Origin of the sequence: Yinghuangia aomiensis (assembly GCF_039542225.1) — a bacterium.
GTDB lineage: Bacteria > Actinomycetota > Actinomycetes > Streptomycetales > Streptomycetaceae > Yinghuangia > Yinghuangia aomiensis.
This window is the reverse complement of record NZ_BAABHS010000049.1, coordinates 1-56,484: the sequence shown is the minus strand read 5'-3', so window position 1 is coordinate 56,484 and position 56,484 is coordinate 1. Positions and strand designations below refer to the sequence as shown.

Annotated in this window: 48 protein-coding genes and 3 pseudogenes; 22 read left to right on the top strand and 29 right to left on the bottom strand. The window is 71.2% G+C overall.

Going from position 1 to position 56,484, the window contains the following annotated elements:
* Positions 1–223 (bottom strand): annotated as a pseudogene (locus tag ABEA93_RS38270) (LLM class flavin-dependent oxidoreductase); the annotation flags it as partial.
* Between the two features lie 271 nt (positions 224–494).
* On the opposite strand from ABEA93_RS38270, the gene ABEA93_RS38265 reads away from it, so the two are divergent.
* Positions 495–1,562 (top strand): amidinotransferase, encoded by a 1,068-nt coding sequence (locus ABEA93_RS38265; protein WP_345680586.1) that lies wholly within the window; start codon positions 495–497, stop codon positions 1,560–1,562.
* A 151-nt stretch (positions 1,563–1,713) separates the two neighbouring features.
* Positions 1,714–3,744: a TerD family protein gene (locus ABEA93_RS38260; protein ID WP_345680585.1), complete on the top strand. Its 2,031-nt coding sequence runs from the start codon at positions 1,714–1,716 to the stop codon at positions 3,742–3,744.
* 45 nt (positions 3,745–3,789) lie between these two features.
* On the opposite strand, the gene dnaE is transcribed toward ABEA93_RS38260, so the two are convergent.
* Positions 3,790–7,377 (bottom strand): DNA polymerase III subunit alpha, encoded by a 3,588-nt coding sequence (dnaE, locus tag ABEA93_RS38255; protein ID WP_345680584.1) that lies wholly within the window; start codon positions 7,375–7,377, stop codon positions 3,790–3,792.
* Between the two features lie 125 nt (positions 7,378–7,502).
* Between dnaE and ABEA93_RS38250 the strand changes: the two genes are divergently transcribed.
* Both ABEA93_RS38250 and ABEA93_RS38245 read left to right on the top strand, forming a co-directional pair.
* Entirely contained in the window at positions 7,503–8,438 is a 936-nt protein-coding gene (locus ABEA93_RS38250) for a LysR family transcriptional regulator (RefSeq protein ID WP_345680583.1), read from the top strand.
* 11 nt (positions 8,439–8,449) lie between these two features.
* The gene (locus ABEA93_RS38245; protein WP_345680582.1) at positions 8,450–8,896 is read left to right on the top strand and encodes an acyl-CoA thioesterase; all 447 of its coding nucleotides are present in this window, start codon (positions 8,450–8,452) and stop codon (positions 8,894–8,896) included.
* A 2-nt stretch (positions 8,897–8,898) separates the two neighbouring features.
* Here the strand turns inward: ABEA93_RS38245 and ABEA93_RS38240 are convergent, their stop codons facing one another.
* Together ABEA93_RS38240 and ABEA93_RS38235 are read right to left on the bottom strand one after the other, a co-directional pair.
* Positions 8,899–10,536: a family 20 glycosylhydrolase gene (locus ABEA93_RS38240; protein ID WP_345680581.1), complete on the bottom strand. Its 1,638-nt coding sequence runs from the start codon at positions 10,534–10,536 to the stop codon at positions 8,899–8,901.
* 210 nt (positions 10,537–10,746) lie between these two features.
* Positions 10,747–12,063 (bottom strand): D-arabinono-1,4-lactone oxidase, encoded by a 1,317-nt coding sequence (locus ABEA93_RS38235; protein ID WP_345680580.1) that lies wholly within the window; start codon positions 12,061–12,063, stop codon positions 10,747–10,749.
* Positions 12,064–12,292: 229 nt separating this feature from the next.
* Here ABEA93_RS38235 and ABEA93_RS38230 point away from each other — a divergent pair, with 229 nt between their 5' ends.
* A complete protein-coding gene (locus ABEA93_RS38230; RefSeq protein WP_345680579.1) occupies positions 12,293–12,910 on the top strand; it encodes a TetR/AcrR family transcriptional regulator in 618 nt (205 codons plus the stop codon).
* Between the two features lie 82 nt (positions 12,911–12,992).
* Here ABEA93_RS38230 and ABEA93_RS38225 read toward each other — a convergent pair whose 3' ends face one another.
* The 3 genes from ABEA93_RS38225 to ABEA93_RS38215 form a co-directional block, all read right to left on the bottom strand.
* Complete coding sequence (locus tag ABEA93_RS38225) at positions 12,993–14,105, bottom strand: hypothetical protein (protein ID WP_345680578.1); 1,113 nt, start codon at positions 14,103–14,105, stop codon at positions 12,993–12,995.
* Positions 14,106–14,259: 154 nt separating this feature from the next.
* Entirely contained in the window at positions 14,260–15,606 is a 1,347-nt protein-coding gene (locus tag ABEA93_RS38220; RefSeq protein WP_345680577.1) for a nucleotidyl transferase AbiEii/AbiGii toxin family protein, read from the bottom strand.
* Positions 15,607–15,643: 37 nt separating this feature from the next.
* The gene (locus ABEA93_RS38215; RefSeq protein ID WP_345680576.1) at positions 15,644–16,183 is read right to left on the bottom strand and encodes a hypothetical protein; all 540 of its coding nucleotides are present in this window, start codon (positions 16,181–16,183) and stop codon (positions 15,644–15,646) included.
* A gap of 388 nt (positions 16,184–16,571) precedes the next feature.
* On the opposite strand from ABEA93_RS38215, the gene ABEA93_RS38210 reads away from it, so the two are divergent.
* Positions 16,572–18,518 carry a SpoIIE family protein phosphatase gene (locus ABEA93_RS38210; RefSeq protein WP_345680575.1) on the top strand — a complete coding sequence of 649 codons (1,947 nt, stop codon included), beginning with the start codon at positions 16,572–16,574 and terminating at the stop codon, positions 18,516–18,518.
* A gap of 46 nt (positions 18,519–18,564) precedes the next feature.
* Here the strand turns inward: ABEA93_RS38210 and ABEA93_RS38205 are convergent, their stop codons facing one another.
* Both ABEA93_RS38205 and ABEA93_RS38200 read right to left on the bottom strand, forming a co-directional pair.
* On the bottom strand, positions 18,565–19,074 hold the full coding sequence (locus tag ABEA93_RS38205) for a GNAT family N-acetyltransferase (RefSeq protein ID WP_345680574.1): 510 nt from the start codon (positions 19,072–19,074) through the stop codon (positions 18,565–18,567).
* An 83-nt stretch (positions 19,075–19,157) separates the two neighbouring features.
* Positions 19,158–19,730 (bottom strand): helix-turn-helix domain-containing protein, encoded by a 573-nt coding sequence (locus ABEA93_RS38200; RefSeq protein ID WP_345680573.1) that lies wholly within the window; start codon positions 19,728–19,730, stop codon positions 19,158–19,160.
* A 47-nt stretch (positions 19,731–19,777) separates the two neighbouring features.
* Here ABEA93_RS38200 and ABEA93_RS38195 point away from each other — a divergent pair, with 47 nt between their 5' ends.
* On the top strand, positions 19,778–20,713 hold the full coding sequence (locus ABEA93_RS38195; RefSeq protein WP_345680572.1) for a class I SAM-dependent methyltransferase: 936 nt from the start codon (positions 19,778–19,780) through the stop codon (positions 20,711–20,713).
* A gap of 57 nt (positions 20,714–20,770) precedes the next feature.
* On the opposite strand, the gene narI is transcribed toward ABEA93_RS38195, so the two are convergent.
* From narI to ABEA93_RS38175, 4 genes are read right to left on the bottom strand one after another with little or no spacing between them, the layout of a single operon-like run.
* A complete protein-coding gene (gene narI / locus ABEA93_RS38190) occupies positions 20,771–21,499 on the bottom strand; it encodes a respiratory nitrate reductase subunit gamma (RefSeq protein WP_345680571.1) in 729 nt (242 codons plus the stop codon).
* Complete coding sequence (narJ, locus tag ABEA93_RS38185; protein ID WP_345680570.1) at positions 21,499–22,155, bottom strand: nitrate reductase molybdenum cofactor assembly chaperone; 657 nt, start codon at positions 22,153–22,155, stop codon at positions 21,499–21,501. Before narJ ends, narI begins: the two co-directional genes overlap by 1 nt.
* The gene (gene narH, locus ABEA93_RS38180; RefSeq protein WP_345680569.1) at positions 22,152–23,747 is read right to left on the bottom strand and encodes a nitrate reductase subunit beta; all 1,596 of its coding nucleotides are present in this window, start codon (positions 23,745–23,747) and stop codon (positions 22,152–22,154) included. Before narH ends, narJ begins: the two co-directional genes overlap by 4 nt.
* Positions 23,748–23,750: 3 nt before the next feature.
* Positions 23,751–27,386, bottom strand: coding sequence for a nitrate reductase subunit alpha (locus tag ABEA93_RS38175; RefSeq protein ID WP_345680589.1), 3,636 nt, complete (start codon positions 27,384–27,386; stop codon positions 23,751–23,753).
* Between the two features lie 209 nt (positions 27,387–27,595).
* Between ABEA93_RS38175 and ABEA93_RS38170 the strand changes: the two genes are divergently transcribed.
* Both ABEA93_RS38170 and ABEA93_RS38165 read left to right on the top strand, forming a co-directional pair.
* Positions 27,596–28,594, top strand: coding sequence for a tellurite resistance/C4-dicarboxylate transporter family protein (locus ABEA93_RS38170; protein WP_345680568.1), 999 nt, complete (start codon positions 27,596–27,598; stop codon positions 28,592–28,594).
* Positions 28,595–28,979: 385 nt separating this feature from the next.
* Positions 28,980–30,887, top strand: coding sequence for a flavin-containing monooxygenase (locus ABEA93_RS38165; protein ID WP_345680567.1), 1,908 nt, complete (start codon positions 28,980–28,982; stop codon positions 30,885–30,887).
* Between the two features lie 34 nt (positions 30,888–30,921).
* Here ABEA93_RS38165 and ABEA93_RS38160 read toward each other — a convergent pair whose 3' ends face one another.
* Positions 30,922–31,494 (bottom strand): PadR family transcriptional regulator, encoded by a 573-nt coding sequence (locus ABEA93_RS38160; RefSeq protein WP_345680566.1) that lies wholly within the window; start codon positions 31,492–31,494, stop codon positions 30,922–30,924.
* Between the two features lie 23 nt (positions 31,495–31,517).
* The gene (locus ABEA93_RS38155) at positions 31,518–31,970 is read right to left on the bottom strand and encodes an HIT family protein (protein WP_345680565.1); all 453 of its coding nucleotides are present in this window, start codon (positions 31,968–31,970) and stop codon (positions 31,518–31,520) included.
* A gap of 277 nt (positions 31,971–32,247) precedes the next feature.
* Here ABEA93_RS38155 and ABEA93_RS38150 point away from each other — a divergent pair, with 277 nt between their 5' ends.
* Positions 32,248–33,723: a phosphotransferase family protein gene (locus ABEA93_RS38150; protein WP_345680564.1), complete on the top strand. Its 1,476-nt coding sequence runs from the start codon at positions 32,248–32,250 to the stop codon at positions 33,721–33,723.
* Positions 33,724–33,836: 113 nt separating this feature from the next.
* Here the strand turns inward: ABEA93_RS38150 and ABEA93_RS38145 are convergent, their stop codons facing one another.
* The 4 genes from ABEA93_RS38145 to ABEA93_RS38130 all read right to left on the bottom strand — a co-directional run bounded on the left by ABEA93_RS38145 (position 33,837) and on the right by ABEA93_RS38130 (position 38,164).
* Positions 33,837–35,255: a TerD family protein gene (locus tag ABEA93_RS38145; protein ID WP_345680563.1), complete on the bottom strand. Its 1,419-nt coding sequence runs from the start codon at positions 35,253–35,255 to the stop codon at positions 33,837–33,839.
* A gap of 121 nt (positions 35,256–35,376) precedes the next feature.
* Entirely contained in the window at positions 35,377–36,054 is a 678-nt protein-coding gene (locus ABEA93_RS38140; protein WP_345680562.1) for a hypothetical protein, read from the bottom strand.
* A gap of 114 nt (positions 36,055–36,168) precedes the next feature.
* On the bottom strand, positions 36,169–36,774 hold the full coding sequence (locus ABEA93_RS38135) for a dihydrofolate reductase family protein (protein WP_345680561.1): 606 nt from the start codon (positions 36,772–36,774) through the stop codon (positions 36,169–36,171).
* 166 nt (positions 36,775–36,940) lie between these two features.
* On the bottom strand, positions 36,941–38,164 hold the full coding sequence (locus ABEA93_RS38130) for a DegT/DnrJ/EryC1/StrS family aminotransferase (RefSeq protein ID WP_345680560.1): 1,224 nt from the start codon (positions 38,162–38,164) through the stop codon (positions 36,941–36,943).
* A 195-nt stretch (positions 38,165–38,359) separates the two neighbouring features.
* On the opposite strand from ABEA93_RS38130, the gene ABEA93_RS38125 reads away from it, so the two are divergent.
* Positions 38,360–39,037 (top strand): TetR/AcrR family transcriptional regulator, encoded by a 678-nt coding sequence (locus tag ABEA93_RS38125; RefSeq protein WP_345680559.1) that lies wholly within the window; start codon positions 38,360–38,362, stop codon positions 39,035–39,037.
* 48 nt (positions 39,038–39,085) lie between these two features.
* Here ABEA93_RS38125 and ABEA93_RS38120 read toward each other — a convergent pair whose 3' ends face one another.
* The 4 genes from ABEA93_RS38120 to ABEA93_RS38105 form a co-directional block, all read right to left on the bottom strand.
* The gene (locus ABEA93_RS38120; protein ID WP_345680558.1) at positions 39,086–40,021 is read right to left on the bottom strand and encodes a metal-dependent hydrolase; all 936 of its coding nucleotides are present in this window, start codon (positions 40,019–40,021) and stop codon (positions 39,086–39,088) included.
* The gene (locus ABEA93_RS38115; RefSeq protein WP_345680557.1) at positions 40,018–40,383 is read right to left on the bottom strand and encodes a hypothetical protein; all 366 of its coding nucleotides are present in this window, start codon (positions 40,381–40,383) and stop codon (positions 40,018–40,020) included. Before ABEA93_RS38115 ends, ABEA93_RS38120 begins: the two co-directional genes overlap by 4 nt.
* Positions 40,384–40,428: 45 nt before the next feature.
* Positions 40,429–41,208, bottom strand: coding sequence for a nucleotidyltransferase domain-containing protein (locus ABEA93_RS38110; protein WP_345680588.1), 780 nt, complete (start codon positions 41,206–41,208; stop codon positions 40,429–40,431).
* Positions 41,209–41,393: 185 nt separating this feature from the next.
* Complete coding sequence (locus ABEA93_RS38105) at positions 41,394–41,861, bottom strand: MarR family winged helix-turn-helix transcriptional regulator (RefSeq protein ID WP_345680556.1); 468 nt, start codon at positions 41,859–41,861, stop codon at positions 41,394–41,396.
* Positions 41,862–41,995: 134 nt separating this feature from the next.
* On the opposite strand from ABEA93_RS38105, the gene ABEA93_RS38100 reads away from it, so the two are divergent.
* The 5 genes from ABEA93_RS38100 to couO all read left to right on the top strand — a co-directional run bounded on the left by ABEA93_RS38100 (position 41,996) and on the right by couO (position 48,317).
* The gene (locus tag ABEA93_RS38100) at positions 41,996–43,546 is read left to right on the top strand and encodes an acyl-CoA synthetase (protein WP_345680555.1); all 1,551 of its coding nucleotides are present in this window, start codon (positions 41,996–41,998) and stop codon (positions 43,544–43,546) included.
* Positions 43,543–44,355, top strand: coding sequence for a crotonase/enoyl-CoA hydratase family protein (locus tag ABEA93_RS38095; protein ID WP_345680554.1), 813 nt, complete (start codon positions 43,543–43,545; stop codon positions 44,353–44,355). Before ABEA93_RS38100 ends, ABEA93_RS38095 begins: the two co-directional genes overlap by 4 nt.
* Positions 44,356–44,366: 11 nt before the next feature.
* Positions 44,367–46,346 carry an acetoacetate--CoA ligase gene (locus tag ABEA93_RS38090; protein ID WP_425585249.1) on the top strand — a complete coding sequence of 660 codons (1,980 nt, stop codon included), beginning with the start codon at positions 44,367–44,369 and terminating at the stop codon, positions 46,344–46,346.
* Positions 46,343–47,317, top strand: coding sequence for a 3-hydroxyacyl-CoA dehydrogenase NAD-binding domain-containing protein (locus ABEA93_RS38085; protein WP_345680552.1), 975 nt, complete (start codon positions 46,343–46,345; stop codon positions 47,315–47,317). The genes ABEA93_RS38090 and ABEA93_RS38085 overlap by 4 nt, the downstream gene beginning before the upstream one ends.
* A 115-nt stretch (positions 47,318–47,432) precedes the next feature.
* Positions 47,433–48,317: a 4-hydroxyphenyl-beta-ketoacyl-CoA hydrolase gene (couO, locus tag ABEA93_RS38080; RefSeq protein ID WP_345680587.1), complete on the top strand. Its 885-nt coding sequence runs from the start codon at positions 47,433–47,435 to the stop codon at positions 48,315–48,317.
* 108 nt (positions 48,318–48,425) lie between these two features.
* On the opposite strand, the gene ABEA93_RS38075 is transcribed toward couO, so the two are convergent.
* Positions 48,426–49,013, bottom strand: a complete 588-nt coding sequence (locus tag ABEA93_RS38075) for a TetR/AcrR family transcriptional regulator (RefSeq protein WP_345680551.1) — start codon at positions 49,011–49,013, stop codon at positions 48,426–48,428.
* Between the two features lie 103 nt (positions 49,014–49,116).
* Here ABEA93_RS38075 and ABEA93_RS38070 point away from each other — a divergent pair, with 103 nt between their 5' ends.
* Together ABEA93_RS38070 and ABEA93_RS38065 are read left to right on the top strand one after the other, a co-directional pair.
* Positions 49,117–49,554 carry a nuclear transport factor 2 family protein gene (locus ABEA93_RS38070; protein WP_345680550.1) on the top strand — a complete coding sequence of 146 codons (438 nt, stop codon included), beginning with the start codon at positions 49,117–49,119 and terminating at the stop codon, positions 49,552–49,554.
* Between the two features lie 261 nt (positions 49,555–49,815).
* Complete coding sequence (locus tag ABEA93_RS38065) at positions 49,816–50,385, top strand: GNAT family N-acetyltransferase (protein ID WP_345680549.1); 570 nt, start codon at positions 49,816–49,818, stop codon at positions 50,383–50,385.
* Between the two features lie 273 nt (positions 50,386–50,658).
* On the opposite strand, the gene ABEA93_RS38060 is transcribed toward ABEA93_RS38065, so the two are convergent.
* Positions 50,659–51,384 carry a leucine-rich repeat domain-containing protein gene (locus ABEA93_RS38060; protein ID WP_345680548.1) on the bottom strand — a complete coding sequence of 242 codons (726 nt, stop codon included), beginning with the start codon at positions 51,382–51,384 and terminating at the stop codon, positions 50,659–50,661.
* Between the two features lie 346 nt (positions 51,385–51,730).
* Positions 51,731–53,008: a hypothetical protein gene (locus tag ABEA93_RS38055; protein ID WP_345680547.1), complete on the bottom strand. Its 1,278-nt coding sequence runs from the start codon at positions 53,006–53,008 to the stop codon at positions 51,731–51,733.
* A gap of 352 nt (positions 53,009–53,360) precedes the next feature.
* Between ABEA93_RS38055 and ABEA93_RS38050 the strand changes: the two are divergent.
* The 3 genes and pseudogenes from ABEA93_RS38050 to ABEA93_RS38040 form a co-directional block, all read left to right on the top strand.
* Positions 53,361–53,498: pseudogene (locus tag ABEA93_RS38050) on the top strand (acyl-CoA dehydrogenase family protein); the annotation flags it as partial.
* Between the two features lie 144 nt (positions 53,499–53,642).
* Positions 53,643–54,458 carry a helix-turn-helix domain-containing protein gene (locus ABEA93_RS38045; protein ID WP_345680546.1) on the top strand — a complete coding sequence of 272 codons (816 nt, stop codon included), beginning with the start codon at positions 53,643–53,645 and terminating at the stop codon, positions 54,456–54,458.
* Positions 54,455–54,646: a DUF397 domain-containing protein gene (locus tag ABEA93_RS38040; RefSeq protein WP_345680545.1), complete on the top strand. Its 192-nt coding sequence runs from the start codon at positions 54,455–54,457 to the stop codon at positions 54,644–54,646. The genes ABEA93_RS38045 and ABEA93_RS38040 overlap by 4 nt, the downstream gene beginning before the upstream one ends.
* Positions 54,647–54,789: 143 nt before the next feature.
* On the opposite strand, the gene ABEA93_RS38035 is transcribed toward ABEA93_RS38040, so the two are convergent.
* Both ABEA93_RS38035 and ABEA93_RS42250 read right to left on the bottom strand, forming a co-directional pair.
* Complete coding sequence (locus ABEA93_RS38035) at positions 54,790–55,374, bottom strand: DinB family protein (RefSeq protein WP_345680543.1); 585 nt, start codon at positions 55,372–55,374, stop codon at positions 54,790–54,792.
* Positions 55,375–55,596: 222 nt separating this feature from the next.
* Positions 55,597–55,674: pseudogene (locus tag ABEA93_RS42250) on the bottom strand (IS5/IS1182 family transposase); the annotation flags it as partial.
* 80 nt (positions 55,675–55,754) lie between these two features.
* Here ABEA93_RS42250 and ABEA93_RS38025 point away from each other — a divergent pair.
* Complete coding sequence (locus tag ABEA93_RS38025) at positions 55,755–56,168, top strand: hypothetical protein (RefSeq protein WP_345680542.1); 414 nt, start codon at positions 55,755–55,757, stop codon at positions 56,166–56,168.
* A 125-nt stretch (positions 56,169–56,293) separates the two neighbouring features.
* Here the strand turns inward: ABEA93_RS38025 and ABEA93_RS38020 are convergent.
* Positions 56,294–56,484 (bottom strand): IS3 family transposase (locus ABEA93_RS38020; RefSeq protein WP_345680541.1); only part of this gene is annotated, 191 nt, incomplete at its 5' end.

The following is a 56,484-nucleotide window of genomic DNA, read 5'->3' as shown; positions in this document are numbered from 1 at the left end:
TGCGCTCGGTGCGGGCGGCGACGTAACCCATCGCGACCTCGGGGGCCGACAGGTGGCTGTACTCGGTCAGCGCGTGGTGCTCGCCGAACCAGGCGTACTTCCAGTTGTGCTTGTCCGCCTTGATCACAAGGTCGAGCTCGCGCATGAGGGACAGGTGCTCGGATGCGCGGTCGTGCGCGGCCGGTCCCGGGGTGAAACCGTTCAGGAAGATACCGAACTCCACCGGGAGTCCTCCTTGGTCGCCGTGGATGGGGGAGGGCCGGCCGGGCTGCCGCGATCGTCCGGACATGCGGTGCGGGGCGGGCTCCTGATTTGCGTAACGCTTACATGAACGGCCCGCCGGTTCAAGAGCGATCACCGGACGGTTCTCAGGATGCGTGCGTCCTACGTCACATTCGGGTGATGGGGTGTCAGGTGTGGCCCTGCGCGTCCAGGGAACTACTCCCTGTCGCTGCCCGCTCGCCCGCCTCGCCACCCGCCCCGCAAGGAACCCCGTGCCCCCTGCCTCGTCCTCTCCGTCGTCCCCTTCCGGGCCCCTTCCTCCCTCCCCCCTCTCGCCCTCCTCCCTCTCCCCCGTCGGGGTCCACCGCGAGTGGGACCGTCTCGCCGAGGTCGTCGTCGGCCGCCCCCTCGACTTCACCTTCCCGCCCGCACTGCCCACCGGAGACCGCGCCCTCGGCTTCCTCCCGGCCGGCTTCGTCGGCCGCGCCGCCGACCTCGCCGGCAAGCGCTGGTCCCAGGCGGACCCGGACGGCTTCGCGCGCTGCGCCGCGCAGCTCGACGCCCTCGCGGACTTCCTGACCGCCCGCGGCATCACCGTCCACCGCCCGGTCGAACTCACGCCCGACGAACAAGCCCTCTTCGCCGAGTTCTCCCCGATCTCCCTCCAGATCTTCGTCCGCGACCCGATGATCGTCGTCGGCGACACCGTGATCGAGTCGTCGCTGCGCCTCCCGCACCGCTTCAAGGAGCGCTACGGACTCCGCCCCCTCATCGCCGACCTCGTCGCCCGCGGCGCCCGGCACACCGTCGTCCCGCCGGGCCGCGCCGTCCCCCTCGACCGCGTCGCCGACGCGCGCGGCCCGTTCCTCGAGGGCGGCGACGTCATGCTGTTCGGCCCCGACCTCCTCGTCGGCGTCGGCGAGGGCCGCTACGCCACCGACCCCGACGGCGTCGACTGGCTCCGCACCGAGCTGGGCGCCGACTACCGCGTCCACGCGGTCCCCCTGCACCCGCGCGTCCTCCACCTCGACGACGGCCTCGCCGCCGTCCGCGAAGGCCTGGCCATCGTCGCCCGCGACCAGTTCACCGCCGGCCTCCCACCCCTGCTCGCCGACTGGGACCTCGTCGAGGTCACCCTCGACGACGCCCTCGACCTCCTCGCCGCCAACGTCCTCGTCCTGGGCCCCGGCGAACTCGTCCTCGACACTCGCCTCCCCCGCCTCGCCGAAACCCTCGCCGCCCACAACGTCACCTGCCACCCCCTCCCCTTCGACGCCGTCACCCCCTTCGCCGGCGGCTTCCGCTGCTCCCACCACCCCATCCGCCGCGAACCGACCTGACCCCGCCCGTCAGGCGCCGTCCCGGAAATCGTCCCGATGTGGCCGAAAGCCTGCCTCGTCCCCGCAATCCCATTACCATCTCGTTGGCCTGCCTGCCGCGTTTCGGGGGAGCCGTCACGCGGCGATTCGACAACGAGTGCTACGTGGGGGCGTGTTGCAGCAGCTGGTCAAGGGACAGAACGTCGCGCTGTCGGCGCTGATCGAGGAAGTGACGTCGGTGGCGCTGGCCTTGAACTGGGCCGACGTTTCCGGGAGCGGGGACGCCGACGCGTCGGCGCTGCTGTTGGACGCGGACGGCAAGGTCCGCAGCGACGACGATTTCTACTTCTACAACCGCGAACCGCGGAGCGACGACGCCGTGCATCTGCTCGGCAAGACGCCCACCGACGCCGGTTCCGAGGACCGGATCGCGGTCGACCTCGTCGGCATACCGGAGGAGGTCGCCCGGGTTCTGATCGTCGCGAGCCGCTACGGCGGCGGGTGCTTCGGCGAGCTCGACGGCCTCCACCTGATGCTTTCCGACGCGTCGGGCGAACCGGTGGCCAGGTTCGACATCGACGACGCGTCGACGGAAACGGCTTTCGTCTTCGGCGAGTTGTACCGGCGTGGCGGTGAATGGAAGTTCCGCGCGGTCGGACAGGGCTACGACTCCGGACTCGCCGGCCTCGCCACCGACTTCGGCATCGACGTCGACGAGGACGAAAGCGCGGACCCGGCGGAGTCCGGCGCGGCCGCCGATCCGATCGACAAGGCCTCCCTGCCGCCGATCGAGTTCGCCGCGGTGACACCCGCCGCCGCACCCGAGGGATCCGCGAGCGCCCCGCCGGCCGAGGGCGAACCGGCGGCCAAGCCGCGCCGCGTGCGCACCGCCAAGAAGAAGACGGTCCTCCCCAAGCTCGCCAAGCCCGGCCTTGCCGACGACGACTCCTGGCACAGGGCTCGGGTCTTCCCGGTGTCCGGACTGCGCAACGAGCAGGAGCGCGAAGTCCGGGCGACGTCGGTCCTGCTGGCGGTCATGGCGCAGGTGCCGGAATTCGGCCGCCGGATCACCGGCAAGTTCAACGCGCCCGCCGGGGCGATCGAGACGTACGCCGAAGTGTCCTTCAAGCTCGGCGAGGACCGGGTACGTCCGGACGGGATCGTCAAGGTCGCGCGAGGCGGCCGGGTGTGGACGGCGCTGGTCGAGACGAAGACCGGCGGGAATCCGCTCAAGCCGGAGCAGGTCGAGTCGTACATCGAGGTCGCCCGCCGCCACAAGTACGAGGCGGTCATCACGCTTTCCAACGACCTTGGGTCGGACGGCGAGCACCCGGTTGCGATCGACAAACGCAAGCTGCGCGGCAAAGTCGCGCTGCGCCATCTTTCGTGGGCCGAAGTCGCCCACGAGGCACACATGCTGACGCACCATCAAGGTGTCGCGAATCCCGCGCACCTGTGGCTGCTCGACGAACTTCTGTACTTCCTGCGGCACGACAACGCGGGGTGCAAGGGCTTCGACAACATGGGTGCCGGCTGGGTGCCGGTGCGGGAGGCGGTGTCGGCGGGCACGTTGCGGCCGGGGGACCGGCGGGCTCTGCAGGTGGCGGAGAGCTGGGAGAAGCTCGTCCGGCAGTTGTGCCTGCGGTTGGGCGGCGAACTCGGGGTGACCGTCGCGCCGGTCATGCGCGGGCGGCGCAACCTCGACGCCGCCCAGCGGCGCGCGGTCACCGCGACGACGTTGGCGGAAAGCGGCGTCCTGGCGGCGGAGATCCGGATTCCCGGGACGATCGGCACGTTGGGGCTCACGGCCGACCTGCGCACCTCGAAGATCGCCACGTCGGTGCAGTTCGACGGTCCCGATCAGACGCGGCAGCTCACCCGGGTGCGGTGGCTGACCCGGCAGCTCGAGCACGCGCCGGACGATGTCCGGGTCGAGGCATTGGTGGGGGACACCGGTTCGGGGCCGTGCGAGTTGCTGCGTGCGCTGCGGACGGAACCGGGACTGCTGGTTCCGGACGACGGGGCGGCGATCACCGGCTTCCACCTGGCGTTGGCGACGTCGATGGGGACGAAGCGCGGCGCGGAGGAGACCGGGTTCATCCGCAGTGTCGACGCTGCGGTGGACCGGTTCTACCGCGATGTCATGCAGGCGGTGAAGCCGCCTGCGGCGCGCGGTGAGGCCGTGGCCGACGACGAGGCGTGACGCCGGGGCCGCGGCGGGCGGCGACGCCCGCCGCGGCCCCGGCGCTCAGCCCACCCCCGCCCACACCTCGGCCCCGAATGTTCCCTTGATGTCCGATGCGAGGGTGGTCGGGTCGACTCGTGCCGCCAAGGCGTAGCGGGTGGTGGTTTCGGGGCCGCGGACGGACAGGTGGACCGGGGTGGTGCCCGGGTGTTCGGCGAGGAGGCGTTTGAGGGCGGCGATGGCGGCCGGGGTGATGCGGTGTTGCGGCAGCAGCAAGTGGACCGGGGGGTGGGTTCCGGTGTTGCTGATGTCGAGTTGGCGTAGGTCTTTGGCGTGGAGGTTGACGGTGCCGTCGCGGTCTTCGAGGCGGCCGTGGACGCTGATGGCGTTGTCTTCGGCGAGGGCGTGTTCGGCGAGTTGGTAGGCGGCGGGGAAGAACAGGACGTCGAGGGAGGCGTCGCGGTCGGCGAGGGTGATGATCGCCCATGCGTTGCCTTGTTTGGTGAGTTTGCGCTGGAGGCCTGTGACGAGGCCGGCGAGGCGGACGTCGCCGGAGGTGCGGCCGGAGGCCAGGAGGTCGGTGATGGTGCAGTCGCGGGCGGGGGAGAGGACGTGGTCGGCGCCGTCGAGGGGGTGGGCGGAGACGTAGAGGCCGAGCATGTCGCGTTCCGCGGCCAGGAGTTCGCGGCGCGGCCATTCGGTGTCGTCGATGGCGAGGTCGAGGGCGAAGGCCGGGTTGTCGGCGGGGGAGCCGGCGGCGAAGAGGTCGTCCTGGCCGAAGGCGGCGGCCTTCTTCACCGGGATGACGGCGTCGACGGCCTGTTCGTGGATGGCGGCGAGGCCTTTGCGGGTGTGGCCGAGTGAGTCGAAGGCGCCGGCCTTGATGAGGGACTCGACGGCGCGTTTGTTGAGCGCGGGCAGGTCGGACTTGTCGAGGAAGTCGGTGAACGACGCGTACTTGCCGCGGGTGCGGCGGGCTTCGGTGATCGCGGTGATCACCCCGTCGCCGACGTTGCGCACGGACAGGAGGCCGAACCGGACGTCGTCGCCCACGGCGGTGAACTCCGCCGCGGACTCGTTGACGTCCGGCGGCAGCACGCGAACCGCGTTGGCGCGGGCGTCGGCGAGGTAGGCCGCGGCGCGGTCCTTGTCGTCGCCGACCGAGGTGAGCAGCGCGGCCATGTACTCGGCGGGGTAGTTGGCCTTCAGGTAAGCCGTCCAGTAGGAGACCAGGCCGTAGCCGGCGGTGTGCGATTTGTTGAAGGCGTAGCCGGAGAACGGCAGCATCACGTCCCACAGCGCCTGGATCGCCGCATCCGAAAACCCGTTCGTGTGCATGCCCCCGTGGAACTTCTCCCATTCGGCGGCCAGCACTTCCGGCTTCTTCTTGCCCATCGCGCGGCGCAGCATGTCCGCACCGCCGAGGGTGTAGCCGGCGAGTTGCCGGGCGATCGCCATGATCTGCTCTTGGTAGATCAGCAGATGGTGGGTGGATCCGAGGATGGGTTCGAGGGCCTCGGCGAGTTCCGGATGGATCGGGTCCGGGTCCTGTTTGCCGTTCTGCCGCAGGGCGTAGTTGGTGTGCGCGTTCGCGGCCATCGGCCCTGGGCGGTAGAGGGCGTTGGCGGCGGCGATGTCCTCGAATCGGGTGGGTTCCATGAGCTTGAGGAGGGATCGCATGCCGGTGCCGTCGAGCTGGAAGACACCGAGGGTGTTGCCGTCGGCGAGGAGGCGGTAGGTCTTGGCGTCGTCGAGCGGGATGACGGTGACCGGGTCCCGGCGCTCGTCGAGGGGGTCGACGGTGGCGAGGGAGACGCCGCGGTTCTCGCGGATGTTGGCGATGGCCATGTCGATGACGCCGAGGTTCCGCAGCCCCAGGAAGTCCATCTTGATCAGCCCCATCGCCTCGCACGACGGGTAGTCGAAACCGGTGATCTTCGCGCCGTCGGCGGCGCGCATGTGCAGCGGGATGCGGTCGGTGAGCCTGGTCTTGGACAGGATGACCGCGGCGGCGTGCACGCCGGTGCCGCGGGTGAGGCCTTCGACGCCGCGGGCGGTGTCGACGACGCTGCGTACGTCGGCTTCGGCCTCGTACATCCGCCGGATCTCGCCCGCCTCGGCGTGGCGCGGGTGGGCGGGGTCGAAGATCGCGTCGAGCGGGGCGGATTTGCCGTTCTGGTCGGGTGGCAGGGCTTTGGTGATGCGTTCGCCGTGCGCGTAGGGGTAGCCGAGGATGCGGGCGGAGTCCTTGATCGCGTTCTTGGCTTTGATGCGGCCGAAGGTGTTGACGAAGGCGGTGTATTCGTCGCCGTACTTCTCGGTGACATACCGGACCATGCGGTCGCGGCGGCGGTCGTCGAAGTCGAGGTCGACGTCGGGCGGGTTGATGCGTTCCGGGTTGAGGAACCGTTCGAACAGGAGACCGTGTTCGAGCGGGCACAGTTCGGTGATGCGGGTGGCGTACGCGACGATCGACCCGGTCGCCGAGCCGCGTCCCGGCCCGACCGGGATGCCGTTGTCGCGCGCGTACCGGCAGATGTCGGCGACGACGAGGAAGTACGCGCTGAAGCCCATCGGACCGATGACCTTCATCTCGGTCTCGAACCGGTCGAGGACGTGCGCGGGGACCGGCTCGCCGTAGCGCAGCGCGAGGCCGCGCAGGACTTCGCGGCGCAGCCACGACTCTTGCGTCTCGCCGCCGGGGACGTCCGGGTATTGCGGCATCTCGTCGGCGAAGTCGAACACTTCGTCGTACGTTTCGATGCGTTCGGCGATGCGGAGGGTGTTGTCGCAGGCCTCGGGGAGTTCGGCGAAGAGCGCCCGCATTTCGGCGGCGGATTTGAGGTAGTAGCCGGTGCCCGCGAAACGGAAGCGGTTCGGGGCGTCCTTGTTCTTGCCGACGCCGATGCAGAGGAGGTTGTCGTGGGCGTCGGCCTGGTCCTCGGTCGTGTAGTGCGCGTCGTTGGTGGCCAGGGGAGGGAGGCCGAGTTCTCGGGAGAGGCGGAGGAGGTCGTCGCGCACGGTGCGTTCGATCGCGAGGCCGTGGTCCATCAGTTCGAGGAAGTAGCTGTCGCGGCCGAAGATGTCCTGGTAGGCCGCGGCGGCGGCCTTGGCCTCGTCGTACTGCCCGAGTCGGAGCCGGGTCTGGACCTCGCCCGACGGGCAGCCGGTGGTGGCGATGATGCCCTCGGGGCGCTCGGCGATCAGCTCGCGGTCCATGCGGGGCTTGCCGGCGGGGAACTGGCCTTCGTAGCTGGCCTGCGTGCTCAGCCGGAACAGGTTCCGCAGCCCCTGCGTGTCGCGGGCCCACATGGTCATGTGGGTGAAGCGGCCGCCGCCGGAGACGTCCTTGGAGTTCTCGCCGTCGTCGCCGGGCGCGCGCCGCCCGCCCGGAGCCCAGAATTCCTGGCGGCGGGCGAACCGCGAGGACGGGGCGACGTAGGCTTCGATGCCGATGATCGGGCGGACGGTCCCGACGTCCTTGGCGACTTGCACGAATTCGTACGCGCCGAACATGTTGCCGTGGTCGCTCATCGCGATCGCGGGCATGTTCCGCCGTGCGGCCTCCTGGAACATGGGCCGCAAACGCTGGGCTCCGTCCAGCATGGAGTACTCGGTATGGTTGTGCAGGTGAACGAATGAATCGGTCATAGTGGCGTCGCCTCCGCACCAAAAACTGATGGCCAGCGCCATCAAAGCGACCGCCTGCGGCACCGATCAAACAACCGCCACGCGGGCTGCCTACAACGGATGGTTGTCCTACTAGGCTGGGGCGCGTGGACCTCAACACCGTGCGCACGTTCATCGCCGTGGCCGACAGCGGCCAGTTCCAGCGGGCCGCCGCCGACCTCGGACTCAGCCAGCAGGCGGTGTCCAAGCGGGTGGCGGCGCTGGAGGAGGAACTCGGTGTCGGCCTGTTCGCGCGCACGCCGCGCGGGGCCGAGCTGACGATCGACGGGCAGGCGTTCCTGCCGCACGCACGGGCGCTCCTGTCGGCCGAGGAGCGCGCCGCGGCCTCGGTGCGTCCGGGGACGCGGGCGCTGCGCGTGGACGTCATCGGACGGCGCCTGTGCGTGGCGGGGCTGCTCCGGGACTTCCACAGCGCGCACCGGCAGACGCCACTCGACGTGGTGACCCTGTTCGACGCGGACACGGCGATCGCGGCCCTGCAAGCCGGGGCGATCGACGCCACGTTCCGCTCGGTACGGAACGGCGTGCCGCTGCCGGACGGCATCACCGCGGTACCGGTCTACGACGAACCGCTGCAGCTGTGCACCGGCCGCGCACACCCCTTGGCCCACGCATCGACGATCACCCCGGGCGAGTTGGCGGGCCACCGGATATGGATGCCGGCCAACGCACCCGGCACGGAATGGGCCGCGTACTACGACGAATTGGCCGCCGCCTTCGGCTGCACCATCGAGACCACGGGACCGGACTTCGGCATCGAGGCCCTACTGGACACCATCAGCCAGTCGACCACCCTGGGCACCTTCGTGGGCGAGCACACCCCACGGGTCTGGCCGATGGGCTACGACCTGCGCCGCGTCGTCGTGCACAAGCCCACCCCCGTCTACCGGCACTCCCTGCTGTGGCGAACGGACAACCCACACCCCGGCCTCGCGGCCCTGCGCGAGTATCTGGTGGCACTGGAGGGGCTGCGCCCGGAGGACGAGGTATGGGTCCCGGACTGGGCCAGGCGGGCTCGGTAGTGTCTGACCCCATGCCTCCCCATGCCGCCCCCGATCCCCGCCGCCTCGTCCTCGCCGATTACCCGCATCATCGTGAGATCCCCGCGCGGTTTGCGGATATGGATCTGCAGCGGCATATCAACAACGTTGCCATCGCGTCGTTCTACGAGGACGGGCGGGCGACGCTCAATATGCGCCTCTTCGGTGAGGACCTCATCACGCGTCGCCGGGACTTCCGCTTCGTCGTCCTGGAATCCCGCATGCGCTATCTGAGCGAGGCCCCCTACCCGGCCACCTACGTCGTGGGTGCGGCGGTCACCCGCATCGGCTCGTCATCCGCCGAATACGGCATGGGGCTGTTCCACGACGGCACCTGTGTCGGCCTCTGTGACTCGATCATCGTGCACATGACCGATGCGGGGCCCACCCCGATCCCGCCGGAGCGGCGCGCACTGATGGAGGCATACCAACTCGGCTGACCTCACTCCCAGTTCACCGAATCGGCCGCAAAATATGTCCGCCCCGCCCGCTGCCAGACCGGGGCCTGCGCCGCCAGGCGCCGTGCGTAGTCGTCCCACGCGTAGCTGCCCCGCGGCGCCCAGGCCTTCTCCGCCACCCCGGCCAAACGGGGCAGCAGCAGGAACTCCAGGTCGTCGAAGTTCTCCACGGTTTCGCACCACACCGCGGCCTCGACCCCGGCGATCGCCTCGTCGCCCGGGATGTCGGTGTGGTGTGTCGACGGATCCCAGTCGAGCGCCGATTCCAGCGTGTTGCCCGGGTACACCTGGAGCCCGAGGCGGGCGCGGAGTTCCTCTTGCGCGGCCGGGCCCGCGTCGCGGTAGGGCTGGTCGAGGTACGCGACGGCGTTCGGCGACAGCAGGATCCGCGCCCCGTCCTTGAGCGCCGCGGTGACGTCGTGCTCCGCCTTGGCGAACATCTCCAGCAGCATCGGCAGCAGCACCTCGTGGAAGTTCTCCGGCAGCTCCATTCCGGCGGGCAGGTTCGCGAAGTCCAGGGCGTCCGGGTCGATGCTCGTGCTGCTGATCCAGTGCTGCGCGACGTCGCCCGGCGCGAGTCCGGCGCGGGCGGTCTCCTGCCAGCCGACGACGCGCTTGCCCAGCGAAGCGGTGATGCCGCGCATGCCGGCCACGAACCGGCGGTACGCGTCCTCGCCGATGACCGCCTCGTCTCCGCCGATGTGCACGAAGCGGCCGGGGGTCAGGGCGGCTACCTCGGTGAGCACGTCGGTGAGGAACGGCCACGTGGCGGGGTTGTCGGGGTCGAGCGAATTGAGCCGGGCGGGATCGCTGCCGGGATCGAGGATGGTGTGCGGGCTGTCGGGATCCCACCCCGTCGGCGCCAGCTCCGGATACGCCGCGAACACGGCCTGGCAGTGCCCCGGGACGTCGATCTCGGGAACGACCGTGACGTACCGCTCCGCGGCGTACCGGACGATCTCCCGGTAGTCGTCCTGCGTGTAGAACCCGCCGGGACGTCCGGCGAACGCGCCGCGGGCGCCGACCCGGGTGAGGTCGGGGCGCGCGTCGATGTGCAGGCGCCAGCCCTGGTCGTCGGTCAGGTGCAGGTGGAGCACGTTGAGCTTGTAGTACGCGAGCAGGTCGATCACGGACTTGACCTGGCCGACGTCGAAGAACGTCCGTGCCACGTCCAGCGACAGCCCACGCCACGCGAACCGGGGCGCGTCGAGGATCCGCTGCGCGGACAGGACGGGGCGCTCGGACGTCCCGGCGAGCTGGCGCAGCGTCGTCAGCCCGCGGGCGATCCCCTCCGCCGCGCCCGCCCACACGCGGACGCCGTCCGCGCCGACGTCCAGCCCGTAGCGTTCGTCGGCCGAGTCGCCGTCCGCCGCCCGCACTCCCGCGGTAGCCGGCAGCCCGTCGAAGTCGGCGGTGTCATCCGTCAGCTCCAGACGAATCGCACCCTCGCCCTCGGCGACGCGCAGCTCCGGCCCGCCGCCCGCCGCCAGCTCGCGGACGAACAGCTCCGCGACGGGCCGGAGTTCCGCAGGTGCGGAGACCGCATCTCCGGGACGGAGCACAAACGCGTCCACCGCGTCGCCGGGACGGGACCGGGCAGGGGCGGGGATCAGTGCGGGCATGACGGGCTCCCGGGGCCGAAACGGGTCGAGGAATTCGACCGTAGAGGGCGCCTGCTTCCCTGGTCAATGACTTTCTCACGGTCATGAAAAAAGAGTCGTGCGGGTGAAGCCGAGCGGGCGAACGGGAGACCTCCCCGTGGGCCGCCTCGCGGAGGAGTGGCGCACCCGCGGGCTGCCCTGGCTGCCTGCCGTCCCGCCGCGGACCCCCGCCTACTCCGCCTCCGGCGCCGCCCCCAGCACCCGGTCCAGATACGCGTTCCCGAACACCCCCGCCGGGTCCACCCGGTCCCGCAGCGCCACGAAATCGTCGAAGCGGGCGTACCGCGGCCGCAGCTGTTCCGCGCCGAGCGTGTGCATCTTGCCCCAGTGCGGCCGCCCGCCGAACGACCCCAGGATGTCCTCGCACGCCCGGAAATACCGCTCGTGCGGCATTCGGTGGTACTGGTGGAAAGCGATGTAGCAGCTCTCCCGCTCGTGCGCGGTCGACAGCCACACGTCGTCGGCCGGCGCGAACCGCACCTCCAAGGGGAACGACACCCTTTCGTCGTTCGCGTCGATCCACCGCTTGATCTCCCGCAGCGCCTCCTGTGCCCGCTCCCGCGGAATGGCGAACTCGCCTTCCAGGAAGCGGACATCACGTACGGAGGCGAAGACGCGGTGGGACAGATCCGTCCACTCGCGCGCCGACATCGCGCGCGCCGCGAACCGGGTGATGCCGGGGATCAGGGCCGGGAACCGGGTCCCGATCCGGTTCAGCGCCTCGAATCCGGTGCCGCTGACCCGTTCGTCGAGCCGCCGCGCGAAGTCGCCGATGGGCTTCAGCGGACTGTCGCCGGGCAGGCGGCGGAAGCGGCGGGTCAGCGTCCGGTCGCTGTGCGGGAACCAGAAGAATTCGAAGTGGTCGTTCCCGTCCGCGAGTTCCTGCATGCGTTCGAGTGTCTCGGCGACCGGCATGCCGGTGTCCCGGGCGTGCAGGACGAACGACGGGACGCACTGCAGCGTGACCTTCGTGAGAATCCCGAGCGCGCCGATCCCCACCCGGGCGGCGGCGAACAGGTCCGGACGCTCCGTCGCCGAGCATGTGACGAGCGAACCGTCGGCGAGGACCATCTCCAGGCCGCGGACCTGCGTGGCGATGCCGCCGTACCGCAGTCCGCTGCCGTGGGTGCCGGTGGAGATGGCGCCCGAGATGGTCTGCCGGTCGATGTCGCCGAGGTTCTCCATCGCCAAACCGTGCGCGGCCAGCACCGGATTGAGCTGCCACAGCGGCATGCCCGCCTCGACGGTCACCAGCCCGGTGCCGCGGTCGACGGACACCAGCCCGGCCAGCCCGCTCATGTCCAGCTGCACACCCGGCGCCACCGCCGCGCCCGTGAACGAGTGCCCGGACCCGACCGCCTTGACCCGCAGGCCGTCGCGCACCGCGCCCTTGACCGCGGCGGCGGCCTCGGCCGGGTCCGTCGGGCGCTCCACGCGCACCGGAGACGCCTGCTCGTTGCCCGCCCAGTTGCGCCAGACACTGCTCATGACGGTGAACCTCCCGGGAGAACGGCGGGCCGCATCCCGCTCGCGGCTCCATCGGAAGGCTGGACTTGGTCGACCGTCCAAGTCAAGGGTTCCGGCCGATCGAATTGGACAAGTGACCTGGACGAGTGTCCAAGACCGGGCGGCCAAACCGCGGCGGCCGGGCACCCGCTGGGATACGTTGGCTCGACGACCCGCGCCACCCGGCGCCGCACAACCCCGGAGACCGCCCATGCCCCGCCGCTCGGCCGAAGAGAGCCGCGAAAACCTGGTCGACGCCGCGATCCGGGTGATGGTCCGGGACGGCGTCGCCGCGGCTTCGACCCGGGCCATCGTCGCCGAGGCCGGCCTGCCGCTCGGCGCGTTCCACTACTGCTTCCGCTCCAAGGCGGAACTCCTGCACAGCGTCATCGAGACGATCATGGCCAAGACGCTGCCGCCGACCGTGACCGACGGCGCCGCGCCGGAGGGCGACGGCCGCCGTGACCCCGCCGCGGTCATCGGCGGCAGCATCGACGCCTACTGGCGCCGCATCCAGGCCGAGCCCGACGAGCAGATGGTCACCTACGAGCTGACCCAGTACGCGCTGCGCCACCCCGAGCTTGCCGATGTGGCGCGTGCCCAGTACCGGCAGTACCGGGACGTCTTCCGCGAGTACCTGGAGACCATCGCCACGGTCGCCGACGTGCGCTGGAACGTCGATGTGGCCGTCCTCGCCCGCTACGGCTTCGGCGTCATGGACGGCCTCACCCTCAACTGGCTCATCGACCGCGACGACGCCCAAGCCCGCGCCGCACTCGACGAGTTCGCGGGCTATCTGATCGCCGCCGCCGAGCCGCGCGGAGACTGAGCGGGGCTCGGCGGCGGCGCGGCTTCCGGCCGCCGGTCGGCCGCTGAGCCTCCAACTCGCTGCCAACCGGACCGGCCACCCGCTATCCGGCCACCTCCACGGACGCCCGTGCCGTCGCGGCGAGTTCCGGCAGCGTCCCGGCGAACTCGGGCAGCAGCCGCACCGCGACCACCCAGGCCTCCACGTCGTCTCCCCAGTGCGCGGCGAACAACTCGGCGAGGTCGGGGCGCGGGGTGCCGGCGTGCCAGTGCGCGCGGTTGACCCGGTAGTCGTCGTGGACGAACAGCTTCAGCGTGTCGCGTGCGGGGCGCAGGTGGGTGAGCACGTCGACGGGGGAGATGCGGCCGTGGACGAGCGCCCCGTCCAGCCAGTCCGGCGCGAGCCGTGCCGGTTCGCCGTACCAGTGCGTGGTGTCGGCCTCGGGAATTCCGGCCTGGAGCAGGTCGATGAGCATCGGCAGCGGGCACTCGGCCCGCGCCGCGAGCGCGTTCCGGATCTCGGTGCGGAACGGGCGCTCGCGGTGCGCGGCCACGATCGCGTCCCACGGCAGCGCGGTGCCTTCGGCCACCAAATGGTCGATCTCGTCGGCGTTTTCCTCCAGCGAGCGGAGCTGCTCGACGATCTCGGCCGCGCTCTCGTGGACGGCGAGCTGGGCCCGCAGCCTGTCGAGGCCGTCGTCCGCGTCGAGTGCCGCGGCGACCGCGAGCGCGGACGCGTCCTCGAACGCCGGTGCGGTCAGCGTCCCGCCGAGTTCCGCCGGGAAGGAGGCCTCGGCGAACACCGCGCGAGCGGCGTCGCGGCCGTGCCGCTCCCAGACCGCGGCGACCACCCGGATCCGGCCCGCCTCGGTCTTCAACGGCACCCGGTTGACCACGACGCGGGCGGTCTCCGGGTCGCCCGACGCGATCATGCACGGCAGCCACTGGCGCAGCTTGTCCCGCTCCAACGCCCACAACTCCGCCGCGGCTGGCGGCACCGGGTCCGCCGGACGGGAACGGCCGGGCAGCCGCAGGATCTTCGGCGGTACGTCCGGACCGGACGCCAGCGCCGCCGTGAACTGCTCGGTCGGCAACGGCGCAGGCTCGCGCTGCTCGACCGCGGACGGCTCGCCGATCCGGGCGGCGACCGCCGCCGCGGCCTCCGGCGGCGCGAACGCGAGCACGAGACCGGCGAGCGACCGGTCGTTGTCGGTCATGGAACTCCTTCGAACGGCTGAACGACGGAACGGCTGGACGACTCAGCGGGCACGACTCAACGGTCGAAGCGCCGAAGCATGCGGGGCACGCCGGAGCACGGGCCGCAGGCGCCCGTTCGGGCGCCTGCGGGGGCGGGGGAGAGGGGGCGGAGGCTCAGACGGTTTCGCCGAGCTTGGCGACGGCGTTGGCCAGCTCCTCCGGGGTGCGCCGGTAGTAGTTGTAGGAGCCGGGGTAGGCGCGGGCCGTGAAGTCGACGTACGTCGCCGCGACGTCCTCCAGCGTGCAGGCGTCCGCACCGATCGTCTCGCGCAGCAGGACGAGGGTCTCCGGCAGCGGGTCGCGGTCCATGCTCACCCGGGACAGCACCGCGTCCAGGCCCTCCTCGCGCACCAGCTCGCGCAGGCGTTCGACCGCCGGGGCGAGCAGCGCGGCGCGGCGGGCGTATCCGTCGGCGGGCGGCTCGGCGGCGGCCTGCGCGAACGTCGGGGCGAGCGCGGCCTTCAGACGTTCCAGCAACTGCTCGATGCCGTCCGGAACCTCCGGGTAGTCCTTGCGGAACTCGTCCGCGTCCACGTCGATGTCGTCCAGGAACGCGGTGGTGACGCGCTGCCCGGCCCACGACGCGTCCGACGACACGAGGCTGCGCAGCAGCAAGTCGGCGGGGAGCGAGCCGGCTTCGGCGAGGAGGACGGCGTCGTACAGGTCCTTGCCCTGCGGATAGGTGTCGGTCACCAGCCACAGCAGCTTCCACGCGAGAGACTGCGCGGGAGTGGCGGCCAGGATGCGGTGCCCGGCGGCGTTGCCGTGGTCCGCGTGGCGGGCCGGTATGTGCGTGAACTCCGGTGTGTGCGGGATGCGTTCGTTGAACACGAAGTCCAGCTGCACGCTGCCCGACGGCAGGCCGTCGGCGTGCCACGGCAGGACCAGGCGACGGCCGGGGACCCGGTCGTACGTCCAGATCTCGTCGCTCGCCGCGCCCGCGGCGTCGATCCGCACCGTGCTGCCGGCGTCCGCCTTCGACACCTCGGCCGCGGCGGCGGCCAGGTCTTCGAGCATGCGGTCGGTGCGCGGCTCCTCCATGACCCAGGTCGGCGGCACGACGACGAAGTCGAGGTCGCGCGGTTCGCGGGCGGCGTCGCCGTACCAGGCCTTGAGCAGGATGCTGCCGCGCAGCACGAGATGCTCGGCCCACGCCGACGAGGCGATGCCGGCGAGGACGTGGTCGAGGGCGCGGTGCCGCGCCGCGTACCAACGCGCGGCGGTCTCGGCGGACGCGAACTGCGGCTCACCGGGCCGCATCGCCCGCGAGTAGTGCTGCAACGCCGGCTCGAACACCGGCCGCTGCACGACACCTTCGCCGCGGACCACGGACAGCGACGTCGGCAGGCCCTGGTTCTCGCGGGTCTCGTCGTCCAGCGGTTCCTGCGGCACGACGTCGGTCTCGGGCCAGGGCCCCCACTCCATCTCGTCCCAGGACGTCGGCCGTTCGTCGATCGTCATGTGCGGTCGCCTCTCCCGTAGTACTTGCCGCTGTCCTTCATGCGCGCGCGGCGGCTTCGTCGATCCAGCCGCGATCCAGTGCCTCGTGGTCGTCGTGGACCACGAACTCCCGTTCCACGGAGTGGATTGCGTAACCACCGTCGCGAAGCTCGGCCGTCAGCGCGGCCAACGCCCGCTCCGCGGTCGCGTCCCCCACTCCGCGGCACCGCTGCGTCACGAACCGCTCGGCTCGGCCGTCGTCACGCACCCGACGGGCATTGTGCGACAGATGCGCGTCGTGCCGCACCGCGATATCCGCCAACTCCCGCGTATCCACAGCGGGTTCCAGAAGCACTTTGACGTGGTGCTCGAAATGGTAGGACGCCGCCATCGCCGCCGCGTCCGCGTCCGTACGCGGCACACCCGGATGCCACGGCGCCGCCTCGATCTTGACCCGCACCACCTCGAACCCGGCACTCCGCGCGGCCCCGGCCCACACCGCCCCGGCACTCCGCGCCGCCTCCAGCGTCGTCCGCGCCCGCACCGTCACCATCGGCTGCGACACGACCTCTCCGCGCCCCAGCACGATGTGCGTCACTCCGGCCCCGCGAGCCCCCGCCCACTCGGCAAGCCGACCCACCTCCGCCTCCGCACACCGCACCGTGACATGCGTCTCGAACTCCCCCGCCACATCGGCGGGAAACGCCACCCCAGACCTGACATCCGTCACCACACACCGATCTTGTCAGCGGGGACCGACACGGACCCGACTCGGCACCCGGACTCGGGCGACACGGCTCCCACCGCCGCTCGGAGAAGCAACCCGAACGGCCTCCTTGTTGCCCATATGGCCTATATAGGCTTAATTGCACCCTGGGTGTGCCTGCGAAAAAATATGCACTCAAAAGGCAAAGCCCACATGTCGGCCATGGATGTCTCGGCCTGCTCGAACGAAAGTCGACGCCTGTGACACGCGGACAATCCTCATGACGGACACGGCCGGGTCCATCGTCCGGGTCGGGGCGGACGGGCGGTTGCTCGGGTTCGACCGGCGTTTCGCGCGCGCCACCGGTCTGGCCCCGGAGGCGCGGGAGAAGCCGCTGACCGAGGTGCTCGGCAGCCGGCTGTCCCCGCGGGCGACCGCGGCCTGGGCCGAACTCGTCGCCGCGGCCCACGCCGAGCCGGACGGGGTGGCCGTGCGGGTGGTCGAGATTCCCGCCCCCGACGGGGCCCCGGTGCCGTGCATGTTCGAGGCACGTGCCGTCGGCGAGGAGACCGAACTGCGTGAGGTGCCCGGCAGCGTGGACGTGGACGTGCAACTGGCCACGTTCCGCCTCGCCGCCACGCTCGGCGGTTTCGGCCTGTGGACCTACGACATCGCCGCGAGCACCTGGCGATGGCACGGCGGTCGGGCGCAGCTCTCGCCGGCCCGCGGCGCCGCGGACTGGATGGCGCGTGTGCACGCCGACGACCGGCCCTCCCTGAAGCGCCTGCAGGCGGCACTGGTCGCGGGAGAACGCACCGAAGCACGTGTCGAGTACCGGCTGCTCGACGCCGCCGGTCAGTGGCATTGGATCGCATCCCATGTGCAGCGCCTGCGTCTGGGCTTGGACGGGCGGGAAGTCCTGGTCGGCGTCAACCGCGACCGGAGCGACGTTGTCGGGGTGCAGGTGGAGGGCAAGCGGCGTCTGGCCGCCGAACGCGAGCGCGGCGCCCGATTGGCCGAGGTCTCGGCGGCGATGATCGCGGCGGTCACCGAGGAGGCCCTGGGCGAGGTGATGATGGCCCGCGTCGCCCCCCTCTTCGGCGGCACCGGAGCCTTCGTGGGGTTCGTCCACGGTGATCGCTTCCGGATGACCAACGCCTCGCGTCCCGACGACATGGCCCTCGCCCGACTCGACGGCACCGCACTCGACGAACGCCGCCCCCTGCATCACGCGATCCGCAGCGGCGAGGCGATCTTCGTCCCCTCGCTGCGCGAGCACGAACTCGCCTGGCCGCACGCCACCGAACTGATCGCGGCGACCGGCGCGCACGCGTACGCGGTGATCCCCTTCGAAGTCGGCAAAGGCCCCATCGGCGCCCTCGTCATCATCTACGACCACGAGCACCACCCGAGCCCGGACGAGCGCGCGCTGATGCGCACGCTGGGGCAACTCGCCGGGCAGGCCGTCGAGCGCATCCGACTCCAGCAGGCGCTGACCGAACTCGCCCGGGCGCTCCAACGCACCATGATGCCCTCCGCCCCGCCGACCGTACCCGGCCTGGAGATCGCCGCCCGATACTCGCCCGCCGCGCACGGGCTTTCGATGGGCGGCGACTGGTACGACGTGGTCCCCGGCGACGACGGCACCGCGCTGCTCAGCATCGGGGACGCCCAGGGACACGACGTGGACGCGGCCGCACACATGGGTCAACTGGTCACCACGGGAAGGGCCTTCGCATCTCACGACCCCACGCCGTCGCTCATCCTCGGCCGCGTCAACAACCTCCTCGCGAGCCTCGGCCGCGACAACTTCGCCACCTGCACGCTGCTGCGCCTCGACCCGGCCACGGGCGAGTGCGCGGTCGCACGGGCGGGCCACGTACCGATGATCGTGATCGACCCCGACGGCACGGCGGACATCCTCGAAACCCCCGGAGGCCCCCTCCTCGGCGCCTTGGAAGGCGCCGAGTACCCGCACCACGAGACGGTGCTGCGGCCGGGAACCATCATCGTGCTGGTCACCGACGGTGTCGTGGAGTCACGCGACATGCCGATCGAGGTCGGCATGCGCCGCGCCGCGGACCGGGCGGCCGCATGTGCGGGCGACGGTGTCGAGGCGATCGCCGACGCGATGCTCGCGGCCGCCGCCGAGACCGGCGGCGAAGACGACGACGCCGCCGTCCTCGTCGTTCGCGTCCCACCCGCCTCGGCGCCGGACGGTCGGTGACCGCGGCCACAAGCTGCTTCCACCGGGTTGAGCCCGGGGCGAACGGTCAGATACCGAACGGGGCCGCGTAGTGGATCGTCCCCGACGGGATGGGCCGCGACGGGTCCAGCGTGAGCACCATCAGAGCGTCCTCCGGGACGTCGATGGTCAGCCCGATGCCGTGGGCGGAAGCGCGGGCGAACCCGAAGCGGGGGTAGTAGTCGGGGTGGCCGAGGACGGCTACGGCGTGTTCGCCTTGGGCGGCCGCGGTGGCCAGGGCCGCGCGGACGGCGGCCGCGCCCGCGCCGGATTTCTGCCGGGCGGGGAGGACCGCGACGGGAGCCAGGCACAGGGCCGGGGTGGTGTCGATGTGGCAGCGGGTCAGGAGGGCGTAGCCGACGGGGGCGTCCGTGTCGTCGACGGCGACGACCGAGAGGCCGTCGATCCAGGCCTGCGGGTCGGCGCGGAGGGCGTCGACCAGGTCGGCTTCTTCCGGGGTGGGGAAGGCGGCTTCGACGATCGCCCGGATGGCGGGGACGTCGGCGGGGGTTTCGGGGCGGGTGGGCCAGGTGGTCATTGCGCATGTATAGCGAATGCCGCACCGCCTGATGCTCTGCGGCTCGGGAAGTACCCGGGGGCGCCGAAGAACCGCCGCCCCCGTTACGGCGCCTGGTGCAGGTGTGTCCGGCGGCCGTCGTGGTCGAACATGCAGAGGATTTCGGCGGGGCCGTCGTCGGAGCCGAAGGCGTGCGGGATCATGGTGGAGAACTCGGCCGCTTCGCCGGTTTCGACGACGATGCGGCGCTCGCCGAGGAGCAGCGTCACCGTGCCGGACAGCACCGTGAACCAGTCGTGCCCGGGGTGTGCGTTCATCGCGTCGGGCCGGGCGGGCTTGGTGAGGCGCATGCGGGCGACGGTCACGCCCTGGGTGCCGGGGCCGCGGCTGAGGATCCAGGTGCTGACGCCGCGCGATTCGTCGTGCCGGGGGCGGATGACCACGTCCTCGTCGTCGACGGTCTCCACGAGCTGGTCGAGCGTGGTGCCGAGGGCGCGGGCGATCGCGGTCAGCTGGTCGAGGCCGATCCGGCGCTGTCCGGTTTCGATGCGGCTCAGCGTCGACGGGCTCAGGTAGCAGCGGGCCGCGAGGTCGTCGAGCGACCAGCCGAGGGCGACCCGCAGCGCGCGGATCCGCTTCCGCACGAGGGTGTCGAGAGCGTCGTCGTCTTGCTTCATACGCAAGATGGTATGTCATCAGCGCAAGAGGCGCTTAGAGTCGAAGCATGGACGAGCGACAGCACCCGAACCACCACGGCCACGCCCACAACCACGCCCACAACCACGCCCACAGCCACGGCTACGGCCGCCACGCCCACGACGCAGCCCCCGGCTCCTTCGGCGACTCGGCCGGCCTGGCCGATCTGCTGGACCTCGACATCGAGATCCTCGACGCCTGCTTCACCGACGTGACCGCGCGCATCCGCAAGGCTTCCGCCGAGCAGCCGCCGCGCCGCCTCGTCGACCTCGGCGCCGGGACCGGCGCCGGCACCCTCTCCCTCCTCGCGCGCTTCCCGGACGCCGACGCGACCGCGGTCGACGTCGACCCGCAGATGCTCGCCCGGCTCGCCGAGAAGGCCGAGCAGCGGGGCCTGGGGGCACGCGTGCGGACGGTGCAGGCCGACCTGGACGCCGCGTGGCCCGAGCTGGGCCCCGCCGACGTGGTCTGGGCGTCCGCGTCGCTGCACCACACCGCCGACCCGCTCCGGGCCCTCGGCGAGATTGCCCGCGTGCTGCGGCCGGGCGGACTGTTCGCCCTGCTGGAGATGGACGGTCTCCCGCGCTTCCTCCCCGACGACGTCGGCTTCGGGAAGCCGGGCCTGGAAGACCGCTGTCACGAGGCCATGGCCAAGGAGACCGCCGACCACGTCCCGCACCTCGGTGCGGACTGGGACACCGTCCTGGCCACGGCGGGCTACGCGGTGGTCGACGCTCACACGTACGACATCCGCCTCGCCGGCGCCGACCTCCCCGAGGCCGCCGGCCGCTACGCCCGCGGCTACCTGAGCCGCGTCCGCGCCGGCCTGGCGGACGCACTGTCACCGGACGACCTTGCGGCCCTCGACCGCCTCGTGGCCGAGGACGGACCCGACAGCGTCCTCCGGCGCGACGACCTGGTCATCCGCACGACGCGGGAACTGCGTTTGGCGCGACCGGCCTGAGCCCCGCCGCGCCGCCGCGGGCGGCCCCCGGCACGTAGCCCGCCGCCGCGCCGGACCTCAGCGCGGCCCTACCTTCTCCCACCCCCGCCGCTCCGCCCGCACCCCCACATTTCGCGGGTCGCGCGCGCGGTAGACGATGTAGGGCCGGAACACGTACTGAATCGGCGCGCTGAACATGTGCACGAGCCGTGTGAACGGGATCAGCGCGAACAGCACCAGGCCGATCACCGCATGGATCTGGTACAGCGTCGGCGCATCCGCCATCAGTTCGGTCTTCGGCTGCAGGTAGAACAGGCTCCGCACCCACACCGCGATCGTGTCGCGGTAGTTGTAGCCGCTGGAAATCGACGAGTGGGCGAGCTTTGCGATCATCCCGAAGGCGATCGCCGCCGCGAGTACGACGTACATCAGCTTGTCGTTGCGCGTCGTGGCCCGGAAGACGGCCCGATTGGTCCTGCGCCGGTAGATCAGCGCGGCGATGCCCAGCAGGGTGAGGGCGCCCGCCGCGGTGCCGGCGAACAGGGACAGCAAGTGATAGGCGTGTTCGGTGACGCCGAGGGAGTCCGTCCACGACTTCGGCACCAGCAGGCCCATCAGGTGTCCGACCAGCACGAAGAGGATGCCGTAGTGGAAGACCGGCGACGCGATCGTGAGGATCTTCGACTCGTAGCTCTCCGACGACCGGGTCGTCCAGCCGAAGCGGTCGTAGCGGTAGCGCCAGACCAGGCCGGACACCAGCAGTGCCACCGCGATGTAGGGGAGGGCGCCCCAGAGGAACGTGCGCATCAGTGGCCTCCGGAGCCGTCCGCGCCGACGATGGGCAGCAAGTCGAGGTGTCCATAGGGGCGTTCCGCATACCCGGCGAGCCCCACCTCTTCGCGCGCCGGACCGCTGCGCGCCAGCGCCCGCGCTTCGGCGCGGTCACGCGGGGATGGGCCGGGCAGTACCGCGCAGACCGCCGCGACGACGTGCGCGTACGGGGTGCCGTGTTCGGCGAGCGCGATCCGCAGCAGTTCCAGCCCCGCCCGGTGCTCGCGCAGCAGCGCGTCCGACCCGGTCGCGGCGGCGAACTCCAGCACCACGGGCAGGAAGTCGGGGAGGTCCTCGCCCGTCGGCTCTAGCCCGTGTGCGCGGTAGGCCTCCTTGAACCGCACGAGCGACGTGCCGCGGCGGCGCGTGTCGCCGTCCGTCCACCAGCTCAGATACAGGCAGTGCCGGTTCTTGAAGTCGAACACGTCGACGTAGTGCGCGGCGAGATCGCCGACGGGGGTGGACACGGCATGGTCGACGAACGGCCGCAACGTCGCTCCGCCTCGTCCCGTGGCATCCAACGCGGAGGATACCAAGGGCAGTTCGGCGGCAAACGCCTCGTCCGGATAGGCCAGACACCGCGCCGCGGCCTGGCACAGTACCCGGTCGGCGTGGGGCAGAAGGCCGCTCACAGGTCCTCCTCCCGGTCGGCGGTCTGCCGACGCCGCGTGAGATGGAACGCCTCGATCGTGACCAGCGGCAGCCGCCGGTGCCCGACCTTGGTCTCCGAGCCCGAACTGTCCCCGAACGGGCCCGGCGCGTCCTCGTAGACCCCGTCGTCGACGCTGCAGCCCGATCCGACCGCGGATTCCTCCAAGCGGTGCGCGTCGGCCATCGCCGCCGTCGGGATGACGTAGCGGTCGTCGTACCTGGCGACCGCCAGCAGGTGGTAGAGCGCCTCGATGCGTTCCGGGGCCAGCCCGAGGGCCGCCGCGGGCGCCAGGTCGGGTTCCCGGCCGAGGTTGACCGCACGCATGAACGACCGCATCACCGCGAGGATTTCCAGTGACCGGCGGACCGGCTCGGGGTCGCCCGCGGTGAACAGTTCGGCGAGGTATTCGAGCGGGATGCGCAGCGTGTCGATCGCGCCGAACAGATTGACCGGGTCCTCGCCGTCGTGCCCGCTCTCGGCGAGCGCCTCGACGACCGGGGAGAGCGGCGGGATGTACCAGACCATCGGCAGCGTGCGGTATTCCGGGTGCAGCGGCAGCGCGACGCGGTAGTCCTTGATGAGGGTGTGGACGGGGGACCGGCGTGCGGCCTCCATCCACTCGAAGGGGATCCCGGCCGCCTCCGCGGCACGCCCCACCTCGGGGTCGTGCGGGTCGAGGAAGACCTCCAACTGGGCTTCGTACAGGTCCTTCTCGTCGGGTTCCGCGGCCGCGGCGGCCACCCGGTCGGCGTCGTACAGCATCACGCCGATGTACCGCAGCCGTCCCACGCAGGTCTCCGAGCAGACCGTCGGCAGGCCGACCTCGACGCGCGGATAGCAGAAGTGGCACTTCTCGGCCTTGCCGGTGCGGTGGTTGAAGTACACCTTCTTGTACGGGCACCCGGTCACGCACTGCCGCCACCCGCGGCACCGGTCCTGGTCGACGAGCACGATGCCGTCCTCGACCCGCTTGTACAGCGCCCCCGACGGGCACGAGGCGACGCAGGACGGGTTGAGGCAGTGCTCGCAGATCCGCGGCACGTAGAACATGAAGGCTTCTTCGAAGGCGAACTTGACCTTGTCGCCGATCCGTTCCACCACCGGGTCCGCCGAGCCGTGCTCGGTCGCGCCGCCGAGGTCGTCGTCCCAGTTGGCCGACCACTCGACGGCCATCGGCTCGCCGGTGAGCACCGAACGCGGCTGCGCGACGGGGTAGTCGTCGCCGAGCGGCGCCTTCGTGAGCTGGTCGTAGTCGTACGTCCAGGGCTCGTAGTAGTCCTTGATCTCGGGCAGCACCGGGTTGGCGAAGATCGTGGCGAGCTTCTTGAACCGGCCCCCGGCCTTGAGCTTGAGCCGGCCGCGCCGGTCGAGCGCCCAGCCGCCCTGCCAGCGGTCCTGGTCGCTCCAGCGGCGCGGGTAGCCCTGTCCGGGGCGGGTCTCCACGTTGTTGAACCACACGTACTCGACGCCGCCGCGGTTGGTCCACGTCTGCTTGCAGGTGACCGAGCAGGTGTGGCAGCCGATGCACTTGTCGAGGTTCATGACCATCGCGACCTGGGCCATAACGCGCATGGGTCAGTACTCCACCTTCCGGGTGCGGCGGCGGACGACGGTGACTTCGTCGCGCTGGTTGCCGGTGGGGCCGAGGTAGTTGAACGCGAACGACAGCTGCGCGTAGCCGCCGACCAAGTGGGTCGGCTTCAGCAGGATCCGGGTCAGCGAGTTGTGGATGCCGCCGCGCTTGCCGGTCGTCTCCGCCTTGGGGGTGGCGACGGTGCGGTCCTGCGCGTGGTGCATGTAGACGGTCCCGGCCGGCATGCGGTGCGACACGATCGCGCGCGCCGCGACCACGCCGTTGCGGTTGACCGCCTCGATCCAGTCGTTGTCGCGCACGCCGATCGCGGCGGCGTCCTGCGGCGCCATCCAGATGACCTGGCCGCCGCGCGACAACGCGAGCATGAACAGGTTGTCCTGGTACTCGGAGTGGATCGACCACTTGTTGTGCGGCGTCAGATAGCGGACGGTCACTTCGCGTTGCCCGTCGGGCCCGAGCCGCGGTTCGCCGAACAGCCGGTGCATGTCCAGCGGCGGCCGGTACACCGGCAGCGCCTCGCCGAGTTCGTGGATCCAGTCGTGGTCGAGGAAGAAGTGCTGGCGCCCGGTGAGGGTGTGCCAGGGCTTGAGGTGCTCGACGTTGACGGTGAACGGGCTGTAGCGGCGGCCGCCGGTCTCGCTGCCCGACCACTCCGGGGACGTGACGACCGGCACCGGCGCGGCCTGCGTGTCCGCGTAAGTGACCCGCTTGCCTTCGTTCTCCGCCGCGAGCGGCGTCAGATCCCGCCCCACCCGCTCCGACAGCGCGGCGAAGCCTTGGACGGCCAGGCGGCCGTTGGTCGTTCCGGACAGCGCGAGGATCGTGTCGCAGGCCTTGACCGCCGTGTCCAGCAGTGGCCGGCCGTCCGCGGGGCCGCCGCGGGCTGTCCCGTTGGTGGCCTTGAGCAGCTCGACTTCCCGGTCGGGCAGCAGGGTGAGGCCCTTGGCGGGCAGGCCCTTCGTCTCCACGAGCGGGCCCAGTGCCGCCATCTTCGCGGCGACGGCCGGGTAGTCGCGCGCCACCACGGTCAGCGCCGGCATCGTCTTGCCCGGGATCGGCGGGCATTCGCCGCGCCGCCAGTCCAACGCGACCCCGCCCGGCTGCCCGGTCTCGCCGGGCGTGTCGTGCTGCAAGGGGGTGGCCACGATGTCGGTGCGCACGCCGAGGTGGTCGGCCGCCAGTTCGGAGAACCGGGCGGCGATCGCGTGGAACGCGTCGAAGTCGGTGCGCGCCTGCCACGGCGGATCCACCGCGGGAGTGAACGCGTGCACGAACGGGTGCATGTCGGTGGTCGACAGGTCGTGCTTCTCGTACCAGGTCGCGGCGGGCAGCGTGATGTCCGACAGCAGCGTCGACGACGTCATGCGGAAGTCCAGCGACAGCAGCAGATCGAGCTTGCCTTCCGGGGCTTCGTCCCGCCAGACGACGTCGCGCGGCCGGGCGTCCGGGGGCGCCTCCTCGGCGCGCAGGCTGTGGTGCGTGCCCAGCAGGTGCTTGGCGAAGTACTCGGCGCCCTTCGCCGACGAACCCAGCAGGTTCGCCCGCCACAACGTCAGCACCCGCGGCCAGTTCTCCGGCGCGTCCGGGTCCTCGCACGCGAACCCCAGCCGCCCGGCGGCCAGTTCGCCCGCCGTGTACGGCACCGGGTCCACGCCCATGGCGGCCGCCTCGTCGGCGAGGTCGAGCGGGTTGCGGTCGAACGTCGGATACGACGGCATCCACCCCGACCGCGCCGACTGCGCCAGGCAGTCCGCGACCGTCATCTCCGCGAACCGGCCCTCGCCCAGCGGCGAGGCCAGCACGTCGGCCGGGAACTTGTCGTAGCGCCACTGGTCGGAGTTGAGGAAGAAGAACCCGGTGCCGATCATCTGGCGCGGCGGACGCTGCCAGTCCGTCGCCCCGGCGAGCGTCGCCCAGCCGGTGGACGGGCGGCACTTCTCCTGACCGACGTAGTGCGCCCAGCCGCCGCCGTTGCGGCCCTGGCAGCCGGTCAGGGTGAGCAGCGCGAGGAACGCCCGGTAGATCGTCTCGGAGTGGAACCAGTGGTTCGTGCCCGCGCCCATGAGGATCATGCAGCGGCCGCGCGTCTCCTCCGCGGTACGGGCGAACTCGCGGGCGATGCGCACGCACTTGGCGGCGGGGACGGAGGTGAGCTGCTCCTGCCAGGCGGGCGTGCCGGGCGCGTCGGCGTCCTCGTACGACGCCGGCCAGTCGCCGGGCAGGTGCGGGCGGGCCACGCCGTACTGGGCGAGGAGCAGGTCGAACACAGTCGTCACCAGGCGGCCGCCGGCCTCCGCGACCGGCACGCCGCGCCGCACGACCGGGTCGCCGGTGCCGTCGAAACGCGGCAGCAGCACCTCGGCCGCATTGCCGGCCCCGTGCAGGGACAGCCGCGGCCGGATCGCCCCGAGGTCCAGGTTCCAGGCACCCTTGCCGGACTCGGTCCACCGGAAGCCGACGGAGCCGCCGGGCACGGCGGGCGCGTCCGCGGCCTCGTCCCACACCGCGGTCTTCCACTCGGCGCCCTCGCCGGTGTCGCCGAGGTCGCTCGCGCGGAGGAACTTGTCGGGGACGTACCCGCCGTCCTTCTCCCGCAGCGTCACCAGGAACGGCAGATCGGTGTACGTACGCACGTAGTCGGCGAAGAACGGCACCTGCCGGTCGACGAAGAACTCCTTGAGCAGCACATGCCCCATGCCCAGCGCCAGCGCGCCGTCGGTGCCCGGATGCGGGTGCAGCCACTCGTCGGCGAACTTCGTGTTGTCCGCGTAGTCCGGCGACACCACGACGACCTTCTGGCCGCGGTAGCGCGCCTCGGCCATCCAGTGCGCGTCCGGCGTGCGGGTCACCGGGACGTTCGAGCCCCACATCATCAGGTACGCGGCATCCCACCAGTCGCCCGACTCGGGGACGTCTGTCTGATCCCCGAAGACCTGCGGCGACGCGACCGGGAGGTCGGCGTACCAGTCGTAGAACGACAGCATCGGCGCGCCGATCAGCGACATGAACCGGGCGCCGGACGCGTGCGACACCATCGACATCGCGGGGATCGGCGAGAAGCCCGCGATCCGGTCCGGGCCGTACTTCTTCACCGTGTGCACGTGCGCGGCGGCGATGATCTCGACCGCCTCGTCCCACGAGACCCGCACCAACCCGCCCTTGCCGCGGGCGCGTTGGTAGCGGCGGCGGCGCTCCGGGTCGTCCTGGATGTCGGCCCACGCGTCCACCGGGTCGCCGAGGCGCGTCTTCGCCTCGCGGTACATGTCGACGAGGACGCGGCGCGCGTACGGGTAGCGCACCCGGGTGGGGGAGTACGTGTACCAGGAGAACGCGGCACCGCGCGGGCAGCCGCGCGGCTCGTACTCGGGGCGGTCCGGGCCCACCGACGGGTAGTCGGTGCCCTGGGTCTCCCACGTGATGATGCCGTCCTTGACGTACACCTTCCACCGGCACGAGCCCGTGCAGTTCACGCCGTGCGTCGAGTACACGACCTTGTCGTGGCTCCACCGGTCGCGGTAGAAGACGTCGCCCTCGCGGCCGCCGGTCACCCGCACGCTGTGCAGGTCCGCCGCGGTCTGCGCGTCGCGCCGCAGGAACCGGCCGGTGCGCAGCAGCATCGCGTCCGGCTCCGTCGGTACGTCCTGCGGCACCGCTGCCTCCCGGGCGATCGGCTCGGCGGCGCGCCCCGTTGCGGGGCCGTTCGCGCGCCGACACTACTGGTACGTGTAGTCATACAAACGGCAATTCGGCGTGACGGTCGGGCGACACTCCGGGCAAGCATCCGCAATTCCACCGCGCCGCGGCGCGCGTCCTGCATGATCGCCGGGTGACCGCCGAGAGCGCCGCCCCAGCCCACAGCGCCCCGCACGCCGCCCCGCCCGCGCCGTGGTGGTCCGCGGTGCCGCCCGCATCCGGGTCGATCGTGATGGCGACGGGCATCGTCTCGATCGGGCTGTTCGTCGCCGGGTTCGACACGCTGTCGAAGATCCTCATGGGGATCGACATCGCCGTGTGGCTGCTCCTCGCCGCGGCCTTCGTCACCCGGGCGTTCCGCGACCCGCACGGCTGGAAGACCGCCGCCGACACCCCGCCAGCCCTCACCGCCGTCGCCGCCACCACCGTGCTCGGCACCCGGCTCGCGCTGTTCGGCTGGACGCACACCGCGTACGCGATGCTGGCCATCGCCGCGCTCGCGTGGCCGATACTGCTCGGCGGGGTGGCGCGGCACCTCGGCCACCGCATGCCGGGGGCGGTCTTCCTGGTCTGCGTCGCCACCCAGGGGCTGGCCGTGCTCGCCGGGCAACTCGCGCTGCTGGGCGAGGGGGAGTGGCTCGCGTGGGCGGCGCTCGTGCTGTTCGCCCTGGGACTCGTGCTGTACGCGGTGGTGCTCGCCCGCTTCGACATCCGCCAGATCCGCACCGGCGCGGGCGACCACTGGGTCGCGGGCGGCGCGCTCGCCATCTCGGCGGTCGCGGGGTCGAAACTCGTCGCGTCGCCGGTGTGGACGGGGACCGCGCACGACATCCTGCGCATCACGACGCTGGTCGTGCTCGGCGTCGCGCTCGGCTGGTACGTCGTCCTGGCCGTCGCCGAAATCGCCTACCCGCGCCCGCGCTACGACATCCGCCGCTGGGCCACGGTCTTCCCCCTGGGCATGACCGCGGCGGCTTGCCTGCTGGTGTCGGCGGCCGCGCACGTGGCGTGGCTGGACACGCTGGGGCGGGTGCTGCTGTGGATCGCGTTTCCGGTGTGGGCGTTGGCGGGGGTCGGGTTGGCGCGGTCGTTGGCGAGGGCGGCGAGGGCGGCGAGGACCAGACGGGGGTAGGCGGGCGGGGCGGGGCGGCGCGGGTCGCGGCGGGGCGTGGCTTGGGTGTGGGCGTGGCGTGCCGCGGCCCCGCCTTGCTCACGGCTGCTTCGCAGGCGGCGTTCGCTTCGCGCCCCGCCTGCGTTTGGGCTTCGCGCCCGCGCCCGCGCCCGCGCCCGCGCTTGGGCTTGGCGCCTGCGCCGCCGCCCGCGCTTCCCGCGTGCCTCCCGTGCCCGTGCCTGCGTTTGAACCTTGTGCCCGCGCCCGCGCCTGAGCCCGCGCTTGAGCCTCGTGCCCGTGCGCCGGCTCCGCCCCGCCTCTTTACTTCTTCGGGGCGAGGCGACAGCATCCAGTTGTTCCCAATGGGAACTTCTTGCTGTCCCCTGAGCCGCCCGCGGAGGCCGTCATGCCGCCCCTCTTCCCCCGAACCCTGGCCGCCGATCTGCCCTTGGCCGGGTGCACCGCCGCCGAGGTGTCCGAGCGCCTCACCGGGGCCGACCCGCGGGCGCTGCTCATGGCCTTGGTCCACCTCACCCGCGACGCCGACGCCCTCACCGTGTTCGCGGCCGTGTGCGAACCCGGTGCGGCGGACGACGACCTGACCGCCGCCCTGCGCGACCGCCTCGCCGCGGTGCTCACGGAGCCCCCGTCCGCCGAGGCCGGCGCCCCGCTGCCCGACGCCCTGATGCAGGCCATGGCCGCGACGTTCGCCCGCGAACCGGTGGCCGCCGAGTTCCTGCCCGTCCTGCGCGACCAGTGCGGGTTCGACACGCTCGACGCCGACCCCACCCCGCCCGCCGCGGACGGCGGCTTCCACGTCGCCGTCATCGGCGCGGGCCTCACCGGGATCGCCGCGGCGGTCAAGCTCGCCGAAGCCGGGCACACGTACCGGATCTACGAGCGGAACTCCGACGTCGGCGGCGTCTGGCTCGTCAACCAATATCCGGGCGTCGGTGTGGACACACCCAGCCACTTCTACTCCTACTCGTTCGCGGTCAACCCCGACTGGCCGGCGTTCTACTCCAGCGGCGACGTCGTCCTCGGCTATCTCCGCCGCTGCGCCGACGCCTACGGCATACGCGCGCACACCTCCTTCGACACCCACGTCGAGTCCTGCGCGTGGGACGAGGCCGACCGCCGCTGGACGCTCACGACCCGGCACGCCGACGGCACCGTCTCCCGCGATCACGCCGACGCCGTGGTCAGCGCCATCGGCTTCTTCCAGGACCCCAAGTACCCGGACATCCCCGGCCTCGCCGACTTCGCCGGCACCGTCGTGCACACCGCCGCCTGGGACCCCGGACTCGACCTCGCCGGGCGCCGCGTCGCCCTCGTCGGCACCGGCGCCAGCGCCATGCAGACCGCGCCCGCGATCGTCGACGACGTCGCCGCCCTCACCGTGTTCCAACGCCAGCCCGCGTGGATCCAACCCCGCCGCGCCGCCAACCTCACCGTGCCCGAAGGCGCGCTCTGGGCGATGCGGCATGTGCCGTACTACGCCGAGTGGTTCCGCACCATCACCTACTGGTTCGCGTCGGACGCCAACTACGCGACCATCACCGCCGACCCGGACTGGCGCGGCGCGGACACGGCGATCTCCGCGGCGAGCGACAAGCTCCGGCAGATCCTCGTCGCCTACGCGCAAGCCGAACTCGCCGACCGCCCCGACCTGCTCGCCAAGGCCGTCCCCGCCTACCCGCCCTTCGGCAAGCGGATCCTCCGCGACGCCGACTGGTACCGCATGCTGCGCCGCGACCACGTCGACCTGTGCACCGAGCCGATCGACCGCATCATCCCCGAAGGCATCCGCACCGCCGACGGCACCGTCACCGAGGCCGAGGTCCTGATCCTCGCCACCGGCTTCCATCTGCTGCCGATGCTCCGCTCCGTCACGGTCACCGGACGCGGCGGCACGGTCCTCGCCGACGTCTGGGGCGACGAAGACCCGCGCGCCCACCTCGGCGTCACGGTGCCCGGGTTCCCGAACCTGTTCGTCCTGTCCGGCCCCAACTCCAGCCCCGGGCACGGCGCGGGCAACAACTTCGTGTCCGAGGTGCAGATCCACTACGTGCTGGCCTGCCTCGACCTGCTCCGCGAACGCGGCCTCCGCACCCTGGAACCCACCGAGGAAGCCCACGCCGCCTACGCCGACGACGTCGACGCCACGATGGCGGGCCTGGTCTGGAGCCACCCGTCGGTGCGCAGCTATTACCGCAACGCCGCGGGGCGCGTGGTCGTCACCAACCCGTGGCGGCTCGTCGACTACTGGCACATGCTGCGGAAGCCGGACCCGGCCGCGCACGTGCTCGGCTGAGGCGCCCGCGCGGTCCTGTCGGCGCGACGACGGCTCAGGACTCGGCGTCGGCGATCCGCGCGATCCCCTCCACCAGCAGGTCGACACCGTCGATCGCCGCGGCGGACTGGTGCTCGCCCCACCGGGCGATCAGCTCGGGGAACGCGAAGTGCGGATCGCCCGCCGAGGATTCCTCCAAGCGGCGCAACCCCTCCAGGGCTTCCTCGAGTTGGCGCCGGTGTTCGGCCAGCAGTTCGCGCAGCCGCTCCGGATCGGCGACGTGCCCGAGCCACGCCCGCAGCACCATCGAGTCGCGCAGCATCGGCGGCTCCACCGGCGCTTCCTCCACCCACCGCTTCAACTCGGCGCGCCCCGTGTCGGTGATCCGGTACGCGCGCTTGCTGCGCGCCGATTCGCCCGGCACCACCCGCGACGCGGCCAGGCCGGCGGCCTCCAGCTTCTCCAACTCCCGGTAGATCTGGCTGGTCGCCGGGCTCGCGTAGAAGAACCGCAGGCTCAGGTCGGCCCACTTCTTGACCTCGAAGCCCGACAGCTCGGGGGCGTACGACAGCAGCCCGAGGATCGAGTAGGTCGACGTCGGCAACCAGGCGTTACGTGCGGCAGACACCCGCCCAGCGTAGACACCCTGGTCTAGGGCGCCAGCAGCGCGCGCAGCCGGAGCGCCAGCGCGTCCATCTCGGCCTCCGGCACACCGGGGCTCCGCCCCAACGCCGACGCGAAGATCCCCGGCCCGCGCTGCTCGGTGCCGAGCCCCGGCGGCCGCGGCACGACGTGGAAATGCACGTGCGCGTAGCCCTCCGCCTCGGCGAACTGCGCTACGTAGGTTTTCACACAGCCGGTGGCCTCGTGCAGCGCCCGCGACAGCCGCACCTGCCAGGAACCCAGCGCCGCCGCCTCGTCATCCGTCAACTCGGCAATCGTGGTGACATGCCGCCGCGGCACCAGGACCAGCCACCCGACAATGCCCGCCCCGATCGCATGCGCGACACGCCAATACCCGTCACCGGCGATCGCCTCCCAGGGCGCGGCTTCGACACCCCGGGCTTCCTGACGACAGGTGAAACACCCTTCGGGAACGCCCATGCCGCCGATGCTAGGCCGTGTCCGGTGCGCCTTCACCGAGTTCCACGAGGAGGCCCGTGCCACAACCAGATCGGGAAGCGCCGGTGCACCGTCGGCCGGCGCGGCGGCCGCCGTGCGGCAGTGTCCGCGGCTCCGGGCCGGGACGTGAACATGCCGCCACTGTCCCGTACACGCGGACCCAAAGCGCCGCAGGCACACCCACGACCCCCAACAGCTACGGTGACGCCTGCCGCCGCACGCCCGAGCCTGCGACCCCCTCCCACCGACGGAGCGCCACATGGCCTTGTCCCAGAGGCCCGCCAAAAGCATCGTCGGAATCGCGGATGAATGCCGTGATCTGCTGACCATCGACAATCGGGCGCAGCGGACACGGGAGTTCGTCGCCAGATATGGCAGTCGGCTGGGTCTCAAGGCCGCGGACGCCGACACCCTGGTCGCACGGCATCCCGCCGGTGTGCCCCGGCTCATGGCGGGCGGCAGCCACGAGAACGTGCTGGTTGCCTCGGCCTGGGGCGACTTCTTGGTCCGCACCGACGTGCGGCAGGTCGGGACGGGCCCTCCGCGGCGCTGGGACGAGGCCGAGGCGCTGAAAGTCCTCGGCAAGGAGCTCGCCCGGACCGACGCCGAGGAAGCGGCCGCCGCGGAGGCCCGCGGCGAGCAGCCACTGCACGTCCTGTTACCGGAGTTGCTGTACGCCGACGCGGCGGGCCGGCAGGTCCACCGCTTCTTCCCGGGGGAGAAGCTGCGGGTGCCCGAACAGCTCCCGCTGGTCGTCGAGGCCATTGCCCGCTTCGCGCAGGTCCGCCGGACTCCGCGTGCGCCCGAGAGCGCCCCGAAGTACACGACGGCTTCGGCCGGCGCGCATGAGCGGATCGCCAGAAGTGACCGATGGCTGGACGCCAACCGCGAGAAGCTGGCGGCCCGGTACCAGCGGCTCGGGCTCCCGTTGTACCTGGACGAACTCCATGAACTGGCCGACGCCTTCCAGGACCGGCCTCCCGTGGTCCTGCACGGCGACCTGAACCCGGGGAACGTGCTGGTCCGGGGCCGCGACGTCCGCGCTTTGGACATCGAACTGGCCGAGCCCGGCGACTGGGTGCACGACCTCGCGTGGACGATGGCCACGGTGGGCACCGGCGACGGAGTGCCGCCGGAACTCGTGGACCACGGCGTCGAGCGCATGCGCCGGATCGACCCCCGGCTGGCGCCCGAGGGAACGAAGGAGGACCTGGAAGCGGCCTATCTCATCGCCGCGAACGTCCACGGCCCCGCCCGCCTGCACATCGGACTCCTCCGGATCCACGAAGGCAAGGTGACGCACCGGAACGGCATCGAGGGCCATGTACAGGAGGTCGTCGAGCGCAGCACACCGCTGCTCGACTACGTCAGGCGCCGTCTGGGTGACGGTGGCACAGTCGAGGCCGCGGACGTCGAGGCGATGCTGTGGGAGGCCGCCCACGAGGCGGAACCCACTCGGGCGGCAGCAGCGCGCCAACCGAACCCTCAACAGCAGGCGCCCCGGCATCAGAGCGCACAACAGCAGGACCCACCGACGAAGGCCGCACAACAGGCGAGCGGGAAGCAACCCTCCCCCGCCTGCTCTGCGGGGCTCTCCCCGATGGACCCTGGCACAACGTCCGCACGACCGCCCACAACGGGGCCGCCGAGCGATCCGGTCCAGGACGTCGGCCCGGCCATACACCGGAATCCCGAGGCGCGGCCCTCCCGGCAACCGCGCCTGGGGCCCTTCTGACACCGGACGACAGCGCCGCAATCGCCCTCACCCGACTGCACACGAACGAACCCCTGCCGACCACCGCAGGCCTCGCCGCCGGCACCGGCCCCCGCGGCGCAGCCGAAGGGGAGTCAGCGGCGCAGGAGGGCCTCGCGGGCCGGTTTGACCATGGCGCGAACGGTGCGGCCCTTGCTGAACTCGCCGAGGGCGGTCATCGTCCAGGTATCGCCGGTGCGGGTGAGCTTGCACATCAGCAGGCCGGTGGTCGGCTCGGATTCGGCGAGTTCGAAGCGGGCGAGTTCGGTGTTGTCGCGGTCGTCCACCAGGCGGCAGAACGCGCGGGAGACACCGGTGAACTTCTGGCCGGAGAACGAGTTCACGGTGAACACCAGCGCGGCGACCTGCGGCGGCAGCCGGTCCAGGTGGACCTTGATGACCTCGTCGTCGCCTTCGCCGCGTCCGGTGAGGTTGTCGCCGGAGTGCACGATCGCCCGGTCGAGGCCGGTGAGGCTGCCGAACCACACGGTGTCGAGCTTGCCGCCGTGCATGTCGAACGCGATGCACGAGGCGTCCAGGTCGACCCGCATGCCGCGCTGCGCGGGGTCCCAGCCGAGCCCCATGCGCACGCAGGTCAGCGGCGGCGCACCGGACTTCACCAGCGAGACGGACTGGTTCTTGGTGAGGGTGACCCGGCCCTTGTCGAGGTTGACCGGTGCGGGGGAGGCGGCGGGCGCCGGTCCGGCGGGTGCGGTCGGAGGCGCGGGCACCGGGGGGAACGCGGCCGGGGGCGCACTCGGCGGCGCGCCAAGGGTGCCCGGGGCACTCGGGACCGGCGGGAAAGCCGCGGGGGCGGCGCCAGGGGCCGGCGGGAAAGCCGCGGGCGGAGGCGTCGGGGCCGCCGGGGGCGTCGACGGGCTCGGCGACACGGATACCGACGGTGTCTGCGGCGCCGCCACGAGCGACGAGGCCGGAGCGGGCGTCGGGGCCCCGGCGGCCTGCGAAGCCGCTGCCGGGCCCGGTTCGTCCTCCTCGTCCACCGCCACGCCGAAATCGGTGGCGATGCCCGCCAGGCCGTTCGCGTAGCCCTGGCCCACCGCGCGGACCTTCCAGGCGTCGCCGCGCCGGTAGATCTCCAGCAGCAGCAGCGCGGTCTCGGCGCCGAGGCCGGGCGGGGCGAACACGACCAGGTCGGTGCCGGACGCGGCGTCGCGTACCGAGGCCTGGACCGCCCCGGCCGCTCCGAACGTCGTCGGGCCGTTGCCGTCGAGGCTCGCCACCACGACCACCCGGACGATGTCCGCGGGCACCCCCACGGTGTCGACCAGTACCGACGCGGCCGCTCCCGGCGCGCCCGGCCGGAACGTCACGCCGGGTGCCGACGGCTGGTTGTAGAACACGAAGTCGGCGTCGGAGCGCACCGATCCGGACGCGTCGAGCAGCAGCGCGGAGACGTCGACCGCCGCGGCCGTGGCCAGTTCGACGACCACGGAAGGCGCGCTCAGCGGATGGTTCGCGCCCTTGGCGAGCTGCTCCGGCATTGTGGTGTCCACCCCTCGTCGCCGCGGCGTCCCCCGACGTCCGCCCTCTCGGGTTGGGGACGAACGGCACAAGGCGGTGGTTCCCGGCCCGAGCTCCCGACCCGAGCTCCCGACCCGAGGGGTGCCGCTCGGACTACAGCCGGTCGCGCCAGGGCAGATGCGTGTGCTGAAGTGCCACCAGCGCGACCGCGAGCCGGCCGTCGGCCCAGTCGGCGCGTACCGCGAAGTCCTGCCAGGTCGACTCCGCCGAGGTGAAGTGCAGGACCGGTGCGCCGTTCCGGCGCCAGATCGTGTTCACGGGCATCCGCCACACGTCCCCGCCGAGCAGCGCGGCGGCGAACAAGGCGGCCCACAGCGGCGAGAACAACCAGAACATGATCCACCCGAACACGCCGCCCTTGACCGCGCGGAGCGTCGTGCCGTCGGGTGTCTCGGCCAGCCACGAGGTGCGCCGCATCCGGAGGACGCCGCCCTGACGGCGGGTCACCCGGGCGAGCGGCGCGCCGTAGCCGTCGACGATGCGGTAGACGGCATGTGTGCCTTCGGCCGCTTCGGTTTCGACGACGGCGAGCGCCGTCGTGTGCGCCGCATCGGCCCACACGACGACTCGGCGCCAGCCCGACTTCTGCATGCCGTCGCGGCGTTCGATCTCCAGGAAGGCGATCTCGTCGTGTGTGCGGCCGCCGCGCGCCCGGTACTGCACCACCGGGTCGCGCGACGAACCCGTGGGCAGCCGAGCCGCCTCCCGGTCGGACACTCCCTTGCGGGCCCGCAGCCCGCCCCCCGCCTCAAGCCGAAGGTCCGCGAGCACCGTGCGCCTCCCCGCTGTGTGTGGAACCGGTTGTGCGGGGCACGTCGCCATGCCCGCACGGATCACCCTAGAGGGTGAAGCCGGGGTGCGCGCCGACCGGGATTCCGCGACGGGTCACTGCGGCAGGTGCTGCTTGGCTTCCTCGTAGCCGGCCTCCGGCGCCGCGGCGGACGGCGTGTAGACGAGGTGCACCACGCCCTTGTCCAGCACGGTCGACGAGGCCAGCGCGAGCGGGATCGGCGCGTCGCCTTCGTCGAACAGCCGCGTGCCCTTGCGGACGGCGATCGGGTGAACCAGCAGGTGCAATTCGTCGAGCAGCCCCGCGGCGAGGAGCTGGCGGACGACCGACACCGAGCCGCTGAGGGCGATTTCGCCGCCCGGCTCGTTCTTCAGCGCGGTGACGGCCTCCACGAAGTCGCCTTGCAACTGCTCGGAGTTGCGCCACGTGAAGGTGAGCGGCCGGTGCGACAGCACGATCTTGCGCATGTCGCCGATCGTCTTCGCAAAGCCCGCGTCCTCGCCGCCGGCCGCTTCCCGGACCGGCCAGGCGCCCGCGAAGCTGTCGTACGTCTCCCGGCCGAACAGCATGGTGTCCGCCCGGTCCATCGACGCGGCGACGGTCGCGCCCATGTCGTCGCTGAAGTACGGGAAGTGCCACTGGTCGGGGGCGTCCACGACGCCGTCGAGGGCGATGAACAGGCTGGCGGTGATCTTGCGCATGGCGGGTCCTCCGGCGTCCGGTGCGTGCTGTCGCAGATTCAGACTCTGCCGGGGCCGGAAACTCATCGGCGGGAGGCGCGGGAATCCGCGGCGGCGTGTCGCCGCCGCCGCGGACCCCCGAGGCCGTCACTTCGTCACACCATCACTTCGTCACAGGGGCACATCGTCACAGCGTCTTCAGGAAGTCGGCGATGTGTCCGGTGACGCGGGCGATGTCCGCGTCGCCGAGCCCGTGGTTGCCGGAGACGAGGATGCCCTGGCGCATGACCTGGTCGGCGTTCGGCAGTCCATCGCCGGCGATGCGGTAGCCGGCGTTCTTCAGCATGGGGTGGCGGGTGATGTTGCCGGTCCACACGGTGCGGGTGTCGACGCCGCGCGGCTCCAGGTACTGCTGGAGGTCGGCGCGGGTGAACGGTGCGTCCGGCCGGATTTGAAAGGTGTAGGTGTGCCAGGCGGTCTCCAGGTCCGCAAGCTCGCGCGGCAGGATGAAGTACTGCGGGTACTGCGCGAGGAAGTCGCTGTAGAGCGTGAAGTTGCGCCGGCGGCGGGCGAAGTTCACCGGCACCTTCTTCAACTGTTCGACGCCGAAGGCCGCGCTGATCTCGTTGGGCTCGAAGTTCCAGCCCAGCTCGTCGAAGATGAAGCCGCTGTCGTAGGCGATCCCGTCCAGGTCCTCCCAGAAGCTGCGCTCGCCTCCGCCGCCGAACACCTGCGTCTCCGAGCGGCGTCCCCAGCGGCGCAGCAGCAGGCAGCGCTCGCGCAGTCCGTCGTCGTCGAGCAGGACCATGCCGCCGGTGCCGCCCGCGGTGATGATGTGCGACAGCGCGAAGCTGGTGACCGAGATGTCGGCGCGCGTCGCGGTCGGCGTACCCCGCAGCTTGGGCGCCAGCGAGTCGCAGCCGTCCTCGACGACCTTGAGGCCGTGCCGGTCGGCGACCTCGCGGATCACGTCCCAGTCGGGCGCGTTGCCGACCAGGTTCGGCAGCAGGATCGCCTTGGTCTTGTCCGACACCGCCGCTTCCAGCAGCGACACGTCCACGTTGAACGTGTCGGGCTCGACGTCGATGAACACGGGCACGGCGCCCGCGCGCACGATCGGCGCGACGTCGGTGGAGAACGTCAGCGGGGAGGTGATGACCTCGTCGCCGGGCTGCAGGTCCAGCAGTTCGACCGCGAGGTACAGCGCGGACGAGCCCGAGTTGCACATGATCCCGTGGCGCTTGCCGGTCATCTCCGCGACCCGGCGCTCCATCTCCGCGACGTTCGCGCCGATACCGAGCTTCCCGCTGCGCAGCACGCGGTTGACCGCCTCGATCTCGGCCTCGTCGTAGACGGCGGAGATGTAGAGCACGCGCTTGTCGTCGGGGGCGGGGGAGGTGTTCTCGGGCATGGGGGTCCTTCCTGCGGGACGGCAGTCGTGTGCGGGCCCGGGCGCGCGGCCGTAACGCCGCACAACCCCGGAGCTAAAACATGGCTATCATGGCCATGATTAGGAGGCAAGAGCGGCTGTGCTGTACCCGTCCTTCTGGCGTGCCGTGCCGGATTGGCGTGGGATGCCGCAGTGGCAGCTCGTACCCTGGTGCCCGTGACCGCATCCCGTGCCGACTCGCTCACCGCCCGCCGCAAGGCCGCCACCGAACTCGACATCGCGCGTGCCGCCGCGGGCCTGTTCGCGCGGCAAGGCGTCGAAGCGACCACGGCGGAGCAGATCGCGGCCGAGGCGGGCGTCGCCGTGCGCACCTTCTACCGCTACTTCCGCGCCAAGCAGGACGCGGTACGCCCGCTCCTCGCGGCCGGCGCGGCCGGCTGGTCCGCACTCCTCGACGCCACCGCCCCCGGCACCCCGCTGCCGGACGCCTTCGCGGACGCCGCCCGCGCCGCCCTGGTCGGCGAACGCCTCGGCGGCCCCGAAGCGCTCGCGCACCTCCGCGGCCTGCTGCGCGCCGCCCGCGAGGACAGCACGCTGCGCGCGGTCTGGTACCAGGTCATCCACGAATCCGAGGACCGCCTGCGCGACCGCATCCTCGCCTGGGGCGCCGCCGACGATCTCGAAGCCCGCCTCACCGCGGCCGCGGCCATCCACGCCTTGCGCATCGCCGTCGAGGCCTGGGCCGACCGCGAAGAACCCGTGCCGGGCGAACCGGACGTCCCTGCCGACCTCGCCGTCCGCTGCCTGGCCGAATTCGCCGACGGGATCCGCGGGTTGGACGGCACCGCGGTGGTCGGCGGCGCTGCGGAGGGCACCGCGGCCGACGGCGCCTGAACGCCGCCGCCGACCGCCCGACGCGGTGCGGGCGGTCGAAGGAAGGCCTCAACTGCTGTGCTGCGACTCGGCGGAGCGGGCCGCCGGGACGAGAAGCCGCCCGGCTTTCGGCGGGTTCTTCGCCCTCGCCTTGTCGTGGGCCTCCGCGCGCCGCCACAGGCGTCGGCCGACCGCCCACCACAGCAGGGCCATGGCGGCGGCCAGGGCCGCGGCGCCGTAGGCCGCGTTGAAGAGGAACTCGCCCCACGAGGGCTGTTCCACGTTGACCTTGGTGACCCAGTAGGGGCCGCCCCAGCTCAGGTCGAGCGGGGCCTTCTCGATGAAGCGGGCCCAGAAGAACCACGCGAATATGCGGCAGGCGCCGTAGAGGAAGTACGCGCGGTAGAGGGCCAGCATCAGCACCTCGGACATCTTCAGCCGTCGCCGGAACCACGGCCAGACGGGGTCGTCCGCGACGACCCGGGTGAAGAAGTAGTTCCGGGTGAGGACCCGCCAGCTCACCAGCACCATGAGCAGCCAGAAGAGGTCCCAGACGCCGCCGAGGCTGGAGTAGTAGGCGGCGGCGTCTCCGTAGCGGCCCTGCTGGGCGGCGTAGGCCCACATGCCGATCGTGTAGTGCTGGGTGCTGAACGGGAAGAACAGCATGACGCCGACGCTGTCGCAGATGTCGGTGAAGACGTGCGCCCAATGGCCGATCAGCAGGCCGAGGGCCCACTGGCGGCTCTTGGTGATCCACAGGACCAGCAGTGCGACGACGACGCCGTAGAACAGCGAGTGGGTGAAGCCGACGCCGGGCCAACCGCGGTGGTAGAGGTTCGGGTTCTTGGGGTGGAAGTGCCACCCGAAGGCGTCGAAGCCGTAGACCGTCCCCTTGGTGATCATGTCGGGCCAGAAGCAGCCCAGCAGGATCGCGAGGAAGGAGACCTTGGTCTTGATGTGCTTCTGGAGGACGTAGCTCTCCAGTTCGTGCGCGGCCCAGCTCACCCGGCATCCCCCGTTTTCCCGGCCTGGATGCGCCGGCCTATCCAATGCACCGCGAGGATGATGCAGACGACCACGAACGGGCCGCGCGTCCACGTGAGTACGTCGCGCTGCGTGAAGTAGCCGAGCAGGATCAGGCCCGCCGCGCCGACCACGTAGGCCACCAGGTCGACCACGCCTTCGCGGACGTCTTCGGGGCGGTATTCGGCGGCGTCGTCCTCCGCGGGCGGATCGGCCTCGGCGGCGGGCTCGTCCGGGGGCGCCGGCGGGGACTGTTCGTCACCGCCGTCCGCGGCTATCGGGGGTTCCGTCTCGCCCGGCGCGTCCGCCTCGTCGTCGGTCGATCTGTCGTGCCCGGTCGGCATCCAGCCCCCTCGGTACGCGGTCCGCAACGGCCGCGATCCTAGCGATTACCGGCCGCTGTCGAGTCCGTGCAGCCGGGCGCGCACGAGCAGATCGTGCAGCGCGTCGTAGGCGGAAGGCCGGTCGGGGAGCGCGGAGGCGTCCCGCGCGGATTCGAGGACCGCGTGCAGCCGCTCGATGTCCGCGTGGGCGGTGTCGGCGTCCACCAGCCCTGCGGCGCCCGCGTGTTCGGCCTCGCGCTTGGCCGCGACGAGGGTGCCGAGGTACGGCGGGGCCTCCGCGGGCCACGTCCCGGCGAGTTCGCCCAGGTCGGCGACGACCGCGCCGGTGCGCATGAGGTGGATGCCGGTGAGCAGGACGCGGAAGGTGTACAGCAGCGGCTTGAGTTCGCCGGTGCGGGTGTATAGGCGCGTCTGCGTGCGGGCGAATCCGGCGTAGTGGTGCGCATGATGACGGGTCGTCACGGCGGGTGCCAGATCGACGAGTTCGGCGTGGACGGCGGTGGTGTGCACGACCAGTGGCGACAGCAGTTGCTCCAGGACGTAGCCGTTGCGCCGCAGGAGCAGGCGGACGAACTTGCCGAGGTCGTGCGTCACGAGGTCGTTCTCGATGCCGTCCGCCTCCCAGATCCGCGCCCGGGTCTGCTCGCCTTCGCGCAGCCCGACCAGGTCGGCGAGCGGCAGCAGGTGCGCCCCGCGCAGGTCGATGTCGGAGTCGCGGGACGGGAACCCGTACAGATGCGCGCCCGACACGGTCGCGAACACCAGCGGGTCGGGCTGCGCCGCGACGACCGCGGACAGGTGGGCGGCGTCGATCTCCAGCGGCATGCGGCTTCCCGGGGCGGGGCGGAACACGGACGCCGCGAGCCTAGGCCTCGCGGGCACCGCAGTGCCGAGGCCCAGCGTGATGCCGGCGGAGAATGGGGTGATATCGCCGTACATCCCAGGACCATGTGATGCCCGCCCCGGACGACCGCCGCCGACTGCTCCCCGTCGCCGGGCCGGTGTCCCGCCTACTGTGCCGGGCCGCCGGCCAGGGCGGTGCGGGCGCGGTTCAGGTAGTCGCGGAAGGCGTGGCGTTCGGGGGTGCTGAGGCCGCCGAGCATGCGTTCCTCCAGGGCGGCGACATCGTCGCGCGTGGCGCTGAGGAGGGCCTGGCCGGTCGGGGTGAGGGCGATGAGCAGGCGGCGGCGGTGCGCCGGGTCGTGGCGGCGGGTGATCAGATCGCGCTTCTCCAGCGCGGTCACCAGATCGCGCATCGCCTGCGGGGTGACGAACGAGTTGCGCGCGAGTTCGGCGCTGGTCAGACCGTCGCGCCGGTCGAGCACGGTGAGCGCCGTGTACTGCAGGGCGGTGATGCCGGTCGGCCGCAGCAGCTCGTCGAGGTGCGCGCGGACGGCCAGTTCGACCTGCTTGACCGCGTACAGCAGCAGGGGGGCGGCCTCGACCTGCGTGTCGTCTTCCATGGCCTGCGGCGCCATCGTCCCCACTCCTCATCGCCGGATGTGCGCCCCGAGTCTCGCATGACGAAACTTCCGTCCCGACCGGTGACCATTGCACGGAATCTTGATATAAGGAATCCTGTCATTGCCTCGACGCGGAGGACAACCCATCGATGAACACCGCAGCTGAGGGCACCCGCGCCAACTTCGGGCTGGGTACCTGGCCCGCCCGCCGCGCCCGGATCACCCCCGAGCGCACGGCCCTCGTCGAGGGCGGCCGCGCCCTCACGTACCGCGACCTCGCCGACCGCACCGCCCGCCTGGCCGGCCACCTGGCCGCGCACGGCGTGGGCCCGGGGGACCGGGTGGCCTACCTCGGCGTCAACGCGGCCGCCACGTTCGAGACGTTCTTCGCCACGTGGCTGCTCGGCGCCGTCGCCGTCCCGCTCAACTTCCGCCTGTCCGGCCCCGAGATCCGCTCCATGCTCGACGACTCCGGCGCCGCGGTCCTCGTGCACAGCCCGGACGCCGACGCGCTGCTCGATTCCGCCGCCCCGCTGCCGGACTCCCTCCGCCTGCGGATCCCCGTCGCCGACATCGACGCCGCCGTCGCCGCCGGACCCGGGCTCGCCGGGCCGCCGCCCGTCGACCTCGACGACCCCGCGGTGCTGCTCTACACCTCCGGCACCACCGGCCGTCCCAAGGCCGCCGTCCTCAGCCACGGCAACCTGACCTGGAACACCGTCAACCAGCTCGCCCACATCGACATCCGGCCCGACGAGCGCGCGCTGTGCATCTCGCCGCTGTTCCACGCCACCGGGCTCGGCCAGATCACCCTGCCGGTGTTCTTCAAGGGCGGCAGCGTCGAACCGGTCGCGAAGTTCGACGCCGGTGCGATCCTCGGCCGCATCGAGGAAGCCCGCATCACCAGCTTCTCCGCGGTCCCGACCATGCTCCAGATGATGTGCGAGCACCCGCGCTGGGCCGAAGCCGACCTCGGCTCCCTGACCGGCGTCGTGTACGGCGGCTCGCCCGTGCGGGAACGCGTCGCCCGCGCCTGGCTCGACCGCGGCGTACGCCTCCAGCAGGGCTACGGCATGACCGAGGCCTCGCCCGGCGTCTACATGGCGCCCGCCGCGGGTGCCGCCGACCACCCCGTCGCGGTCGGCGTGCCGCACTTCTTCACCGACGTCGCGATGCTCCGCGACGGCCGCCCCGCCGAACCCGAGGGCATCCCCGGCGAACTCCTCGTCCGCGGCCCGCACGTGTTCTCCGGCTACTGGAACCGGCCGGAGGAATCCGCCGCGTCGTTCGTCGACGGCTGGTTCCGCACCGGCGACCTGCTCACCGTCGCCGCCGACGGCTGGGCGTCCGTCACCGACCGGGTCAAGGACATGATCATCTCCGGCGGCGAGAACGTGTACCCGGCCGAGGTCGAAGCCGTCCTCCTGCAACTCGACGGCATCGCCAACGCCGCCGTCGTCGGCGTCCCGGACCCCCGCTGGGGCGAAGTCGGCGCCGCCTACCTGCAACCGCGCGAGGGCGCCGTCCTCGACGAGGCCGCGGTGCGCGCCCACCTGGCCGCGAACCTGGCCCGCTTCAAGATCCCCAAGTACGTCGTCTTCGTGACCGAGCTCCCGGCCAACGCGACCGGCAAGATCCGCCGCGTCGAACTGCGCGCCCGGGCGGCGGCCGAACTCGCCGACGTGGAAGGAACCCCATGACCAGCCCCGCCGTCCACTCGGCCGAAGCCAGCCCCGCCCTGCCCGCCTCGCTCCGGGTGGAGCGGCACGGCGCCGTCGCCGTCGTCCGGCTGTCCCGCGCCGCCAAGCGCAACGCCCTCGACGACGCCACCGTCCTCGGCCTCGAAGCGTTCTTCGCGGCACCTCCAGCCGACGTCCGCGCCATCGTCCTGGACGCCGAGGGCGACCACTTCTGCGCCGGACTCGACCTCGCCGAACTCACCGAACGCGACACGTTCGAAGGACTCCGCCACTCCCGGATGTGGCACCGCGCCTTCGAACGCATCGAACGGGGGAGCGTGCCCGTCGTCGCCGTCCTCAAAGGCGCGGTCGTCGGCGGCGGGCTCGAACTCGCCTGCGCGGCCCACATCCGGGTCGCCGAAGCGACGACCTTCTACGCGCTTCCCGAAGGACAGCGCGGCCTGTTCGTCGGCGGCGGCGCCTCGGTCCGCGTCCCGCGCCTCATCGGCGTCCACCGCATGACCGACATGATGCTCACCGGCCGCGTCGTCGACGCCGAGGAAGGCCAAGCCCTCGGCCTGTCCCAGTACCTGGCCGAGCCCGGCACCGGACTCGACAAGGCCCTCGAACTCGCCACGCGCATCGCCGGAAACGCCGAGATCACCAACTTCGCCGTGCTCCAGGCCCTCCCGCGCATCGCCGAAGCCAACCCCGCCGAGGGATACCTCCTCGAAGCCCTCATGGCCGCCGTCGCCTCCGGCAGCGACGAAGCCAAGAGCCGCATGCGCGCGTTCCTCGACGGACGCGCCGGAAAGGTCGGCCGCCCGTGACCGCCCCCGCCATGCACCCCGACACCGCGGAACTGCTGCGCGCCCCCGCCGCCGACGTGCTCGACACCACCGAACTCGGCCGCTTCGTCCGCCACCAGGGCACCGCGCACGGCCGGCACTTCGCCGACTACCAGGCCCTGCACCAGTGGTCGATCACCAAGCCCGCGGAATTCTGGGACGCCGTCCGCGAGTTCTTCGACGTCCGGTTCACCGGCCGCCCCCAGGGCGTCCTCGCCGACCGCGGCATGCCCGGCGCCCGGTGGTACCCCGGCGCCGAGCTCAACTACGCCGAGCACGCGCTGCGCGGCGCCGGTGCCGCCGACGACGCCCCCGCGCTGATCGCCTACTCGCAGACCCGCGACCGCGTCGACCTGACCTGGGGCGACCTGCGCGACCGCGTCTCCCGCGCCCGCGCCGGACTCCAGCGGCTCGGCGTCGGCCGCGGCGACCGCGTCGTCGCGTACCTGCCGAACATCCCCGAGACGATCGTCGTGTTCCTCGCCACCGCGAGCCTCGGCGCCGTCTGGGCGAGCTGCGCCCCCGAGTTCGGCGCCCGCAGCGTCGTCGACCGGTTCGCGCAGATCGAGCCCAAGGTCCTGCTGGCCATCCCCGGCTACGGCTACGGCGACAAGGACATCGACCGCCGGGCCACCGTCGACGAGATCCGCGCCGGCCTGCCGACGCTCCGCGCCGTCGTGTCCGTGCCCTACGGCCCGCACACCCTCGACGACACCGTCGGCTGGGACGACCTCCTCGCCACCCCGCCCGCGGACGCCGACCCGGGCATCGTGCAGGTCCCGTTCGACCACCCGCTCTACGTGCTGTTCTCCTCCGGCACCACCGGCCGCCCCAAGGCCATCGTGCACGGCCACGGCGGCATCCTCCTCGAACACCTCAAGAACCACGCGCTCAGCTGGGACCTCGGCCCCGGCGACCGCATGCTGTGGTTCACCACCACAGCGTGGATGATGTGGAACGCCCTGGTCTCCGGTCTGCTCGTGGGCGCCTGCCCGGTCCTCGTCGACGGCAACCCGCTGCATCCCGACCTCGACTTCCAGTGGCGCATCGCCGAGGAGACCCGCGCGACGCTCATGGGCGCCAGCCCCGGCTTCCTCATGGCCTGCCGCCGCGCCGGGCTCAACCCGGGCCGCGACCACGACCTGTCGGCGCTGCGCCAGATCGGCGCGGCCGGCAGCCCGCTCCCGCCCGAGGGCTACCGCTGGGTGCACGAGCAGTTCGGCGACCGCGTTCTCCTCAACGTGGGCAGCGGCGGCACGGACGTGTGCAGCGGCATCGTGCAGGGCGGCCCGTGGCAGCCCGTGCGGGCGGGCGAGATCTCCGGGCCCGCGCTCGCCGTGGCGGCGGCCGCCTACGACGAGCACGGCACCGTCATCGTCGGGGACCTCGGCGAACTCGTCATCACCGTCCCGATGCCGTCCATGCCCGTCGGCTTCTGGGGCGACACCGACGGATCCCGCTACCGCGCCGCCTACTTCGACACCTACCCGGGCGTGTGGCGGCACGGCGACTGGGCGCGCTTCGCCGCCGACGGCAGCTGCGTCATCGCCGGACGCTCGGACGCCACCCTCAACCGCGGCGGCGTCCGCCTCGGCACCGCCGAGTTCTACCGCGTCGTCGAGGAGATCCCCGAGGTCGCCGACAGCATCGTCGTGCACCTGGAGGACCCGAACGGCGGCAACGGCGAACTCCTGCTGTTCGTCGTCCCCGTCGCAGACGCCGACCTCGACGCGGGGCTGCGCGACCGCATCGTCCGCGAACTCCGCGGCGCGCTCTCGCCCCGGCACGTGCCCGACGCCGTCACCGCGGTCCCGTCGATCCCGCGCAACCGCACCGGCAAGAAGCTCGAACTGCCCGTCAAGCGCATCCTGCTGGGTGCCGCGGTCGCGGACGTCGTCGGGCCCGACACGCTCGCCGATCCGGCGTCCCTCGACGTGTTCGTGGCACTCGCCGCGGAACGGAGGACGGCATGACCGGCACCTCGGGTATCGCGGGTCTCTCGGGTCTCTCGGGTATCGGGCGGGTCGCGGTGATCGGCACCGGTGTCATCGGGGCGAGCTGGGCCGCGTACTTCCTGGCCCGAGGCTTGGACGTGGTCGCCGCCGATCCGGCACCCGGCGCCGAGGACCGGCTGCGCGCCGACGTCGCCGCGCACTGGCCGACCCTGCTCGCCGCGGGCGTCGCCGACGGGGCGTCCCCCGACCGGCTGTCGTTCGCCGGCGACGCCGCCGAAGCCGCCGCCGCGGCCGACTTCGTCCAGGAGAACGGACCGGAGCGCGAGGACTTCAAGCGCGCCCTGTTCGCCCGCCTCGACGAGGCCGCACGCCCCGACGTCGTCCTCGCCAGCAGCTCGTCCGGCATGGGCGCAACCGCCATCGCCCAGGACTGCGCCGCCCACCCCGAACGCGTGCTCATCGGACACCCGTTCAACCCGCCGCACGTCATCCCGCTCGTCGAGGTCGTGCCCGGGCAGCGCACCACCGAAGACGTCGTCGCCCGCACCCTGGCGTTCTACACGGCCATCGGCAAGAAGCCGATCCGGGTCCGGCAGGAGCTGCCGGGGCACATCGCCAACCGGCTGCAGGCCGCGCTGTGGCGGGAGGCGTACTCGCTCGTCGACCGCGGCGTCGCGACCGTCGCCGACATCGACACCGCGATCAGCTACGGCCCCGGCCTGCGCTGGGCGCTGCTCGGTCCGTTCGCCAACCAGCACCTGTCCGGCGGCCCCGGCGGCATCGCGCACGTCCTCGAACACCTCGGCCCACCCACCGAAGCCTGGTGGCGCGACCTCGGCGACCCGTCGCTCACCCCGGAACTCGCCGCCAAGCTGGTCGCCGGCGTCGACGAAGCCCTCGCCGGCACCGACAGCACCGACCTCGCCGCGCGCCGCGACGCGCTCCTGCAGCTCCTCCTCGCCGCCAAGGCCGAGTCCGACCTGCCCTGACCCGGCGGGCCCGCATCCGCCGTCCGGACGTGGCGGGACGGGCGGGACGCGCTGCCACGCGTCCCACCCGTCCCGCCACCACGCCCACCTCCCGGAGACCCCCATGGACCCCTTGATGGACCTGAGCGCCCTCGACGCCATCGACGTGCACGTCCACGTCGAACAGGACGGCCACGGCTGCTACGCGCTCGACCAGGAACTCCTCGACGCGTCCGCCGCCTACTTCAAAGCCGACCAGGACCGCACCCCGACGCTGGAACGCATCGCCGCGCACTACCGCGCCCGCCGCACCGCCGCCGTCGTCTTCACCGTCGACGCCGCGGCGGCGACCGGCCACCCGGCGCTGTCCAGCGAGGAAATCGCCGACGCCACCGCCGAACACGCCGACATCCTCATCCCGTTCGGCTCCGTCGACCCGCACGCCGGCAAGGCCGCCGTCGCCCGAGCCCGCCGCCTCGTCGAGCAGCACGGCGTCCGCGGCTTCAAGTTCCACCCCAGCCTGCAAGGCTTCGACCCCAACGACACGGCGTTCTACCCGCTGTACGAGGCCATCACCGAAGCCGGCGTCCCCGCGCTCTTCCACACCGGCCAGACCGGCATCGGCGCGGGACTACCGGGTGGCCGCGGCATCAAGCTCCGCCACTCGAACCCGATGCTGATCGACGACGTCGCCGCGGACTTCCCGGACCTGACGGTCATCCTCGCCCACCCGTCGGTCCCGTGGCAGGACGAAGCGATCTCCATCGCCACCCACAAGGCCAACGTCTACATCGACCTGTCCGGCTGGTCGCCCAAGTACTTCCCGCCGCAACTCGTCCGTGCCGCCAACGGCCTGCTGCGCCGCAAGGTGCTGTTCGGCTCCGACTACCCGGTCATCACCCCGGAACGGTGGATGGCCGACTTCGCGCAGCTCGACATCAAGGACGAGGTGCGGCCGCTGATCCTCAAGGAGAACGCGGTCCGGGCGCTGGGACTGGAGAAGGCCGAGACCCGTGGCTGAGTGGTCTGATCCTCAACTCCTTCGGGGGTTGACGGGGATCTTGTGACAGCCAGATGTCTGAAGCCGCGGAGGAGTTCCCGGTCTGCCGCCGCCCTGTGACCTGACGGGTTATCTCTGCGAGCGCGCGACGGGATCGTTGGGCCGCAGGCAGTCGAAAACCAGGGCCGCAAGGCGGTCGGGTCGGGTTGTGTCGGCACGTTGGCGTTGAGCGGTGAGCGCGGCCAGGACGATTGCCTGCACATCCGCGGCGTCCACGTCGGTCCGCACCACGTTGGCGCGCTGGGCGCGTTCCAGTAGCGCCGCGAAGATCTCCCGCAGGTCAGCGGCCACCCGCAGGGTCGCACTCCCCAGGTTGGCCCCGGCGCCGGCGATCGCATCGGCAAGGTCCTGCTTGGCGTGGGCCTCGCTGGTCATCCGGATCAGGAAGGCGAAGAACGCGGATCCGGCCTCGTCGGCCTCCAGAGCTTCGCGCGCGTCGCGAGTCAGCTGTTCGAGGTGCTCCACGACAACCGCCTCGAAGAGCGCCTCCTTGGTCGGGAAATGGCGATGAACCGTGCCCGGTCCAACCCCGGCCCGGCGGGCGATCTCATCCAGCGGCACACCGATGCCCTCGGCGGCGAAGGCGTGTCGCGCCGCCAGCAGGATCCGTTCCCTGTTCCGCCGCGCGTCGGCTCGCAGGGGTCGCTCGGTTCTCAATGGTCCTCCGATGTGAGGTTCTGCCCTGAAGACAACCGGGGCGGTCGCCCCGTATAGTCCTTACCGGGGCGGTCGCCCCGCTTTCTTTCATGAGGAGTGTCCCATGCCTGCTGCCACATCACGCGAGGTCGTCGACCATCTTCTTCGCCTCACGGCCAATGGGCCGACCGAGGAAATGGCCGACGTGTTCTCCGAGGATGCCGTCTTCGAGATGCCGTTCCTACCGCCGGGCGCGCCTCAGCAGGAGGCGGGGCGCGAGGCGTTCCGGGCCCATCTCCGAGGGGCCGTCGGGCTGCAGGAGTTCGATTCCGTGGACAACGTCCACATCCACGAGACGGCCGACCCGGAAGTCGTCGTCGCCGAGCACAGGCTCCACGGCCGGGTCGTCGCCACCGGGAAGCGTTTCGCGTTCGACATCGTCATGATCGCCCGGGTCCGGGGCGGGCTGATCATCTGGTCGCGCACCTACTCGAACCCGCTCGACGGCGCGATCGCCTTCGACATGGTCCATGACCTTCTCGCCGGGCTGACTGCGGCATAGCTTTCAGTCCGCCTGCCGTGCCCGTGGCCGCCGCTTGCCCGATATCCACGACCACTGCCGAGCCGGCCAACCCAGCCGCCTACGACGTCCACCGCGCGAAGGTCATCGGCCGCTGCGAGCCCAAGATGGGGACCGTGCCCTTCATGAACCTGGTCACCCAGGTCATGACCACTGAACCCTACGCAAGCGCCAGACGCGTCTTCTGGGTCGTCGACAACGGCTCCTCGCATCGCGGGAAGCGGGCCGGAAATGAGATGCCCGATGATGCCGAGACCTGCGAGGCTGCGCGGCATGGACGTGCACCTCAAGCCGTGGTCGGAATCCGCGCTCGGCCTGCTGCGGCGGATCAATACCCCGCACATGCGCCACCACGTCGGCGGGCCCGAACCGGAGGGGAAGCTGCTCGACCGGCACCGCCGCTACCTTGCCATGCCCGAAACCGGCCGCGGCTGCATGTTCGCGATCGTGCTCGGCGACGAAATGGTCGGCAGCATCGCCTACCACCAGCGTGACTGGCAAGGCGAACAGGTTTACGAAACCGGTTGGAACGTCCTACCGCCTTACCAGGGCCGCGGCATCGCCGCCGCAGCCGGCACCGCCCTGATCGCCATCGTGCGTGAGGTCGCACGCCGACCCGACACCCCCCGGGGCCTGCACGCCTTCCCGTCGGTCGACAACGCCCCCTCGAACGCGCTCTGCAACCGCCTGGGGTTCACCCTCATCGACGCCTGCGACTTCGAATACCCCCCGGGCAGCGGCACCTTCATGCGCAGCAACAACTGGCGCCTCGACCTCGCCGATCAAGCACCGCCGGAGCAAGGACAGGGCTAAGCCCGTCGATGACGCGCCGCCACGGCCGGATCTCCGGGGACACGCGGCTGTACAGCAGGGTCAACGACATCCTCGCTGAACTGGACTGGTGCCGTTCACGCCTCAGGCGCTGACAGCAGTCCCACTCCCTAGGGGTCGGACCACGGCTGCTCCCGAGGACAGGGCAGCATGGGGCGTCAGCGTGGCGAACGAAGGCGAGATCACCAACAGCATCCGGAAGTTGAGTCGGAACCCGAGGAACAGCAGCGCTGTGGCGCGAGGAGGTCGTCGCTGTCAGGTCAGGACGACGCACCCCAGCCGCTCCAGCTCGCTGATGAGCGGCAGGGAGGGATCGACTCCGTTCCAACGCAGATCCAGCTTCTCCAGCGATGGCATCAGCGTGAGCCAATCGGGCAGCCCGCGGAGGTGATTGCCCCGCAGGTCGATCTGGCGCAGTCGCGGGAGGCCGACCAGTGACTCGGGAACGTCGGTCAGGGAGTTCTCGCGTAGGTCCAGGTGACGCAGTTCGTGCAGCTCGGCTGCCGACGACGGCAAGTGCTCGATCGCGTTCCCACGGAGCCACAGCTCACGCAGGCAGCGGAGCCGGCCGATGGCATCGGGCAGGTTGGTCAGCCGGTTGTGCTGTGCCCTGAGCTCGATGAGGCCGCCCATCGCCCCGATGGTCTCCGGCAGGCTGGTGAGCGCGTTCTCACCGACGTTGAGGTAACGCAGTCGGGTCAGGTTCCCCAGAGAGTCGGGGATCCGAGACAGCTGGTTGTCGTGCAGGTAGAGGCAGTCGCTGAGCTCGGTCAGCTTGCCGAGTTCTTCGGGCACCGACGTCAGCGCGTTGTGGCCCAGGTCCAGGGTCTTCAGCCGGTGGAGCTGCCCGATCTCCGGCGAGAGGGCCGTGAGTCCGTTGTCCGCCAGGATCAGCACATCGAGCTCGGACTGCCGCCAGACCGACTCCGGCACCTCTCCGAGTTCTTGACGCCACAAGTTGAGCGTGTGCCTCACGGCCATCTCCCCGTCGTCAGCAGTCTGGGCTCCGATTCTCGTCCGGAACCTCACACAGCGGCGACGGGCCGGCGGCCGCGCACCACGCCCACCCGGCCCCACCCCGCCACCACTGTCCGGTTACGCGGCAGCCGAGTTCGGTCGGAGTGTCCGTGGGGGTCGGAGCGGCGTCGGTAGCTGGTGATCGCGGGCCCGGGCCGCCTCCCTGACAAGTCACGGCCATGTGCGGCTCAGGCGACGCGGTCGGGTTGCCCTCCGGTTGCGATACCAGGACCTCGGCGCGTCGCGAGTACGTGGGGACGACCCGACCGCCGCAAGCGCTGGGCGTGCGACGCGGGTTTCGGCTGTGTCTTCAGGTTGTCGCGCCCCCCGGGAGCGGCGCTGCCGCGTTCGGGCACTGCTCGACCACGTTGACGGCGCTCTTGAGCACCGACATGCCCCACACGGCGACGGCCGCGATGATTTCGGCGATGAAGGCCTCGATCAGGAAGACGATCTCGGCGACCTTCGCCGCGGCCCAGAAGAGCGTGGCCCAGATCGACGCGACGAGGACGGACTTGAAGAGGAGCCACAGCAGGTTCCCGGTCGCGGCCACGGCCACCAGCAGCGGTGCGGTGATGGCGGCGAGGTTGCTCGGGTTGTTCGCGATCTGCGGTGCGGCGGCCGCGAACTTCTGCAACAGGGTCGGGGCGCTCATCATGATTGCGGCCATACGCGACGCGGCTTTGGAAGCGAGCATGAACGGGCCCAGCCCCGCAGCCACGAAGAGTCCGTTGACGACGCTGACGGCGAGCATCGCCTGGGCCTGCGTGCACGGGCTAACGGCGGTGAGCGCCTCCGGGTCGATCCCGTGGCGGGCGCACAATTCCTCGAACGAGACGGGTTGGACCTGGGGAGAGAACTGCATCGCGTTGCTCAGCGTGGTGGCGGGATCGACCAGGACCGCGCTGTCGTCGCCCACTGTCCAGTAGCCGCCGTCCGCGACAGAGAACAGGGCGTTGCCGGTGCAGGAGAGGTCGACGACGAAGCTGGTCGGGGTGGCGTCCGCGATGGCCTTGAGCTGGCCGGTCGCGTCGACCGTGACCGGTTGGCCCGCGTCGGTCGCCAGGGTGAGCGCTGTGCCGATGGTGGTCACCACGAACATGGCCGCGTCCGACTGGGCGCCGGTGGCGCTGATGGACCCGTCGGACGCCACGACGAGGAAGCTGCCGTTGTCCGCGGTGATGGTCATGCGGTCGCCGACGTCCAGGAGTCCGGCCGCGTTCACGGCCGCCGCGAGGACCGGTGCCACCACGTCGGTGAGCTGAGTCCCCCCGATCAGGTAGGTCTTCGAGAAGCCCTCGACCGTTACCGCGCCCTTGAAGGTTGCCGGGGTGCCGGGGAAGAAGCCGATCTGGCCGCTGATCGTGGCGGTCTGCGACACACCGGTGACGGTCAACGGGCCGAAGCCCCAGACGTTGTTCTCGGGGACGTATGTAGGGGTGGCGAGCGCGCCGGCGACATTGAACGTCCCGTCGTCGTTCACGATCAGCGGCGAGAACAAGGTGCCCCAGCTCCCCGTGTTGGTGGTGTACACGCCGGCGAAGTCGGCGAGTTGGGACGGCGGAATTCCGGAGACGGTCGTGGCCATGGCAAATCCCTGTTTCTTCGGCGGGTGGGCGCCCAGGTGAGGCGGGCCGTGGCGGGGTTGCGTGGCAATCGACCCGCACATCGCCGCCTCGGCCGAGCATTCTGGTCGGGGCATGAAGCCCACACCGGAGTCAGCCTCCGGGACAGGCCACGCAAACCCAGCTTGCGGACAGCGAAGGCTTGGCGCACTCCCGGACCGCCAGACGGGCGAATGTCGTGCGTGTGCACGTCATCGCGGGCCGTGCCTGAACATCACCGCCCCGCCGAAGGCCGACACGGCCGCGAAGCTCGCCGTCGGCACGGCGCAGGACTTCCTCGCTGTAGGCCTGCATCGCCGCGAACAGGGAAGTTGCCTGCAACTGCACGGCGGCTACGGCTACATGACCGAGTACGCGGTGGCGCGGGACTTCCTGGACGCGCGGGGGAGCACGTTGTACGCGGGGACGACCGAGATCATGAAGGAGGTCATCGGGAGGGCTGTCGCAGGCTGACCGCCGCTGCTTCCTCCCGGGCGGTGGTTGTTGTGTGGAGATTCCGAAGTTGTGCGCTCCCGCCTCCGGTTCTGTGCCTAGCATCGCGCGTAGTTGGTTGGGTACGGAGCGTGCCGTCCCGGCGAGGTCGTGCAGGAGGAGAGCATGACGGAGACGAGTTCCCAGCCGCCGATGGCCTGGCGGTACTGCGGGAATCAGGTGAAGTTGTGGCGCATGCGCGCGGGCGTCAGCCGGGAGGAGCTGGCGAAGGAGGCGGGGTACGGCGCCGAGACGATCAAGTCGATGGAGCAGGGCCGCCGCCGGGCGACGCTGCACGTACTGACGGTCGCCGACGAGATGTGCAGCGCGAACGGGCTGCTCGTCGCCGCGCAGGACTACTTGAAGCCGGAGCGATTCCCCGCGCGGACACATGAGTTCATGGATGCCGAGGCAGCGGCGATCTGCATCAACGCATATGGGTCGACCTTGATCCCGGGGCTGTTGCAGACTGAGGCGTACATGCGGACGCTGATCAGCGAGTGCTACCCGCCGTTGGACGACGAGACCATCGAGGAGCGCGTGATTGCACGCCTCCAGCGCCAGCAGAAGCTGACGCGCAAGCCCTATGCACAATTCGGCTTCGTCATCTGCGAATTCGCGCTACGCGGCATGGTCGGCGGACGCGAGGCTATGAAGGGCCAGTTGCAGCACCTGCTCGATGTCGGCCGACTGCGCAACGTCGAAATCCAGGTGCTTCGGGCGGACGGCGGTACGACGCTCGGCCTCATCGGGCCGGTGGTGCTGCTGGAATCCGGTGAGCACGAACGGTTCGCCTATGTGGAAGGGGCGAAGACCAGCGCCCTGTACACCGACCTGGAGACCATCCACGAGTTGGCTCAACACCATGGCATGATCCAGGCACGGGCCCTCAACCCCGAGGACTCTGCGCGGTATCTCGCCGAGGTGGAGGAGCAGCTGTGAACGTCGAACTGGCTTGGCGTAAGTCCAGCTACAGCGACAACGAGGGCGGAGACTGCGTCGAGGTCGCGGGCCTTCCAGGCGTCGTGCTCCTTCGGGATTCCAAGGTCGTCGCTGGCCCTCGGTTGGTGGTCACCGCCAAGTCGTGGGATGCCCTCGTTTCGGTGACGGCGAGCCACCCGCTGGGCTGAATTTCGCGTAGCCGACGTGTAGTTGCGGGTAATCACCTGCAACTGCACGTTCGGGAGGAGTGGCTGTGAGTGGCGAACTGGCGTGGCATGAGTCCAGCTACAGCGATCATGCCGCTCGACATCAAGTGACGTGGGACAGCCTTCTATGCCTGGACAGATGCGGCTGATCTGGCGGCCTGCTCGATCTTCGCGCAGTAAGCAGTGCGGGCGTCCTGATCGATCTGCGTCTCGTGTTCGGGGCGCATCCCGGTTCGGCCGTCGACACCTTCGCGCAGGATGTCGGCGTGCCCGGCATGCCGGTTGGTCTCGCCGAGGACGTGGACCAGGATGGCGAACAGGTTCGTGTGCGCATAAGGCTCCGGCCACCACGGCACGACGCCGGGGGCATCGAGGGCAAGCTCGTCGATCGTCGCGTCCGAGTGTTCCCATGTGCGCCGGTAGGACTCGATGATCTGATCGCGCGCCTCGTCCGCGGCCGCCCACAGATCGCTGCCCTCGTGGTCCTGCCACCGGGGCAGCGGTTCCGGGGACGGCCGGTCGAAGACCTCGCCGAAGTACCGGGCCTCGACGCTTGCCACATGTTTGACCAGGCCGAGGAGGTTGGTCCCGGTCACTGTCAAAGGTCGGCGGGCGTCGTATTCGGACAGACCGTCGAGTTTCCAGAGCAGCGCCTTGCGGTCCCGCCGTAGTCTCCCGTGCAGGTTGTTCTTCGCGAATTCATCGATCATGCGGCATGAGCCTGCCAAGGGCTGCTCGTGGCCTCAAGATGCCGTACGTGGACCGCAACGACCGGCAGAGCCGAAGCCTGGCCATGGCCACCACCCTGAGCTACCCAAGAAGCTTGCGGAACGTGCCACGTGAGACGCCCTCCAAGGGGCGTCCCGTAAATGACCTCCGAGTCGCCTGGGGCATGTTCGGTGGTCGTGTAGCCCGCCCACTTACCCGGCGAGGGGGATGAGGCGTCCGGTGCCCGGGTAGCCGCCGTCGGCGATCGTGCAGGTCTTGCCGACGGCAGTCTTGGCGTCTGACGACCTGGTGATTCGTGAAGTACCGATAGTTCTTCGACCGCGCGGCGTCCGGGCGGGTTCGGCGTGAGAGCCTCAGGCTCGTGGCTACGGAAACCGAGGTGGGAGAGCTGCTGCACCAGCGCGGTTGGCGCACGGCGTTCACTGTTGCTGAACGGGTGAACGCGTGGGCCGCCCTGGTCAGCGCCGTCGAGCGCGGCTACGGCGACGACATCTACGAGTACACCAACGACCTCTGCTGCCGAAACTGGCTGCACGAGGCGTGGCTCCTGCTGGATGAACACGTCGTCCAGCTCTGGACCCCGCAGATCAAGGCTCTGGACGACCGATACAAGGCGGTGACCGTCGACGACGACGGCCAAGCACTCGACAAGTTCCACCGGCTGCCCGCCCCCGAACTGTGGTGGTGGCGGCGACATCCCCGCATCCTCACCGGAGACCTTGGGCATTCGCTTCGCTCGGCCGGCGCCGTCGGCGCCGTGCCGGACACAGCATGACCCTGAGCCTCGTGGGATTACCGGACAACTCTTAGCCAACGTGTAGTTGCGGGTGGGAACCTGCAGCTACACGTTCGGAAGGAGCAGACTGTGGGGTCTGATGCAGGTTTGGGTGACAGGTGCGGTCACGCAGCCCGGGCGGCTGGCGCGGCCATGACGGTTTCGTATTCGACCGGGGTCAGTCGGCCTAGCGAGGCTTGTCGACGGCGGCGGTGGTAAGTCCTCTCGATCCAAGTCACGATCGCGGTCCGCAGTTCCTGGCGAGTGGTCCACGATCGGCGGTCGAGGACGTTCTTCTGCAACAGGCTGAAGAACG

What these genes read in the sequence shown, in the direction of transcription:
- ABEA93_RS38220 (WP_345680577.1), bottom strand. Translation starts at nt 15,606, where the DNA reads ATGACGATCGACGAACGGCCGACGTCCTGGGACGAGATGGAGTGGGGG.
- ABEA93_RS38105 (WP_345680556.1), bottom strand. Translation starts at nt 41,861, where the DNA reads ATGGCGCCGCAGGCCATGGAAGACGACACGCAGGTCGAGGCCGCCCCC.
- ABEA93_RS38175 (WP_345680589.1), bottom strand. Translation starts at nt 27,386, where the DNA reads ATGCTGCTGCGCACCGGCCGGTTCCTGCGGCGCGACGCGCAGACCGCG.
- ABEA93_RS38230 (WP_345680579.1), top strand. Translation starts at nt 12,293, where the DNA reads ATGCCCCGCCGCTCGGCCGAAGAGAGCCGCGAAAACCTGGTCGACGCC.
- ABEA93_RS38035 (WP_345680543.1), bottom strand. Translation starts at nt 55,374, where the DNA reads ATGATCGATGAATTCGCGAAGAACAACCTGCACGGGAGACTACGGCGG.
- ABEA93_RS38165 (WP_345680567.1), top strand. Translation starts at nt 28,980, where the DNA reads ATGCCGCCCCTCTTCCCCCGAACCCTGGCCGCCGATCTGCCCTTGGCC.
- ABEA93_RS38070 (WP_345680550.1), top strand. Translation starts at nt 49,117, where the DNA reads ATGCCTGCTGCCACATCACGCGAGGTCGTCGACCATCTTCTTCGCCTC.
- ABEA93_RS38065 (WP_345680549.1), top strand. Translation starts at nt 49,816, where the DNA reads ATGATGCCGAGACCTGCGAGGCTGCGCGGCATGGACGTGCACCTCAAG.
- ABEA93_RS38225 (WP_345680578.1), bottom strand. Translation starts at nt 14,105, where the DNA reads ATGACCGACAACGACCGGTCGCTCGCCGGTCTCGTGCTCGCGTTCGCG.
- ABEA93_RS38195 (WP_345680572.1), top strand. Translation starts at nt 19,778, where the DNA reads ATGGACGAGCGACAGCACCCGAACCACCACGGCCACGCCCACAACCAC.
- narH (WP_345680569.1), bottom strand. Translation starts at nt 23,747, where the DNA reads ATGCGCGTTATGGCCCAGGTCGCGATGGTCATGAACCTCGACAAGTGC.
- ABEA93_RS38110 (WP_345680588.1), bottom strand. Translation starts at nt 41,208, where the DNA reads ATGCCGCTGGAGATCGACGCCGCCCACCTGTCCGCGGTCGTCGCGGCG.
- ABEA93_RS38155 (WP_345680565.1), bottom strand. Translation starts at nt 31,970, where the DNA reads ATGGGCGTTCCCGAAGGGTGTTTCACCTGTCGTCAGGAAGCCCGGGGT.
- ABEA93_RS38060 (WP_345680548.1), bottom strand. Translation starts at nt 51,384, where the DNA reads ATGGCCGTGAGGCACACGCTCAACTTGTGGCGTCAAGAACTCGGAGAG.
- ABEA93_RS38045 (WP_345680546.1), top strand. Translation starts at nt 53,643, where the DNA reads ATGACGGAGACGAGTTCCCAGCCGCCGATGGCCTGGCGGTACTGCGGG.
- ABEA93_RS38130 (WP_345680560.1), bottom strand. Translation starts at nt 38,164, where the DNA reads ATGCCCGAGAACACCTCCCCCGCCCCCGACGACAAGCGCGTGCTCTAC.
- ABEA93_RS38055 (WP_345680547.1), bottom strand. Translation starts at nt 53,008, where the DNA reads ATGGCCACGACCGTCTCCGGAATTCCGCCGTCCCAACTCGCCGACTTC.
- ABEA93_RS38240 (WP_345680581.1), bottom strand. Translation starts at nt 10,536, where the DNA reads ATGCCCGCACTGATCCCCGCCCCTGCCCGGTCCCGTCCCGGCGACGCG.
- ABEA93_RS38150 (WP_345680564.1), top strand. Translation starts at nt 32,248, where the DNA reads ATGGCCTTGTCCCAGAGGCCCGCCAAAAGCATCGTCGGAATCGCGGAT.
- ABEA93_RS38235 (WP_345680580.1), bottom strand. Translation starts at nt 12,063, where the DNA reads ATGAGCAGTGTCTGGCGCAACTGGGCGGGCAACGAGCAGGCGTCTCCG.
- ABEA93_RS38135 (WP_345680561.1), bottom strand. Translation starts at nt 36,774, where the DNA reads ATGCGCAAGATCACCGCCAGCCTGTTCATCGCCCTCGACGGCGTCGTG.
- ABEA93_RS38205 (WP_345680574.1), bottom strand. Translation starts at nt 19,074, where the DNA reads ATGACCACCTGGCCCACCCGCCCCGAAACCCCCGCCGACGTCCCCGCC.
- narI (WP_345680571.1), bottom strand. Translation starts at nt 21,499, where the DNA reads ATGCGCACGTTCCTCTGGGGCGCCCTCCCCTACATCGCGGTGGCACTG.
- ABEA93_RS38095 (WP_345680554.1), top strand. Translation starts at nt 43,543, where the DNA reads ATGACCAGCCCCGCCGTCCACTCGGCCGAAGCCAGCCCCGCCCTGCCC.
- ABEA93_RS38085 (WP_345680552.1), top strand. Translation starts at nt 46,343, where the DNA reads ATGACCGGCACCTCGGGTATCGCGGGTCTCTCGGGTCTCTCGGGTATC.
- ABEA93_RS38210 (WP_345680575.1), top strand. Translation starts at nt 16,572, where the DNA reads ATGACGGACACGGCCGGGTCCATCGTCCGGGTCGGGGCGGACGGGCGG.
- dnaE (WP_345680584.1), bottom strand. Translation starts at nt 7,377, where the DNA reads ATGACCGATTCATTCGTTCACCTGCACAACCATACCGAGTACTCCATG.
- ABEA93_RS38200 (WP_345680573.1), bottom strand. Translation starts at nt 19,730, where the DNA reads ATGAAGCAAGACGACGACGCTCTCGACACCCTCGTGCGGAAGCGGATC.
- ABEA93_RS38100 (WP_345680555.1), top strand. Translation starts at nt 41,996, where the DNA reads ATGAACACCGCAGCTGAGGGCACCCGCGCCAACTTCGGGCTGGGTACC.
- ABEA93_RS38090 (WP_425585249.1), top strand. Translation starts at nt 44,367, where the DNA reads ATGCACCCCGACACCGCGGAACTGCTGCGCGCCCCCGCCGCCGACGTG.
- couO (WP_345680587.1), top strand. Translation starts at nt 47,433, where the DNA reads ATGGACCTGAGCGCCCTCGACGCCATCGACGTGCACGTCCACGTCGAA.
- ABEA93_RS38245 (WP_345680582.1), top strand. Translation starts at nt 8,450, where the DNA reads ATGCCTCCCCATGCCGCCCCCGATCCCCGCCGCCTCGTCCTCGCCGAT.
- ABEA93_RS38115 (WP_345680557.1), bottom strand. Translation starts at nt 40,383, where the DNA reads ATGCCGACCGGGCACGACAGATCGACCGACGACGAGGCGGACGCGCCG.